The sequence below is a fragment of the Nonomuraea sp. JJY05 genome (assembly GCF_043496855.1).
Lineage (GTDB): Bacteria > Actinomycetota > Actinomycetes > Streptosporangiales > Streptosporangiaceae > Nonomuraea.
In genome coordinates this window covers 1-56592 of sequence record NZ_JBIEIS010000038.1, presented here as the reverse complement: position 1 = coordinate 56592, position 56592 = coordinate 1, and the positions used below count along the sequence as shown (strand labels likewise).

Here is a 56592-nt window from a genome sequence, read left to right as displayed (position 1 = left end):
GCTCGCGCGGGTGGCCGAGCGCCCACAGGCCCTCCTTCTTGGCCTCGGCCCGCAGCTCGTCAAGCGCCGCCGCGGCCTCGGGCCCGCCCGCGTGCAGCACCGGCTCGGCCGGCTCCACCCGCTCGGTCATGAACGCGTAGACGGCGTCGCGGATCGGCCGGACACCGTCGGGCACGGCGAAGCTCATGTGAGGATCTCATCCCGAAACCAGTTGCCCAGTCAATCAATTCACGGCAGCCAGCTCACGCGGCCGTGCAGGTAGGCGTACCCGACGAAGGCGACCGCGTCGATCAGCGTGTGCGCCACCACCAGCGGCATCGCGCGCCCCCAGCGCCGGTAGAGCCACCCGAACGCCACGCCCATGACGACGTTCCCGACGAACCCGCCGAACCCCTGATACAGGTGGTACGACCCCCGCAGCAGCGCCGACACCGCGACGGCCTTCCAGGGCGTCCACCCCGCCTGCCCGAGCCGGTGCAGCAGGTATCCGGCGACCAGCACCTCCTCCAGCACCCCGTTCTGCGCCGCCGCGAGCAGCAGCACCGGCACCTGCCACCACACCTGGGGGAGCTGGCCGGCGACGACGGTCAGGTTCACGCCCGTGGCCCACACCGCGAGGTAGAACGCCAGCCCGGTGCCGCCGATCGCGGCCGCCAGCACCGCCCCGCGCACCGTGTCGCGGCCCTTCTCCCGGAAGTCCACGCCGATCGTGCGCAGCGACTCCCCGGAGCGCACCATCAGGTACGTCACCAGCGCGACCGGCGCGACGCTGACGGCGATGTCGGCCAGCTGCAGCGCCAGGTCCAGCCACGGCCGCCCGGGCGCCATCGACCTGACCAGCACGGCCTGCTGGCCCTTCAGCTGCTCGGGCGCGGTGAGCGAGCCGATCAGCCGCAGCAGCGCCAGCAGGCCGCTGGCGCCGAGCGAGACCGAGAACACGACGAACAACTCGGCCCGGATGAGCCGGGGCCCGAGCGCCGGGGGCGGTCCCAGGGGAGAGGCGGTGGGAGACTCTGTGCGCATGGCCGCAGGCTAACTGTTCGTCGATCGGATGCGAGTAAATAGTGCCTTGGGGAGAAATCAGATGACATCTGCTCCGCACGACGTGCCCACGGCGGCCCAGCTCGTGGCCGCCGTCCGCGACTTCCTCCAGAGCGACGTGCTCCCGGCCGTGGACGGGCGGCTGCGCTTCCACACCCGGGTGGCGATCAACGTGCTCGGCATGGTGGAACGGGAGATCGCGCTCGGCCCCTCCCAGGCCGACGAGCACGCGGCGCGGCTGGCCGCGCTCGGCATGGCCGACGACGCCGAGCTGGCCGCCGCCATCCGCGAGGGCCGGATCGAGGACGACCACGCCCTCGTCACCGCCCTGGAGCAGGCCGTACGGGCGAAGCTGGCGGTCGCCAACCCCGCCTACCCGGAAGACTGACGGCCCGCCCCGCTCGCGGCGGGACGGGCCGTCATCCGGGGGTCAGTGCGAACCGGTCAGATCCAGGTCCTTGACCTTCGGGTCACCCTCGTCGGCGAAGTAGTCGTCGCGAGCCGTCGCGTCCTCGCCGTCGGCCACCTTGATCGCCCGGAACAGCAGCGTGAGCAGCGCCGCCACCGCCACGTTCACGGCCACCGCCACGAACCCGGGGTAGATCGTCATCTTGGTGTCGAAGCCCAGGTTCGACAGCGCGAACGCCGAGCCGCCGAAGTGCAGCTTGCCGCTGACGGGGTTCGGGATGAGGTAGAGCATCCACATGCCCGCCACCAGGCCGGCCGCCCAGCCCGCGATCAGGCCGCCCTTGTGGAACCAGCGCGTGTACAGGCCCAGGGCCACGGCCGGCAGCGTCTGCAGGATGATCACGCCGCCGATGAGCTGCAGGTCGATCGAGAACTGCGGGTCGAGCAGCAGGATGCACAGCACCGCGCCCACCTTGACCACCAGCGACACGATCTTGGAGACGTTGGCCTCCTCGCGGTCGCTGGCGTTCTTGTTGAAGTACTCGCGGTAGACGTTGCGGGTGAACAGGTTCGCCGCCGCGATCGACATGATCGCCGCGGGGACGAGCGCGCCGATGCCGACGGCCGCGTACGCGACGCCCGTGAACCAGTCGGGGAACATCTTGTCGAACAGCAGGGGCACGATCGTGTTGTTGTCGGCCTTGCCGTTGCTCATCACCGGCTTGACGCCGGCCGCGATGGCCATGAAGCCGAGCAGCGCGATCAGGCCGAGCACGAAGCTGTAGGCGGGCAGCGCGGACATGTTCCGCTTGATGACGTTGCGGTTCTTCGAGGCCAGCACGCCGGTGAGGCTGTGCGGGTAGAGGAACAGCGCCAGCGCCGAGCCGAAGGCCAGGGTCACGTACTGGAGCTGGTTGTTGGCGTTCAGGAGGATGCCGTCGCCCGGTGCCGGGGAGGCGTCGAACTTGGCCTTGGCCGCGTCGAAGATCGAGTCCCAGCCGCCCAGCTTGGCCGGGATGTAGATGACGGCCGCCAGGATCACGATGTAGATCAGCGTGTCCTTCACGAACGCGATCAGCGCGGGCGCCCGCAGGCCCGACTGGTAGGTGTACGCGGCCAGGATCGCGAACGCGATCACGATCGGCAGGTGCCCGGTGATGCCCATGGCCTTCAGCACCGACTCGATGCCGATGAGCTGGAGCGCGATGTACGGCATCGTCGCCACCAGCCCGGTGATCGCGATCACCAGCGCCAGCGTCGGCGACCCGAAGCGGGCCCGTACGAAGTCGGCAGGGGTGACGAACCCGTGCACGTGCGACACCGACCACATCCGCGCCAGCACCAGGAACACCAGCGGGTACACCACGACCGTGTACGGCAGCGCGTAGAACCCGATCGCGCCGGAGCCGAACACCAGCGCCGGCACCGCCACGAACGTGTAGGCGGTGTAGAGGTCGCCGCCCACCAGGAACCACGTGATCCAGGACCCGAAGCTGCGCCCGCCGAGCCCCCACTCGTTGAGGCTGGCCAGGTCGGTCGGCCGCCGCCACCGCGCGGCCACGAACCCCATGACGGTGACCAGCAGGAACAGCAGCACGAAGACGACCAGCTCGGTCGTGTGCCCGCTCACTTGGTCATCCTGTAGACGATGGTCGTGGACACGACGCCGACCACGATGAAGGCGAGCTGGAGCCAGTAGAAGAGCGGAAAGCCGAGCAGGCGGGGCTCGTCGGCGTTGAACAGGAACGTCAGCAGCGGCAGCACGATGGGCAGGATCAGCAGCCAGTTCCAGGGGCTGCGGTCGGTGCGTGGCTGCCCGGGTTCCCCGGTAGTCATCAACCCTCCGATGAGTGGATCTGGAGCCGGTTGTGACCGGTTCCTGACGGGTAGTCAATGGAGGGAGAGTAGCTTTGCGGTGGTATTAATCCAAATGTCGGCAATATTACGGTTTGGCCTAAAATCCTCAGCCATTGCCGGTGGGCCCACACGCGTCACCCAGAAACCATAAACACTCCTCCGCCGCACGCCTCCCTCAGATCGCCGAATGGTCCCTTCCCCGCGCCGAACGGTCCCGCCCCTTCGGCCCCCGCGGATGGCGGGATCGGGGGGACGTCGGGGGCGGACCTGAGCGGCGTGCGGGCGTTGTGCGACGTCGGGGGCGACGAGTCGCGGGGTGCGCGCCTTGGAGCCGCGCCGCCGGTCGGCGGTTCGGAGCGCCGCGTCGGCGGGTCAGACGGTGCGGTCGGCGGCGGTTCTGGGCTCGTGGCGGACGTCCCCCGGCTGCCCCACCCGCCGCGTCCAGGCCGCGAACTCCACCAGCACCCCATCGGGATCCTTGAAGTAGATCGACCTGACGAACACCCCGTCATGCATCTCCGGCGCCACCCCGAACTCGCTGTCGTCGTGGTTGAGCACCACCCCCACGTCCACCCCCTTGGCCGCGAGCCGCTCCCGGTACTCCTCGATCCGCTCCGGCGGCACGTCGAAGGCGATGTGGTTCATCGACCCGACCGCCGACAGCAGTTCCCCCCGATCCGGCAGGTTCTTCGGCGCCGACACCCCCGGCACGCCCTCGGGCGCGTCCGGGAACCAGAAGAACGCCAGCGCGTTCCCGCCCCCGCAGTCGAAGAAGAAGTGCTGGCCCCAGCCCATGGGCAGCTCGATCGTCTTGATCAGCGGCATGCCCAGCACGCCGGAGTAGAAGTCGACGGTCTGCTTCATGTCCGAGCAGACCAGCGCGACGTGGTTGACCCCGCGGAGCTCGAATTCGCTGTTCATAGTAACTCCGTACTTATCACAGAACCCTACGAAAAAAGATGACACGAGGTGTCGGGTATTCGGGGAACGATCGGTCCCATGATTGCTTTGGTGGCGGGGGCGACCCGCGGAACGGGACGGGGTATCGCGGTCGCGCTGGGCGCGGCCGGCGCGACGGTCTACTGCACGGGCAGGAGCACGCGGGAGCGGCGCTCGGAGATGAACCGGCCGGAGACCATCGAGGAGACGGCGGAGCTGGTGACCGCGGCCGGCGGGAGGGGCGTCGCGGTCCAGATCGACCACCTGGACCCCGGCCAGGTCGAGGCGCTGGCCGAGCGGGTGGAGCGTGAGCAGGGCAGGCTCGACGTGCTGGTCAACGACGTGTGGGGCAGCGACCACCTCTGGGAGTGGGACACCCCGGTCTGGAAGCACGACATGGACAAGGGCTTCCGGCTGCTCAGGCTGGCGGTCGACACGCACATCATCAACAGCCGCCACCTGCTCCCGCTGCTGATCAGGAACGAGGGCGGCCTGGTCGTCGAGGTCACCGACGGCACCTGGGCCTTCAACGAGACCCGCTACCGCGAGAACGTCTACTACGACCTGGCCAAGGTCTCGGTGAACCGGCTGGCCTTCGCCTGGTCGCGCGAGCTGCGCCCGTACGGGGGGACCGCGGTGGCGGTGACGCCCGGGTTCCTGCGCTCGGAGGCCATGCTCGACAACTTCGGCGTCACCGAGGACAACTGGCGCGAGGCGAAGGTGGACGTCACCTGGATGGTCTCCGAGACCCCCGCGTACGTCGGCAGGGGCGTCGCCGCCCTCGCCACCGATCCCGACCGGCAGCGCTGGTCGGGCAGGTCGGTCTCCAGCGAGGACCTGGCCGGCGCGTACGGCTTCACGGACGTGGACGGCAGCCGCCCGCGGGTGTGGAGCTTCATCACGGAGGTACGGGAGCCGGGCAAGGACACCGACCCGGCCGAGTACCGCTGACCCGGCAGCGGTCAAGGCCGGTCAAGGCCGGTCAAGGTCAGTAGAGGGGCTGTCAGAGGGCCGGTAGAGGGCCGACATGCGGGCGGCCGCGTCGGCGATCAGCTCCCGCAACTCCGGCGGGTCCAGCACCTCAGCCTCCGGCCCGAACCGCAGCACCTGCGAGTACGCCACCGGCACCGACTCCACCGCCAGGCGCACCGTCCCGTCCGGCTGGAGCGAGGCGAGCGCGTCGTCGAGCGCGGCCGGGTCGGCGATGTGCCGCAGCATCCGCACCCCCCGCTCGCTGAGCCGCAGCGTGACCACGTCCCGCAGCAGCGACCGGGTGAACTCCGCCGACCGCTCCGCCCAGAAGGCGGCCAGGTCGAAGGAGGGCTCCCGGTCGAACGGCTCGGCGAGCACGGACACCGCGCCGAACCGGTGCACCCGGAAGATCAGGAACCGGGTCCCGAGCCGCGCGGTCAGGTACCAGGCGCCCGCCTTGAGCACCAGCCCGTACGGCTCCAGCGTGCGCACCTTCCCCTTGTAGACGGCCGAGACGCGGCGGTCGTTCCACACGGCCCTGGCCAGCGGCGCGAGCGCCTCCGGCGGCGGGTCGCCGCCGCCGTACCAGCCGGGCGCGTCCAGGTGGAAGCGCTGCGCCGCGACGGCCGGCGCGTCCCGCAGCGCGGGGGAGAGCGCGGCGGCGGCCTTCAGCCGGGCCGTGGCCGCCACCTCCTCCAGCCCCATCTCCCGCAGCGCCGCCGGCACCCCCGACAGGAACAGCGCCTCGGCCTCGGCCCGGTCCAGCCCGGTCAGCCGCGTGCGGTACCCGTCCAGCAGCCGGTAGCCGCCGCCCCGCCCCCGGTCGGCGTACACGGGCACGCCCGCCTCCGCCAGCGCGAGCACGTCCCGGTGCACGGTCCGCTCGGAGACCTCCAGCTCCTTGGCCAGCTCGGCCGCCGTCATCCCGCCCCGGCCCTGCAGCAGCAGGACCAGCGACATCAGCCGCGAGGCGCGCACAGCGGCAGCACCACGGCGGAGGGACGGTCGGGGGAGTGGAACACCTCGACGTCGGCGGGCACCATCGCGCCGTCGCCCCCGCCGAGGGGGTCGCCGTTGCCCGGGTTGCGGGCGATCGTCGGGTACGCCCCGGCCGCCACGTGCACCCTGATCCGGTGGTCGCGCCCGAACCGGTGCGCGATCGGCCACAGATCCACGCGGACCCGCCGTACCCCGTCCTGGGAGTCCGACGCCGACAGGCGGCGCACGCCCTCGCACACGTTGAACGAGCGCCCGTCCGGGTGCACGTCGCACACCCGCACCACCACGTCCACGTACGGCGTGCTCGACCGCACGAACAGCTCGCCCCGCACCGGCCCGATCATCTCCACGTCCGACTCCAGTGCCGCCGAACTGTACACCAGCACGTCGCGCCGCTGTTCCAGCCGCCGCTGATCGCGCGGCCGGGAGTCGCCGAGCAGGACCGGCCCGCCGATCACCGGCGTCGGATGGGAGGGGTGGTAGCGGAACCGGTCGGGCGGGGTGTCGAGGGGCCCGTCGGTCCCCAGCCCGAACCCGTGCTGCAGGTGCCAGCGCTGCTCCCGCATCCCTGGCACCGGCCAGTCAGGGTAGTCGCGCCACTCCTCGGCGCCCGTCACGTACAGGCGCACGGGGTCGGGCCGCAGCCCGGAGCGGTCGCCCAGCAGGTGCGCGCGGAACCAGGCCAGCGACTCGGCCATGGCGGGCCGCCCGTGCCGGGTGTCGATGTGGTACCAGGGCCCGATCGTCAGGTACGGCCGCCGCCCCGCGGCCCGCATCCCCGCGTAGTCCTTGAGCTGCCACGGCAGGAAGACGTCGTACCAGCCGCCCAGCATGGTGACGGCCGCGTCCACCTCGCCCACCCTCGGCGAGAAGTCGCGCTGCCTCCAGTAGGGGACGTCCGGGTGGGCATGGTGCATGAGCAGGTCCTGGTAGAACCGGAGCGGCCGCCCGGCCGAGGCCAGGTCCAGCTCGGCCACGGGGCGGCCCGACAGGACCGCCCGGCGGGTCAGCCGGGGCGCGGTCAGCACGGCGGCGCCGCCGAACCGGCGCGACATGCCGTCGGTGAGCGTGGTCCAGCTCAGCGCCGACTCCAGCGCGAACGCGCCGCCCACGTAGGCCGCGTCCCTGAACTGGGAGGCGGTGATCTGCGTGGCCATGGCCTTCAGCTCGGGCCCGGCGTAGGGCGCGACGGCCCACTGCGTGTAGCCGAGGTAGGAGGGGCCGAACATCCCGAACGAGCCGCCGTACCAGGGCTGCCTGCGCAGCCAGGCGATGGTGGCGAGGCCGTCGTCGTGCTCGTCGCCGAGCGGGTCGAGCAGCCCGCCGGAGCCGAAGCCGCCGCGGCAGCTCTGGATGACGACGTGGAAGCCCTGCCGGGCGAAGCCGCGGCCGAAGTACCAGCCGAACAGGCCGCGCCGGCCGTACGGGGAGCGCATCAGGATGACGGGGGCCCGCTCGCCTCCGGCCGGGGCGTAGTGGTCGGCCAGGAGTGTCACGCCGTCGGGCATCGGAACGGGAAGATCCCGCTGGAGCCGCACGCGTCTCATGTACTAACCAGTAACAGATGCCCCCGGGCCGTGACAGCCCGGGGGCACCCGTGGGCCGCTACGGGGTCGCCCGGTCGGGGCGCTCCGAGATGCGGACGGCGTTCACGATCGTGGCGCCCTGCCGGGTGGCGAAGCGCACGTTGAGCTGGCCGTCGGTGACCTTCACCGTGTACTGCCTGCTCACCGCCGTGTACGTGCCCGCCTCCAGGGCCAGGTCGAGCGCCGGGATCGCCAGCTGCCCCTCGACGAGGACGTCGAAGACCCGCTTGCCCGGCTGCGTGCTCTTCAGATCGGCGAAGTCCAGCTCGACGGTGTACGTGCCGGCGGGCACGTTGTCGAAGCGGTACTCCAGCATCTTCTCCCTGGCGGTCCTGAACAGCGCCTGGTCGGCGGTGCCCGCGATGGTCCTGGACGTGCTCGACGTGCTGGTCGAGGTCGCCACGTAGCCGTAGCCGCCCGCGGCGTACTTCTTGTCGGGCGTCCAGGTGTCACCGGCGCTGTCGACCACGTTCTTCGTGGCGCCCGTGTCGATGGCGACCTGCAGCTTCGGCACCACGACCGACACCTTGATCTCGATGGTCGGCTGCCGGCCGCTGGCGGAGCGGACGAGGAGCGTGCCGGTCTTGACCGTGCCGGGCGCGACGCCGGCGCTGGAGAGCGTGGCCTTCAGCGTCACCTTCTGCCCCTTGGCCAGCTCGCCCGAGGCCGGCGTCGTGGCGAACCACGGCTCCGAGACCACCGTGTACGGCGTCGGCGAGCCCAGGTTCGTCAGCTCCAGCGTCCTGGTGCGGGTGGACCCGGCCGGCATCACCACGGTCAGCTCGCCCGCCGACGCGCTCACCTGGCCGGTGACCAGCGCCGTGTCGATCCGCGTCACCGTGGTGGGCGCGATCGTGACGGCCTTGGTGAAGGTGCCGTAGTGCTCCTTGGACACCACGACCTCGTAGTCGCCGGCCAGCACCTGCCCGTAGAACGAGCCGTCCGCGCCGGTCGTGAACGTGGCCACGTCGCCCACCTTGACCGTCGCCCCGGCCAGCGGCTTGCCGTCGTTGGCGTCGGTGACCGCGCCGGTGACCAGGCCGTGCCGGCTGGCCGTGAACGTCAGGCCCTGCCCGGTGGACAGCACCGGCTCCTCGTAGGAGTAGAGCATGGCGTCGGTGCCGCCCGCGTTCTCGATGCCGACGGTGGCGCTGGAGCCCTGCTCCCGCTCGCTGTCGATGTCCTTGTACCGGAAGCCGATCGAGCCGTCCTCGCCCAGCAGCGCCGAGAACGACACCCGCTGGTCGTCGGCGTTGTAGAAGGTCGCGTTGCGCCACTCCACGACGAACGTCCGGTGCGGCGCCGTGCCCGTCACCCCGGTGTAGACCCCGGCCGCGGCGTCCACGATGAGGTCGTCCCAGTACGGGTAGACCGCGTTGTTGGGCGTGGTCGTCGTCGGCAGCCGGCCGTTGCTGCCGGTGGTGATCCGGTCGGTGGCGAACGAGACGTACCCGTTCGTGCCGATCCACGCCTTGCCGTACCCCGTGCCGTAGTACGGGATCGGGAACGGCAGCGTCACCTGCACGGCCTCGTCGTCGCCGCTCAGCGCCAGCTTCTCGGTGCCCGCCGCGTACGCCTGCGCGCCGCTCCGGCAGGTGTAGCCGAAGTTGTCGCCGCGCAGCGGCAGCTCGATGTCCTTGGTCACGTCACCGGCCACCGAGACGGACGCCGTCGTGCCGCTGGAGCAGCGGGACACCGGCGTGATCTTCAGCTCGTAGTCGCCGTGCGGCAGCGTCAGGCTGTAGCGGCCCGAGGCGTCGGTCACGGCGCTCACCGGCGTGCCGGTGGCCTCCACCGTCGCGCCCGCCTCCGGCGTGCCCGCGGTGCTGACCGTGCCGGACACCACGCCGGACTGCTGTCTGGTCATGGCCACGTCCGCGGTCGTGGACTGCCCGGTCGTGATCGTGGCCGTCGCGCTCGCCTTGTCGTAGCCGAACTTCTCCGCGCTGACCTGGTAGTCGCCGGGCAGCAGGCGCGGCACGGCGTACGTGCCGTCCTGGCCGGTCGTCACCGTACGGCTCAGCGGCCCCGAGACCGTGACCGTCACGCCCGCCACGGGGGAGCCGCCCGAGGTGACGGTGCCGCGCAGGTCGCCGAGGTCCTCGTGCGGCGCGGCCTGCACGGCGGCGTAGGTGTCGAGCCGGCCCTCGCCCCAGACGTTGTTGTCGGCCGCGGTGCCGCCGCAGCTGGTGTCGCTGACGTCGACGGCGGTGCTGTCGAGCAGCGGGCGGGTGGCCGCCACCCTGCCCTGCAGGCCGGGCGAGCCCGACCAGATCAGCGCCACCGTGGCCGCCACGTGCGGCGAGGCCATCGAGGTGCCGGTGAAGCTGCTGTAGGTGTTGCCCGGGGTCGAGGAGCGCACGTTGACGGCCGGGGCCGCGATGTTCGGCTTGATCTCGCCGTTCTCGCCCTCGCCCTTGCTGGAGCGGTTGTACAGCGCGTTGTTGATGTCGAAGCCGCCCGCGCTGTAGCTGTCCACGTACTGGCCGGGCGAGCCGCTGGTGCGGCAGGCGGGGCCCTCGTTGCCGTTGGCGAACGCCGGGAAGATCCCGGCCGCGACCCACGCCTCGACCGTCTCCTTGTACCAGGGGTCGTAGCCGTCGCCGCCCCAGGAGTTGTTGACGATGTCGGGGGCCAGGTCGGGGCGCGGGTTCTGGCCGTTCAGGTCGGTCGGCGCCAGGACCCACTGCCCGGCCGCCAGCAGGGAGGCGTCGGTGCAGGTGTTGAGCTCGCAGCCCTTGGCGGCGATCCACTTGGCGCCGGGCGCGACGCCGATGCCGTTCGCGCCGACCATCGTGCCCATGGTGTGGGTGCCGTGGCCGTTGTTGTCGCAGGGCGCGGCGGCCGGGCAGACGCGCGCCGGGTCGAACCAGTTGTAGTCGTGCGTGAACGTGCCGTCCTGGTTCCTGCCGCGGTAGCTCTGGACCAGGTCGGGGTGGTCGAACTGGGCGCCGGAGTCGATGTGGGCGATCACGATGCCCTCGCCGCGGTTGCCCAGCTCGCTCCAGACGCGCGGGGCGTTGACCCGGTCGATGTTCCACTCGACGGCGACTTCTGATGTCGCCGAGTCCGCGACGTTCACCTTGGCCTCGGCCTTGCCGGGCGTGGGGTCGGGCAGCTTGACGGTGCGGACCGGCTGGATGCTCTCGACGTCGGACAGCTTGGCGATCTCGCCCGCCAGCTTCGCGTCGGCGGTCACCCGTACGGCGTTGACGATCCAGTACGGGGTGTAGTCGGTGTTTCGGGAGTCGAGCAGCTTGCGCAGGCCCGCCTGGGAGGTGGCGGCTCGCTCGGTCTTAGCCTCGAAGACCAGCTCGGCCTTCGTGTCCTTGGCGACGGCCCGGCGGGCGCCGCTCAGGTCGGCCGCCCCTTTCATCCGGACCCAGAAGGTGGCCTTGTCGTCCTTGTCGAGCTGCGCCTGGACGGCGGCGTCGATCTTCGCAGGCTCCGGCGCGGCCAGCGCCGGGGCCTGCGGGACGCATAAGCCTGCGGTGACGGCGATCCCGGCCAGGACCGCACGCCAGCGGGGGGTGTTGAGCACGCGACTCTCCTTCGAGTCCCTCGAGACAAGAGGTGATCTTTACGCCTCTGTCGAGAAGCGTGAAGAGATCTTGTCGGGAAAGCAAGAGGTGTCGCGAAATGTAACGTGACTGCCTGAAATGTAATCTGGTCAGCTGAAATGTCGCTGATAGCCGACTTGTCGCATGATCGCCAGGAAGTACTCCTTGATCTGCTCGGCGCCCTCGTCGTCGGGGTGGCCGACCAGATGGCCCGTCACCGCGCTGGTCAGCAGCTCCTGCACCACGTCCAGGTCGAGGTCCGGCGGGAGCTCCCCGCGCTCGCGGGCCGCGGCCAGCGCCTCGCGCACCACCGCCGCCCGCCGCCCGCCGTTGGTCTCCCGGTACGTGCTGACCAGCTCGGGATAGTCGTCGACCGCGCCGAAGACCCGCCGGAGCAGGACCCGGTTGCGCGGATCGGCAAGGTGCAGCGCCCATTCGGCGAACATGTGGTCGAGGTCGCGCCAGCCGGTGACGGCGGGGTCGTTGTCGTGCAGGGCCCACTGCAGGGTGCGCACCAGCAGCGCCGTCTTGTCGGCGTACCTGCGGTAGACCGTCGCCCTCGTCACGCCGGCCCGCTTGGCGACCTGCTCGATGCTGGTCTGCTGTGCGCCGTACTCGATGAGCAGGTCGAGCGCGGCCGCCAGGATGGCCGTGTCGGCCTCCTGGTTGCGCGGCCGTCCGGCCGGTCGCGCGGCTCGCGTGCCGGTCGTGGCGAGGTCGTCGGTGCTCATCATGCGCGGCGGGTCACCATCTTGTCGTAGAGGCGGTCCGGCAGGAGTCTATTGACCCACAGCGGACGAGGCCGCTCATCGCCGGACGTCCCAGGTCACCGGGAGGCTGTGGACCCCGTAGATGAGCATGTCGGTACGGAGCGGCACCTGCTCCGGCTCGACCGCGAGCCGCAGCGACGGGAACCGCCTGAACAGCGCCGGGTAGCCGGCCCGCATCTCCACCCTGGCCAGCTGCTGGCCCAGGCACTGGTGCACGCCGTGGCCGAAGCCCACGTGCCCGCCGGTGTCCCGGCGCAGGTCGAGGACGTCGGGGTCGGGGAAGCGGCCCGGGTCGCGGTTGGCGGACGGCACCGAGACCGTCACCGTCTCACCGGCCCTGACCAGCTCGCCGCCCAGCTCGACGTCCTCCAGCGCCGTACGGACGAGGAAGGGGATGATCGTGAGGTAGCGCAGCAGCTCCTCCACCACCTGGTCCACCCGGCCGGGCTCCTCGCGCAGGACGGCCAGCTGGCCGGGGTGGCGCAGCAGCGCGAACGTCCCCAGGGCGAGCATGTTGGCGGTGGTGTCGAGCCCGGCGCCGAGGAGCATGAAGCCGATGTTGGCCAGCTCCTCGTCGGTGAGGTCGCTCCTGGTCAGGCCGCTGAGCAGGTCGTCGGTGGGCTTCGCCCGCCTGGCCACGACCAGGTCGCGCATGCGCGCCTGCATCGTCAGGAACGTGGAGATCTTCCGCTCCTGCGTGGCGTCCGGCCGCACCAGCTCGGTGGCCTCGGCCATGAAGCCCGCCCGCTCCTCGTCCGGCACGCCGAGCAGCTCACAGATCACCACCGCCGGGACCGGCGCCGCGAACGCCTCCACCAGATCGGCCGGCGGGCCCTGCCGCTCCATGAGGTCGAGCCGGTTTTCGGTGATCTCCTCGATGCGTTCGGCGAGCAGGCGCATCCTGCGCACCGTGAACTCGCCGGTGAGCAGGTGGCGGTAGCGGGTGTGCTCGGGCGGGTCCATCCCGATGAACATCCCGGGCGGGCTCGGCCGGCCCGTGGCGGTGCTCTCTACGGGGACGTGCCGCAGCTCGGAGCGGGCGCTGAAGCGCCGGTCGGCCAGCACCTCGCGCACGAGCGCGTGACTGGTGACCAGCCAGCCCAGATGGCCGTCGGGATAGGCCAGGCGGGTGATGGGGGCGCTGGCGCGCAGCTTGGCGAGGTCGTCGGGAGGGTCGAACGGGTTCGGCCGCACGGTGGGAAGGGTGATCGCCTCGATCTCGGACATTGGGGTCTCCTCTCTCATGAATACAGTACAGCTCTGTATTCAAATATGGGCGCCCGGGGGGGCGGGTCGGTGGGTCGGCGTTGCGCGATCATGGTCCGCCGGTTAACCTGTTCGCATGCGAAATCACGCTCAGCTCCAGTGGTGGCGCCGCTCCTAGGCGGCGCGTGTTTCGCATTCCTCAACGGACGGCCGCCCCGGATGGCGGCCTTTCTCGTGTCCGCCCCCGGGGCTCGATCATTTGACGTGGTAAAGGGGCATGGAGTGGAGACGAGCGGATATACCACCGCCGGGGGCATCGGTGTCGAGCGCGAGGCGCGCGAGGTCGACGAGGCCGCACTCGAAGAGATCGTGACCGCGCTCGGGCACAGGCGCGGCGGCGCGTTCTCCTCGGGCATGGACTACCCGGGCCGTTACAGCCGATGGGCCTTCGGCTACGTCGACCCGTGCCTGGAGCTGGTCGCCAAGGGCCGCGTCATCTCGGCGACCGCGCTGAACGAGCGCGGCAGGGTCGTGCTGCCCGCCGTCGCCTCCTGCCTGCTGGCCGCCGGCAAACCGGTCGCCGAGCCGACGCCGGACCACGTCGAGGTGTACGTCCCCGAGTCGGAGGATCTGCTGCCGGAGGAACTGCGCAGCCGCCGGCCGACCGTGTTCACCGCGATCCGCGAGGTCATCGCCGCCTTCAAGGGCGACGACCCGCACCTCGGCCTGTACGGCGCCTTCGGCTACGACCTGGCCTTCCAGTTCGAGCCCATCAGGCAGGAGCTCGTCCGCCCCGACGACCAGCGAGACCTCGTTCTCCACCTGCCCGACCGCATCATCGTGATCGACCGGCAGCGCGAGTCCAGCGTCGAGTTCCGCTACGAGTTCACCGTCGACGGCGCCACCACGCGCGGCCTGGAGCGCACCGGCGCCACCGCCGAGCCCGTCACCCCCGCCGAAGTGCCCGAGAACCCGGCGAAGGGCACCTACGCCAAGGTCGTGGCCGCCGCGAAGGAGAAGTTCAAGCGCGGCGACCTGTTCGAGGTCGTGCCCGGACAGGTCTTCCACTCCGTCTGCGCCGACCCGTCAGGCTTCTACCGCAGCCTGCGGCAGAGCAACCCGGCGCCGTACGAGTTCATCATCAGCCTCGGCGAGGGCGAGCACCTGGTCGGCGCCTCGCCCGAGATGTACGTCCGGGTCAGCGGCGACCGCGTCGAGACCTGCCCCATCTCCGGCACCATCGCCCGCGGCAGCAACCCGGTCGAGGACGCCGAGGCCATCCGCACCCTCCTGTCCAGCGTCAAGGAGGAGTCGGAGCTGACCATGTGCACCGACGTCGACCGCAACGACAAGTCGCGCATCTGCGTGCCCGGCACGGTCAAGGTCATCGGGCGCCGCCAGATCGAGCTCTACTCCCGCCTGATCCACACGGTCGACCACATCGAGGGGCGGCTGCGGCCGGAGTTCGACGCGCTCGACGCGTTCCTCACGCACATGTGGGCGGTGACGGTCACCGGCGCGCCCAAGACGTGGGCCATGCAGTTCATCGAGGACCACGAGGCCACGACCCGCAGGTGGTACGGCGGCGCCATCGGCTTCATCGGCTTCGACGGCTCCATGAACACCGGCCTGACCCTGCGTACCGCCCAGATCAAGAACGGCGTGGCGACGGTCAGGGCCGGGGCGACGCTGCTGTTCGACTCCGACCCCGAGTCGGAGGAGCGCGAGACCGAGCTCAAGGCCAGCGCTCTGCTAGGCGCCCTGGCCGCGGTCAACCGGCCGGGCACCGTCCCGGTCCCCGAGCCCAGGCCGCAGCCGGGCCAGGGCATGAAGGTGCTGCTCGTCGACCACGAGGACTCCTTCGTCAACACGCTGGCCGACTACTTCCGCCAGGAAGGCGCCGACGTGGTGACGCTGCGCCACGGCTTCCCGGCCCACATGATCGACGACATCGCGCCCGACCTGGTGGTGCTCTCGCCGGGGCCCGGCTGGCCGTCCGACTTCGGGATGTCGGCCCTGATCGACCAGATCTACGCCCGCGACCTGCCGGTCTTCGGCGTCTGCCTGGGCCTGCAGGCCATGGTCGAGCAGGCCGGGGGCACGCTGGAGCTGCTCGGCTACCCCGAGCACGGCAAGCGCGGCCAGGTCTCCCGGATCGCCGACAGCGCGCTGCTGGAGGGGCTGCCCGACGAGTTCACCGCGGCCCGCTACCACTCGCTGCACGCCAAGCAGCCCGGCGTCGTCGGCTTCGCCGCGACCGCGCTCACGCCCGACGGCAACGTCATGGCGATCGAGGACGTCGAGCGGCGGCGGTTCGCCGTGCAGTTCCACCCCGAGTCGATCCTCACGCAGGAGGGCGGCGCGGGCGCGAAGATCATCGCGAACGTGCTGCGCCTGGCCCGCAGATAACTGACGCGCTGCGCCGGGTCCGCAGATAACTACGGTAAAACCGCCGCGGGAGCGTGCGGAGCTCCCCTAGAGTCTCCGCATGCTCCCCGTAGACCTGCCCGGCACGGTGCGTGACGCGCTGCTGGCCCCGCTCGTCGACCACCACTGTCACGGGGTGCGCCGGGACGACCTGAGCAGAGCCGAGTTCGAGCTGCTCATCAACGAGGGCGGCAGCCCGGCGCCGCCCGGCACCACCCACTTCGACGCCCCGCTCGGGGTGGCCGTGCGCCGCTGGTGCGCGCCGCTGCTCGACCTGGAGCCGCACGCCCCGCCGGCCGTCTACGTCTCGCGCCGGGAGGAGCTGGGCGCGGCCGAGGTCAACCGGCGCCTGCTGGCAGGGGCCGGGGTGGTGGCGTTCCTGGTGGACACCGCTCCCGCGGAGATCGGCCCGAGGGAGATCGGCGCAGGGGACGTCGACCTGCTGACGGCCACCGAGATGGGCCGCCACGGCGGGGCCGCCGCCGACGAGCTCGTACGGATCGAGCAGATCGAGCGGGACGTGGCCGAGGACGCGCCCCTGGCCGTGGACTACCTGGACGGCGTCGGCGAGGAGCTGACCGCCAGGGCCGCCAGGGCGGTCGGGCTGAAGACCGTCATCGCGTCGCTGTACGGCCTCGACTTCGACCCGGCCAGGCCCACCAGGGGAGCGGTGATCGCGGCGGCCAACCGGCGGCTGTCGGACCCGAAGCAGCCGCTGACGGACGAGGTCCTGCTGCGCCACCTGCTCTGGAGCGCGATCGACGTGGCCAGGGAACGGGGGCTGCCCGTGCAGTTCCACACCGGCTTCGGCGGCTCGGGGCCCGACCTGCACCGCACCGACCCGGGCCGGCTGGGCGCGTTCGCCAGGATGCTGCAGCCGGTCGGCGTTCCGCTCATCCTGCTGCACTGCTACCCCTACCACCGCCAGGCCGCCTACCTCGCCGGCGTCCACCCGCACGTCTACGTGGACGTCGGCCTCGCGCTCCCGCACACCGCCGCCGCTTCGGCCAGGGTCGTGGAGGAGCTGCTGGAGCTGGCGCCGTTCCACAAGCTGCTGTTCAGCTCCGGCTGCCACGGCGTGGCCGAGACCTGCTACCTGGGCGCGCTCTACTACCGGCAGGCGCTCGGCGCGGCGCTGGGGTCGCGGCTGGCGGCGGGGGAGTGGAGCGCCGCGGACGCCGCCCGGATCGCCCACATGATCGGCTCGGGGAACGCCCGTCGCGTCTACCGCCTGTGAGTCCCCGGGGGGCCGACTCGCGCCGCGCAGGTCCGACCTGGTTTGCTGGGGGCCGTCACAACACCCGACCTGAGCAGGGGGCTCTTCTGTGGGCACTGTCGAACCCGAGGCCGAGATCACGTTCCGCAGCGACGTGGACGTGGAGCTGGTGAAGGCCGCCGCGTCGGACGCCGACGTGCTGTGGGCCGCACGCGTCTCCACGAAGGGTGAGAGCTCTCTGGAGGAGATCGAGGCCGATCCCCAGCGCTCCAAGGGCCTCATCAACTTCCTGATGCGCGACAGGCACGGCACGCCGTTCGAGCACTCTTCCATGACCTTCTACGTCAGCGCGCCGATCTTTGTTTTCCGGGAATTCATGAGGCACCGGACCTTTTCCTATAACGAGGAGTCCGGCAGGTATCGGAAGCTGACGCCGGTTTTCTATGTGCCCGGGCCCGACCGGAAGCTGGTGCAGGAAGGAAAGCCCGGCAAGTACGTGTTCCTGGACGGCACCGCCGAGCAGCACAAGCTGGTGAGCGAGGCGACCCGGGAAAGCTACCGGCAGTCCTACCGGGCCTATCTGGAAATGCTCGAGGCGGGGGTGGCGCGCGAGGTGGCCCGTACGGTGCTGCCGGTGGGCCTCTACTCCTCGATGTACGCCACCTGCAACGCCCGTGCCCTGATGAACTTCCTGTCGCTGCGGGTCAAGCGCGAGGACTCCACGTTCCCGTCGTTCCCGCAGCGTGAGATCGAGATGGTCGCCGAGAAGATGGAGGCTTTGTGGGCGGAGCTCATGCCTCTGACCCATGCGGCGTTCGAGGCCAACGGGCGGGTCTGCCCCTGACCCCGCCTCACGGCGGGCGGGACGTGACCCCGCCTCAGGGCAGGCGGGCCGTGGTCTCGCTGATCATCTGGGTGAGGATCGACGCGGTCGCGGGGTGGGTGTCGAGGAGTTCGTCCAGCCGGGCCCGCCACACGCCCGCCTCCGCGTAGATCGCGTCCGCCTCCTCCTCCGCCTGCAGCCGCAGCCGCGTCTCGCACAGCTGCAGCTGGTACATGATCCCCAGGTAGTGGCCGACCGCGTCGCTGAGCCACCAGTAGGCGTCCGTATTGGCGGCGGAGACGAAGGTCCGCGCACCTTCCCAGGCCACTCGCCTGGGATGGAGGACTGCCATGGCCGGATGGTACGCCCCTCGTGCCGGGACGGGAATGACTCCAAACGCCGACTCGACCGGCAAATACGATTTTCCTTCGCATTTTCCGTCCGAAATTCGAATGCGAAGCATGACGAGGTAACTACAGATGGTGTGCTTCGCGGCGTATTGAGGAGAAACGGTTGTGACGCGTCATCAGTGGTGTAAGACTCAATTTTGAGCGCATCGGTTGTACCGGGGAGGGGCCGGCGCTCAAGACCCGGAGCCGTCAGGGAGGTGAACGACACGACCGGAACCCGATTCCGGTCTATAGGTGGGGTGGGTAAATGTCGTTGAATCCGCGCCTGGTAAAAGAGAGTTTCTCCGTCATCGAACCGGTGGCCGACAAGGCGACGGCCTACTTCTACGGCCGGCTGTTCGCCGAGAGCCCGCATCTGCGGGGCATGTTCCCGCCCGCGATGGACGTCCAGCGGGACCGCCTGTTCAGCGCGTTGACCCGCATCGTGTGGAGCCTGGACAGCCCGGACAGCCTCGCGACGTACCTGGGCCAGTTGGGAAGGGACCACCGCAAGTACGGGGTGATCGCCGACCACTACACGGCCGTCGGCAACGCCCTGCTCGCCACCATCCGCCGCTTCGCCGCCGAGATCTGGAACCACGAGATCGAGGCCGCCTGGGTCGCCGCCTACACCGCGGCCGCCAGTCTCATGATCGAGTCGGCCGAGTCCGACTCCGGGGTCTCGCCCGCCTGGTGGCCGGCCGAGGTGATCGACCACGAGCTGCGCCACCGTGACATCGCGGTCCTCACGCTGCGGCCGGCCGAGCGGCTGCCGTACACGCCGGGCCAGTACCTCAACGTGCAGACCGCGCGCTGGCCGCGCGTCTGGCGCACGTTCTCCATCGCGAACGCGCCGCGCGCCGACAACACGCTCAGGCTGCACGTCCGCTCGGTCCCCGGCGGCTGGGTGTCCACCACGCTCATCAGGCACACCCGCATCGGCGACACGCTCCTGCTGGGCCCGCCGATGGGCACGATGGCGCCGTGCGAGAGCAGCATGCGGGACGTGCTGTGCGTGGCGGGCGGCACCGGCCTGGCCCCGCTGAAGGCGATCATCGAGCACATCATCGCCTCGGGCCGCCGGCCCAACATCCACCTGCTGTACGGCGCGCGCACGGTCGAGGAGCTCTACGACCTGCCCGACCTGATCAGGATGGAGTCGTCGTTCCCCTGGCTGCGGGTGCTGCCCGTGGTGTCCGACCAGCCGGGGTTCGACGGGATGCGCGGCCATCTGCCCGAGGTCACGCAGCGCTTCCACTCCTGGGCCGAGCACGACGTGTACGTGTGCGGCCCGCCCGGCATGGTCAACGAGACCGTACGCCGCCTTCAGATCGACGGAGTGCCCCTGTCACGCATTCACCGGGACATCGTCCAAGCCGAACGCTGACAGATCTTGACACTTCGGGTTGAAAGGTGCGAGGTGGAGGATGACACGCCAACGTGGAGGTGGACTGTGCCATCCCCCGCCGGGCGCCGAGGAATCGGCGGGCTGCTGACCCTGGTGCTCGTCCTTACCCCGCTGCCCGCCCTGGCATCGTCGGAGGCGGTCCCGCTGACGGAGCTGGGGACCGGCACGCAGGAGGGCACGGCAGGCCAAAGCGGTACGGCGGGCCAGGGCGGCACCGCAGGTCAGCCCGGCGCGGCAGGCCAGGGCGACACCCAGGCGGGGCCTGACGCGTTCCAGGCGGGCACTCAGGCGGGCACTCAGGCGGGCACTCAGGCTGGCACTCAGGCTGGGCCCGACACCTTCCAGGCGGGCACGACGATCGTGGCCGCCCAGCAGGTCGGCAGGTTCTTCGACGGCGGGGCGTCCGGCATCGCGTACGCGACCTCGGCCGACAACGGCGCCACGTGGACCAGGGGCGTGCTGCCGGGGATCACCACGTCCGGCGGCGGGCTCCATCGGCGGGTCAGCGACCCGTCGGTGGCCTACGACGCCCGGCACGGAGTCTGGCTGATCTCCTCGCTGGCGCTCACCGACCAGAACGGGGTCACCGGGGCGGCGGTGCTCACCAACCGCTCCGCCGACGGAGGCCTGACCTGGGGCGATCCCGTCACGACCGCTGTCGCGAACGGGGGCGACCTGGACAAGAGCTGGGTCGTCTGCGACAACGGCGCCCGCAGCCCGTACTACGGCCGCTGCTACGCGGTCTACGACGACGCCGCCGCGGGCAACGCGATCAAGGTGGCCCGCTCCTCCGACGGCGGCCTGACCTGGGCCGAGACCGGCACGTCCGCGACCGGGCTGGGTGGGCAGCCGGTCGTGCGGCCGAACGGCGCCCTCGTCGTGCCGTACCTGAGCGACGAGGGTCAGATCCGCTCCCTGCGCTCCCGTGACGGCGGCGAGAGCTGGGGCCGCAGCGTGCTCGTCGCCACCGTGCAGCGGCACAGGGTCGCGGGCGGGCTGCGGGCCGCGCCGCTGCCCTCGGCGGAGGTGGACGCCGCCGGCACCGTGTACGTCGCCTGGTCCGACTGCCGCTTCCAGCTCAGCTGCGGCGGCAACGACATCGTCATGAGCACCTCGGCCACCGGCGCGCAGTGGAGCCACATCCTGCGCGTCACGGACGACGGCGGCGACCACTTCATCCCAGGCCTCGGCGTCGACCCCGCCGCCGCGGGCGAGACGGCCAGGCTGGCGCTCGCCTACTACCGTTACCCGTCCGCCGCCTGCACGGCCGCCACCTGCCGCCTCACGGTCGGCTACACCTCCTCCGCCAACGGCGGCGCGAGCTGGTCGGCCCCCGTCGAGCTGCACGGGCCGATGGAGCTCGGCTGGCTCGCCGACTCCGCGCAGGGCCGCATGGCGGGCGACGACATCTCCACCTCGGTCCTCCCCGGCGGCAATGCCTACGTGGCCTTCACCGCCGCGGCGGCGCCGGCGGACGGGGCGTTCGACATGCGGACCTACACCGTCACAGGCGGGCTGCCGATCACCGGCGGAGGCCGCCCCACGCTCGCCATCGAGGCGCCCATCGCCGCCGGCGAGGAACTGCCGGGCCCACCCGCCCCCGCCCGCTGACCCCGGAGACCCTGAAGGAGGTCCTGGCCCGCTCACAGGCCCCGGAGGAGGCGCCCGGCGCGCTCACAGGCCTTGGCGAACGTGCCGACCGCTCGCAGACCCGGGGAGGAGATGCCCGGCCGGCCCGCAGGCGTTCGGAGAACGCGCCTGGCCCGCCCGCCGACCCGGCAGGCCCTGGAGAACGCGCCTGGCCCGCCCGCCGACCCGGCAGGCCCTGGAGGAGGTGCCCGGCCCGCTCGCTAACCTCCCAGGCCCTGGTGGAACGCGGCGGCGGTCTCCTCGTCGTTCGGCCAGAACGTCTCGATGGCCAGCTCGGAGAGCGTCACGTCCACCGGCGTCCCGAACGTCGCGATCGTCGTGAACATCGACAGCACCCGGTCACCGGCCGCGATCCGCAGCGGCACCAGGATGTCGGCGGGCCCCGGCACGTGCGCCACATTCAGGTCCACTCCCGGATACTCGTACGCGGCCAGCTCATCGTGCAGCGCGGCCAGCCGCGCGTCACCCGACCCCTCGGCCTGCCGGCGCAGCTGGTAGAGAAGGTGCGCCCGGACCTCGGCCAGGTTCAGCAGCCGGCCGCCCATCGCGTCGGGGTGCAGCGAGAGCCGCATCACGTTGATCGGCTCCTTCAGCAGTTCGGCGGGCACCCCGTCCATGAACATCGCGGCCGCCGAGTTGGCCGCAACCAGGTTCCACGCCGCGTCCACCACGACCGCCGGGTACGGCTCGTGCCCGGCCAGGATCTTGTCCAGCGCCTGCCGTACGACCTCCATCTCCGGGGCACGGACCTCGCGTTCCGGATAGACCGGAGCGAACCCGGCGGACATCAGCAGCCTGTTGCGCTGCCGCAGCGGCACATCCAGCTCCTCGGCCAGCTTCATCACCATCTCGCGGCTCGGCCGGGCGCGGCCGGTCTCCAGAAAACTGATGTGGCGGGCCGAAACGTCGGCCTCGATGGCAAGATCCAGCTGGCTCACCCGCCGACGCTGCCGCCACGAACGCAACAACTCACCAAATGTCTCTTCATTTACGGCTACTGCTCCCATGCCCGGCACAGTAGCCGCTGGAGGGAAGCGTCACGATTACCCGCCAGGTAATGCCGCTTCGCGGGTGGAAAACTCCCAGTCCTCTGAGACTGTCGGTCCCACGTGGCACGATGGCGGCAGACCAACAAGGGAGCACGCCATGAGTGACACACTGCTCGCGATCGGCACCCGCAAGGGCCTCTTCCTCGCCCGCTCCGCCGGCGGCGGTTCGTTCGACGTCGAGCCGATCCAGTTCTCGACGGTCGCCGTGCACTCGGTGGCGATCGACACGCGAGCCCCCTCGCCCCGGCTCCTGGCCGGGATCGAATATGGTCATTTCGGTCCGTCCGTGATGTATTCGGATGACCTCGGGAAGACGTGGAAGGAGGCGGAGCAGCCGCCCATCGCCTTCCCGGAGAAGACCGAGGCGACCCTGACCAGGGTGTGGCAGCTCGCGCCCTCGCCGTCCGAGCCCGGCGTGGTGTGGGCCGGGGTCGAGCCGGGCGCGCTGTTCCGCTCGGAGGACGGCGGCGTCACATACCAGCTGGTCGAGGGCCTGTGGGAGCACCCGCACCGGCCGCAGTGGCAGCCGGGAGGCGGCGGCCTGTGCCTGCACACCATCGTCCCGCACCCGACCGACCCGCAGATCATCGGCGTCGCGATCTCCACCGGCGGCTTCTACCGCTCCTTCGACGGCGGGCTGTCGTGGGAGGCCGCCAACCGCAACATCCGGGCCGCCTTCCTGCCCGAGGGGGCGCAATATCCGGAGTTCGGGCAGTGCGTGCACAAGGTCGCCATGCACCCCTCCCGGCCCGAGCGGCTCTACCTCCAGCACCACTTCGGCGTCTACCGCAGCGACGACTTCGGCGAGGCCTGGCACGACATCGGCGCCGCCCTGCCGTCCGACTTCGGCTTCCCGATCGCGGTGCACCCGTCGCGGCCCGACACGGTCTTCGTCCTGCCCCTGACGGCCGACATCGACCGCACCCCGGTCGGCCACCGCTACCGCGTCTTCCGCAGCGACGACGCGGGCGCGACGTGGCAGCCCTTCGCCTCGGGCCTGCCCGAGGGCCCCGTGCACGCGGCCGTGCTGCGTGACGCGATGACGGCCTCGGAGGCGGGGGTGTTCTTCGGCACCCGAGACGGCGAGGTCCACGGCTCGCGCGACGGCGGCGAGACCTGGTCACCGGTCGTCCGCCACCTGCCCGACGTGCTCACCGTGCGCGCGGCGGTGCTCTAGCCGATGGTCACGATGGTGGTCTTCGTGCTCCCGGGCATGCTGCGGCGATGGGTGAGCGGGCGCTCGGAGGTCAAGGTCTTCGCCGTGGCCTCCGACCGCGACTCACCGCCCACCCTGGGGGCGGCGCTCGACATGCTCCGGCGTACGCACCCGCTGCTGGAGGAGCGGCTCCGCGACGAGTACGGCCGGATCCGCCGGCACATCAACATGATCGTGTGCGGCGAGAACGCCCACGGGCTCGGCGACCTCGACTACGCCCTCCCCCCGGGCGCCGAAATCTACGTCACCCCCACCCTCGCCTGACTACCCACCCCACCCCGCCCCAGACGCGCCGTCCCCGCCTCTCAGCGCCCAGGCCTGCCTCCGCCTAGGCGGGCCGCTCTGGGGATCGGGGCGCCCGCACCCCGCCGTGCCCCGATCCCATTCCGCCATGCCCCGCACTGCCTCGCCCTGCCCGCCCTCCCCGCGCCGCATCGTGCCGCGCCGTCGCCTGCTGTGCTCTGCCGCGTCGCTCCCTGCCGCGCTGTCACCTGCGGTGCCGTGCCGCTCCCTCCGTCCCGTCCCGTGCCCCGGCCCGTCCCATGCCCCGTGCCGTGCCCCGTCCTGTGCCCCGTCCCGGGCGTCGTGCCGCTCCCTCCGTGCCGTGCGGTGCGCCGTGCCATGCCGCGTGCCGTGCCGCCTGCGGTGCTGTGGTGGGCTGGGGTGGGGGAGGGGTGGGGCGGCGGGGTGGGGACAGAAGTGGTAGATCTTTGGGAGACCTGACATATCGGAAAGACCTTGCGCCATGATGGGGCGTGCGGCCGTCATCTTGACAGGCTGATGGCGGCACCGACTCCACCTTGCCCCCTGGAGATCGCATGTCCCGACCGCTGATCGGTATCACCGCCTACTTCGAAGCCGCCCGCTGGAGCGACTACGTACGCGAGGCCGTAGTGTCGCCTCCCTCCTACGCCAGGGCGGTCGGGCGGGCCGGGGGCGCTCCCGTGGTGCTCCCGCCGATCGGCACCCCCGCCATCGAGGACTACATCAGCGGCCTGCAGGGCATCGTCCTGGCCGGCGGCGTGGAGGTCGGCGCGGGCAACTACGGCGGCGAGCCCGACGAGCGGGTGGCCGAGCCGCAGCAGCACCGCGACCGGTTCGAGCTGGCGCTGGCCAGGGCCGCCGTCCGCGCCGACCTGCCGATCCTGGGCATCGCCAGGGGCATGCACGTGCTCAACGTCGCCCAGGGCGGCACGCTGATCCCCTGGCTGCCGGAGGTGCTCGACAACGACCGCCATGGCGAGCCGGGCGCGACCCACACGATCCAGGTCAGCGTCTCCAGCAAGCTCGGCAAGGCCGTGGGCGACCGGATCGAGGTCAGCGCCCCTCACCACCAGTCCGTACGCCGCCTCGGCACGGGCCTGCTGGCCGTGGCCTGGGCCGAGGACCAGATCGTCGAGGGGATCGAGTTGCAGGGGCACAGGTTCGGCGTGGGTGTCCAATGGCATCCGGAGCGTGACGGAGATGCGCGGATCTTCGATGCGTTCATCGAGGCGGCCCGATAGGCTGCGATCATGCCGCTGCACCCTCAGGCGCGGGACTATCTCGCCCGTTACGTGCCGGACGCGGGCACCGACTTCGACGCGTTCGGCCTGGCAGAGATCCAGGAGACGCGCGCGCAGCCCGACCGGGTGGCGATCCACCGCGGCCCGCTCACCAAGCTCCCCTTCGTCCGTGACGAGCAGGCCGAAGGCGTGCCGATCAGGATCTACCGCGCCGACCCCGGCGACGGCGCGCTGCCCGTCGCGGTCTTCTTCCACGGCGGCGGGTGGGTCTACGGCGGCGTCAAGCGGAGCGACCGGCTCTGCCGCGACCTGGCGATCCGCACGGGCGCGGTAGTGGTGTCCGTGGACTACCGGCTCGCCCCCGAGCACCCCTTCCCGGCCGCCGCCGACGACGCCTGGACCGTCGTGCGCGACCTGTTCGCCCGGCCGGCCTTCTACCAGGGCAACGGCGGCGTCGCGGTCGTCGGCGAGGGCGCGGGCGGCAACCTGGCCGCCGTCGCCGCCTGGCAGGCCCGCGACGCCGGGCTGGGCCTCACGCACCAGGCGCTCGTCTGCCCGGTCCTCGACCTGGCCATGGACATGCCCAGCCACGGCGAGTACGCCAAGGGCTACGCGCTCGACGCCGCCGAGCTGGCGTGGTACGCCCGGCAGTACGCCGGTGACGCCGATCCCGCCGACCCGCGGCTGTCCCCGCTGCGCCTGCCCGACGTCGCGGGCCTCGCGCCCGCGACCGTGGTGACGGCCGAGTACGACGTGCTGAGAGACGAGGGCGAGCACTACGCCCGCCGCCTGGCCGAGTCGGGCGTGCCGGCGGAAAGCCGCAGGTGGGACGGCGCGGTGCACGGCTTCTTCGGCCTGCCGGGCCTGTTCGACCAGGCCGTCGAGGCCCGCGAGTACGTCGCGGAGCGGCTGCGGGGATCGTGGTGACCTACGACAAGCTCAAGCTCGACACCCCGGCCGACGGCGTCCTGCGGGTCACGATCAGCGAGCCGGGCCGGCTCAACGCCGTGGACGCGACCGCCCACCGCGAGCTGGGCGAGATCTGGCGCGACGCCGACCGGGACGACAGCGTCAGGGCCGTCGTCGTCAGGGGAGAGGGCGGGGCGTTCTCCGCGGGCGGCGACCTGTCCATGATCGAGGACATGACCCGCGACCACGCGACCAGGCTGCGCGTGTTCGCCGAGGCCCGCGACATCGTCTACAACGTGCTCAACTGCTCCAAGCCGATCGTCTCGGCGATCCAGGGGCCGGCGGTCGGCGCGGGGCTCGCCGTGGCCCTGCTGGCCGACATCTCCGTCGTGGGCCGCACGGCGCGGATCATCGACGGGCACACCAGGCTCGGCGTCGCCGCCGGCGATCACGCGGCGATCGTGTGGCCGCTGCTGTGCGGGCTGGCCAAGGCGAAATACCACCTGCTGCTGTGCGAGCCCGTCACGGGCGAGCAGGCCGAGCGGATGGGGCTGGTCAGCCTGTGCGTGGACGACGACCAGGTGCACGACAAGGCCATGGAGATCGCGGTCAGGCTCGCCTCCGGCGCTCAGGAGGCGATCAGGCTGACCAAATACTCGCTCAACAACTGGCTGCGCCTGGCCGGGCCGTCGTTCGACGCCTCACTGGCCATGGAGTTCCTCGGATTCACCGGCCCCGACGTGGTCGAGGGCGTGCGCGCGGTGCGGGAGAAGCGGCCGCCGTCGTTCGGCTGACCCGGGGTGTGCTTCCCCCGCGCCCGGGTAGCGGGTGCTGGACGGGGCGGCCTGGTAGCCGCGCGGATGTCGAGGGCTTGTTCACCGAGGCCGAGAACGTTGCTCCGGGGACGAGGCAGAGACTCACCCCGGCCTGCGCGCACCACGGCCGCCTCCGCCGAATTCTTTGCCAGAACTTTTACGGGCCCTGTTATGGGCGCGGCCTGCGTGCGTTGAACACGAAGGCGGGCGGGGTGTTGCGCCACACCGTACGCCCCGGCACGACCTCCTCGAACCGCTCGGCCAGCAGCGCCCGGAAGCGCCGGGCCGGGCTCAGCGGGATGGCGTGAATGTAGGAGAACGTCGTGAACGCCGCACCAGGGCTCATCACCGACGTCACCGCGCTCAGCAGCGAATGCTGCAACTCCTGCGGGAACGCCGCCCACGGCAACCCGCTCACCACCACGTCCGCCTGCTGCAACCCGCGCTCGGCCAGCAACTCGCCCAGCCGCGCCGCATCGGCGTTCACCACGTCCACGGCCGGGAACCGGGACTGCAGGAGCCGCGCCATGGGCTCGTTGACCTCCACGGCCAGGTGGTGGCCACGCCCGCCGAGCCGCTGCTGGATCTCCGCCGTGAACGGGCCCGTGCCCGGGCCCAGCTCGACCACGGTCGGTTCGCCGCGCTCAGGGATCGGGGCGCAGACAGCCGAGGCCAGCCGCCGCGAACTGGGCGCGACCGCCCCGATCGTGGCCGGCGCCCGGAGAAACTGGCCGAGAAAAAGTGCGGTGTCATTGGGCATGCCCCGAACCTAAGGCAAGATCGCGGGTGGACGCTCCGCCCTCCGGACGGACCTCCGGCCACTTGGAGGAGGCGGGGTCCTCCGTGAGGAGGACCCCGGCCGGCAAGCTCCACGGCTACCGTGTGTCCATGCGTTGGCGTGGTTTGCCGCTGGATGTCCTGCTTGCGGTCTCAGGTGTGGGTCTGGACCTGTTGACGACGGCGCACGCGGGCGACACCAAATACCTGTCCGCCGCGATGAACATCCCGATGGCGCTGCTGGTGGGCCTGCCCATGGGGCTCGTCCGGCGCCGGCCGGTGCCCGTCGCGCTCTACCTGGCCGGACTGCTGGTGGTGACCGACCAGCTCGAGTCGTTCACGTCCAACACGGCGCAGATCCTGGTCTGCGTGGCGCTCGGAGTCGTGGGCTACCGCTCCGGCTGGCGGGCCACCGTGCTCGCCGTGGCCGCCGCGATGGTCGCGACCGCCTGGAACATCGTCGACCCCGGCATCCCGGTCGTCATGAACACCTGGGTGTACTCGGTCTTCCTGGCGGTCTTCCCGGCCGTGCTCGGGGCGTACCTGCGTGGCTCGGCGGGGCCGCTGGAGGAGCGGGACGTCACGCCCGACGCGCTGCTGGCGGCCGGCGGGGTGGCGATCACCGTGCTCAGCACCTGGACCTCCTGGCACGCGGGCACCCAGCCCGTCTGGGTGGTCGGCCTGCTCGCCGTGGTCGGCGGCCTGTCGCTGGGCATCGCCCGGCGGCTGCCCGGGGTGGTGTTCCTGCTGCAGGGCGCGCTGCTCGTCTCCGCCGACACCTACCTGAACCAGGTCGTCAACACCTGCGTGATCCTCACGCTCATCGCGATCGGCGTGTTCGCCATGCGGGTGACCTCCTGGGCATGGACGATCGTCGCCTACGCCGCCGGCTGCATGCTGACCGCGATCGCCGTCGTCGGCGAGGAGACCCAGACCACGCCGTTCCGCGTCGGCATCCTCATGACGCTGGTGGCCACGCCGATCGCCATCGGCCGCTACCTCGGCATGCGGCAGGCCGCCGCGGCCGCCGAGCGGCTGCGCGCCGAGGAGGCGGCCCGCGCGGCCGTCGCCCAGGTGCGCGCCGACCAGCTCGCCGAGCGCGAACGCATCGCCCGCGACGTGCACGACATCGTGGCCCACCACGTGGGCGCCATGGTCCTGCGGGCCAGCGCCGCCCGCTACACCGCCCCCGACGGCCCCGTCGCCGACGCGCTCACCGACATCCGCGAGACGGGGCACCAGGTGCTGCAGGACCTGCGCGACCTGCTCGACCTGCTGCGCGACCCCGAACGCCAGCCCGACCTGCTGGCCAACCCCGCCGACGTGGTCCGCGAGTCCGCCGAACGCATGGCCGCCGCCGGGCTCGTCGTCGACCTCGAACTCGACCCCGCCACCGACCAGGCGCCCCTCATCGCCCGGGCCTCCGCCGCCCGCATCGTCCAGGAAGGACTCACGAACGTGCTCAAACACGCCGGCCCCGGCACCCAGGTCCGGGTCAGCGTCACCCCCTCGGCGGAGGGGCTGTCCGTGCGGATCAGCAACGGCCGCCCGCCCACCGTCGTCGAACGCCTGCCCTCGTCCGGGCGCGGCCTGGCCGGCATGCGCGAACGCGTCCGCACCCTGGGCGGCACCCTCACCGCCGGGCCCGACGGCGAGGGCGGCTGGCTCCTGGCCGCCAGCCTCCCGGCCAGGAGCGTCGCATGATCCGCGTGCTGGTGGCCGACGACCAGGCGCTCGTACGCGCGGGCGTGCGGATGCTGCTGCAGGCCACGGGCGACATGGAGGTGGTGGGGGAGGCCGTGGACGGGGCCGAGGCGGTCCGCCTGGCCGAGCGCCACCTGCCCGACGTGATCCTCATGGACCTGCGCATGCCCAGGGTCGACGGGCTGGAGGCGATCAGGCGCGTGCTCGCGGCCCGGCCGGGCGCCCGGATCGTGGTGCTGACGACGTTCGCCGACGACGCCAACGTGTACGCGGCGCTGCGGGCCGGCGCGGTCGGATTCCTGGTCAAGGACGACGAACCGGAGCGCATGGTGGACGCGGTGCGCCGGGCGGCGGCGGGGGAGCAGCTCCTGGCGCCGTCGGTGCTGCGGCGGGTCGTGGAGCGGTTCCTGGACGCCGAGGAGCAGGCCGCCGCGCCCCCGCCCGCCGGGCTGACCGAACGCGAGCTGGAGGTGCTCGCCCTGGTCGGGACCGGGCTGTCCAACGCGGAGATCGCGGAGGAGCTGCACGTGGGGGTGACGACGGTCAAGACCCACATCGCGGCGGCCATGGAGAAGCTGGGGCTGCGCAACCGCATCCAGGCCGCCGTCGTGGCTCACCGCACCGGCCTCGTGGACGCCTCCTTCCGCCCGGTACGCCTGCCGCGCCCCTGACCCCGCCCGGTACGCCTGCCGCGCCCCTGACCCCGCCCCTGAGCCTGCCCCTGTCCCCGTCCCTGCCCCGCCTGCCCCTGCCCCGCCTCGCTCGTCCGCCGGACGGGGGACGGCCGATCATCCTCCGGGCGGACCGGCCCGGCATGGTCACCGGTGGCCCCCGACGCCGCTAGGGTCGGGGGTGTGGTGTATGTGAAGATCTGCGGACTGAGCGAGCCCGAGCATGTGACCACCGCCGTGGAGGCGGGCGCGGACGCGATCGGGTTCGTGATGACCCGGAGCCCGCGCAGGATCGAGCCCGAGCGGGCCGCGGAGCTGGCCGCGCTGGTGCCCGGCCATGTGCTGACCGTCGGGGTGTTCCGCGGCGAGGACCCTGACACGGTGCGCGCGGCGGCGCTGGCGTCCGGCGTGCGGGCCATCCAGCTGCACGGCAGGCACCCGCACGGCGACTTCACCGCGCTCAAGGACCTCGGCCTCAAGCTGATCAGGGCCGTCGACGCGGAGGCCGACCTGCGCTGCGGGGCCTACGACGAGGACCTGCTCCTCGTGGACGCGCCGCACGCCGGCTCCGGGCAGGCGTGGGACTGGGCGGCCGTCCGCGGCCGCGCGTCGGGCCAGTGGCTGCTGGCCGGCGGGCTCACCCCGTCCAACGTGAGCGAGGCGATCGCCGCGGCCGCCCCGTGGGGCGTCGACGTGTCCAGCGGCCTGGAGACCTCGCCCGGGGTGAAGGACTCGGCGCTCATCCGGGCGTTCATCGAGGCCGTGCGGCCTGCCGGCTGAGCTCGTCCCGGACCTGGCCCGCGCGGTGGGCTTCCTGCACTCTTTCGCCCGCCGCAGGGCGCCGCGGGAGGCGGCCGTCCCGGGCGGGTTCGCGGTGCTCGACGACCGCTATCCCGGCTCGCACGACGACAACAAGCTCATCGTCGGCCCCGGGCCGGTCCCGGAGGGGCCGCAGGAGGCGCGGGACGCGGCGGAGCGGCTGCTGCGGGCGGCCGACGAGGTGCTCGCGCAGCGCGAGCACCGGCTGGTGTGCGTGGACGACGACCGGCTCGGTACGGCGCTCGCGCCCGCGTTCCTGGCCGCCGGCTACGAGCACGAGACGAATCTGATCATGGCCTTCCGCGGCACGAGCCCGTCCGGCTCCGCGGCGGCTGAGCGGCTCTCCCTGGCCGAGCTGCTGCCGGTGCTGCGGCGCGACTGGCGCCACACGCTGCCGCAGGCGCCGGACGAGGTGATCGACGGGCTCGCCCGGCGCGTGGAGGGCCGGCTGCGCGGCGCCGACGCGGTGAGCTTCTGGGGGGTACGCGCCCCGGACGGGGAGATCGCCGCCAGGGCCGACCTGTACGAGCACGGGGGCGTCGCCCAGATCGAGAGCGTCTTCACCGGCGCGGACCATCGGGGCAAGGGGCACGCGCGTGCCCTCATGACCGCGCTGCTCGCGCAGGCGGCGCAGGCCGAGCTGATCTTCCTGGTGGCCGACGCGGCCGACTGGCCGAAGGACTTCTACGCCAAGCTCGGCTTCGAGGAGCTGGGCCGCACCCACGCCTTCCTCCGCACCTGACCCGCCGCCCGTGAGCGCGGGCATGCCGTGCGAGGCTCCCGGCCGTCGCTTCCGAAGGCGCCCGCCGCCGCGCTGAAAAGGCGCCTGCCGTTGCCCGAGAGCCGCCGTTCCCCAAAGAGGCGCTCGTTCCCGGGGAGGTGCTCGTTCCCGGGAGGTGCTCGTTCCGGGGAGGCGTCGGATCCCTGAGGAGGCGCCGGTACCGGAGGGAGGCGTCCAGGGGAGGCGCCCGTGCCCCGGGAGGCGCCCGTATCCTGCGGAGGCCCCGGTATCCCGTGGAGGCGCACGAGCCCCCGGGTGCCTGGTCGTGCCCGAAGGGCAGGTGCCGTGGGCTCGGGCGGGATCGGCTGGTTCGCCGCCAAGTGGGTCAGGGCGCGGGTGAGGAGCCCTCCGGTGTGGGGGGAAGGCCGGAAATGTGAGTGCCCGATGCGGGGCCGCTGCGTCAGAGTTCCACGCAGTAGGGTCTGCTCGTGAGCGAAACTTCCGCCGAGGACCGGATCTGGACGGTTCCCAACCTGCTGAGCTTCCTGCGACTCCTCGGCGTCCCCGTGTTCCTTTGGCTGGTTCTCGGGCCCAAGGCGGACGGATGGGCCATCGTGATCCTCGCGGTGGCCGGTTTCACGGACTGGCTCGACGGAAAGATCGCTCGCGCCTTCAACCAGACCAGCAGGCTCGGCCGGATCATCGACCCCGCGGCCGACAAGCTCTACGTCTTCGCCACCATCGTCGGCCTGCTGCTACGTGACGTCATCCCGTGGTGGCTGGTCGCGGTCATCCTCGGACGCGAACTCTTCGTCGCCTGTTTCATCCCCGTACTTCGCAAACATGGATACAAGGCACTTCAGGTGCATTACCTGGGCAAGGCCGCCATGTTCAACCTTATGTACGCCTTCCCTCTCCTCTTCCTTGCCTCCCATACGGGGTGGTATGCCGATATAGCACGAATTGTCGGGTGGGCATTCGCGCTTTGGGGAACGGGCCTGTACTGGTGGGCAGGCGTGTTGTATGTGGTACAGGTGCTGCAACTCGTAGCCGCGGCCAAAAAGGAGTGATCGGGTGAAGGCGGTCGTCATGGCAGGCGGAGAGGGAACTCGGCTGCGTCCCATGACCGCCAACCAGCCCAAGCCCCTGCTGCCCGTGGTCAACCGCCCGATCATGGAGCACGTGCTGCGCCTGCTGAAGCGCCACGGCATCACCGAGACGGTGGTCACGCTCCAGTTCCTGGCGGCGCTCGTGCGCAACTACTTCGGCGACGGCGACGAGCTGGGCATGAGCCTCCAGTACGCCACCGAAGACCTGCCCCTCGGCACGGCCGGCAGCGTCAAGAACGCCGAGGACCGGCTCCGCGACGACCGTTTCCTGGTGATCTCCGGCGACGCCCTAACAGATATCGATTTAACCGACATGATCCGGTTTCATCGTGAAAATTCGGCACTTGTGACAATCGGTCTCAAGCGAGTGCCGAACCCCCTCGAATTCGGGATCATCATCGTGGACGACGAGGGGCGCGTTCAGCGGTTTCTCGAGAAGCCCACCTGGGGCCAGGTCTTCTCCGACACCGTCAACACCGGCATCTACATCATGGAGCCCGAGGTCCTCGACGCCGTCGCCGCCGGCGAACCCGTCGACTGGTCCTCCGACGTCTTCCCCGCGCTCCTCGACCGCGGCGCCGCCATCTACGGCTACGTGGCCGACGGCTACTGGGAGGACGTCGGCACCCACGACAGCTACCTCAAGGCCCAGGCCGACGCCCTGTCCGGCCGGGTCAACCTGGAGATCGGGGGGTTCGAGCTCTCGCCGGGCGTCTGGGTCGCCGACTCGGCCTCGGTCGACCCCGACGCTGTGCTCAAGGGCCCGCTGCTCATCGGCGACTACGCCAAGGTCGAGGCGGGCGCCGAGCTGCGCGAGTACACCGTGCTCGGCAACAACGCCGTCGTCCGCGAGGGCGCCTTCCTGCACCGCGCGGTCGTCCACGACAACGTCTACCTCGGGCCCGGCGCCCACCTGCGCGGCTGCGTCATCGGCAAGAGCACCGACATCATGGCCGGCGCCCGCATCGAGGAGAACGCCGTCATCGGCGACGAGTGCGTCATCGAGCCCGAGGCGTACGTCTCCAGCGGCGTCAGGGTCTACCCGTTCAAGACCATCGAGGCCGGCGCGGTCGTCAACACCAGCGTCATCTGGGAGTCGCGCGGCCAGCGCAACCTGTTCGGCCCCAGAGGGGTCAGCGGCCTGGTCAACGTGGAGATCACCGCCGAGCTGTGCGTCCGGCTGGCCAGCGCGTACGCCACCACGCTCAAGAAGGGCGAGTACGTCGTCACCTCCCGCGACTGCTCCCTGGCCGCCAGGGCGCTCAAGCGGGCCGTCATCGGCGCGCTCACCGCGGGCGCGATCAACGTCCTGGACCTGGAGGCCGCCCCGCTGCCGGTCACGCGCTTCCACACGGCCCGCGAGTCGGCCGCGGGCGGCATCACCCTGCGCACCACCCCGGGCGACCCGCAGAGCGTGGACATCGTGATCATGGACGGCCGCGGCGCCGACCTGCCCCCGGCCGCGCAGCGCAAGCTGGAGCGGGTCTTCTCCCGGCAGGAGTTCCGGCGCGCGTTCCCGGGGGAGATCGCCGAGCTCACCTATCCGGCCAGGGCCGTCGAGGACTACACCCACGAGCTCCTGCGCCACGTGGACGTGGGCGACGTCAGGGACATGAAGGTGGTCGTGGACTGCGCGGGGGGCACCTCCTCGCTGGTGCTGCCCACGCTGCTCGGCCGCGTCGGGGTCGAGGTGCTCACCGTCAACGCCCGCCTCGACGACGTCTCGCCCACCGAGACGCTCGCCGAGCGCCGCCGCGACCTGCAGCGGCTGTCGGAGCTGGTCAGCTCGTCGCGGGCGGCGTTCGGGGTCCGGTTCGACCCGGTCGGCGAGCGCATCGCCCTGGTGGACGAGATGGGCCAGCTCATCAACGACGAACGCTCCCTGCTCGTCGTGCTCGACCTCGTCGCCGCCGAGCGCAGGGGCGGCCAGGTGGCCCTGCCGGTCACCACGACCAGGGTCGCCGAGCAGGTCTGCCGCTTCCACGGCGTGCAGGTGCAGTGGACCTCCACCGCGCTCGACGCCCTCACCTCGGCCGCCGCCGGCGCCGACATGATCTTCGCGGCGGACGGGCGCGGCGGCTTCGTGGTGCCGGAGTTCAGCCCCGCCATCGACGGGCTGGCCTCGTTCATGCGCCTGCTCGGGCTGGTGGCCCGCACCCGCCTGTCGCTCAGCCAGATCGACGCCAGGATCCCCGAGGTCAAGATGCTCAAGCGGACGATCCCCACGCCCTGGGCGGCCAAGGGGGCCGTCATGCGCTCGGTCATCGAGACGGCGGAGGCCGAGCACGAGAGCCGGCGCATCGACACCACCGACGGCGTGCGGGTGGCCCACGACGACGGGAGCTGGGTGCTCGTGCTGCCCGCCGCCACCGAGCCCGTGACCGATCTGTGGGCCGAGGCGGGCGACATGGACGGCGCCCAGGCCTTGCTCGAACGGTGGGCCCGCATTGTGGAGCAGGCCGCCATGTGAACAATGGTCGCGGAGAGTGACGAAAAAGCCATGACGGTTGACGCGCCCAGACAGTGCCGCAAGATCGTAATGTAGAAACGCGCGGCGGCATGGACCACGGGGCGGAAGCGGCGGTAACTTTGTCTGCGTCCAAACCACAGTCCAGTGCCCCGCCTTGACCTTTGCCGCTGATCAGCGTATGTTGCGGCATTCGCAAACTTGAAAAAGCGAAGCGAGGCGCGTCTTTGAGCACCGTCGCCGCGTCTTCGCGGTAGGAGGCCGAGCCGATCGATGCCGAGCGTCTACTGCACGCAGTGCGGGCACGCCAACCCCGAGGATGCCCGTTTCTGTTCCCGCTGTGGGTCACCGCTGACCAGACCCGAGGTCTCCGGGGACACCACGTCGACGATCTCCATCGCGGGAATCGAGGCATACGAGGCTGAGGCAGGCGACATGCTCCTGGCGGAGCGGGCGCTGGTCGAGCAGTTGCCGCCCGGCACGGCGCTGCTCACGGTGACCAGAGGCCCCAACCAGGGGAGCCGTTTCCGGCTGGACAAAAACCTCACCACGACCGGTCGCCATCCGGAGAGCGACATCTTCCTCGACGACATCACGGTCTCCCGCCGCCACGTCGAGTTCTACCGCCATCCCGGCGGCCAGTTCTCCGTGCGCGACGTGGGCAGCCTCAACGGCACCTACGTCAACAGGGAGCGCATCGAGGAGGTTCCCCTGCACTCCGGAGACGAGGTGCAGATCGGCAAGTTCCGCCTCGTCTTCCTGATGCGGACTCACGCCGGCGCATGATCGGGCCGAGCGAGCGACTCGTGGACGCGCCGTCCCGGGAGGTCGGATGACCTCCCAGGCGGCACGCTCTCACATGAGCATCGGGGAGGTGCTCGCGCTCCTTCAGGGCGAGTTCCCCGATGTGACGATCTCCAAGATCCGTTTCCTGGAGGGTGAGGGGCTGATCGAGCCCGAGCGCAGCCCGTCCGGCTACCGCAAGTTCACCCACCTGCATGTGGAGCAGCTGCGCTTCATCCTGCGCGAGCAGCGCGACCATTACCTGCCGCTGCGGGTGATCAAGGACAGGATGGCCGAGAGCTTCGGCCGCCCGCGCGCCGTACAGGAGAAGCAGGAGGTCCGGCTCAGCCGGGCCGAGCTGCTCGAGGCGGCCGGGATCGACGACGAGACGCTCACCGAGCTGGAGGACTACGGCCTGCTCGCCCCGGTGGCCAGGCGCTACGACGAGGAGGCCCTCAACGTGGCCCGCAGCGTCGGCGCGCTGGCCCGCTTCGGCCTGCGCGCCCGCCACCTGCGCGCGGTCAAGGCCGCGGCCGAGCGCGAGTGCGGGCTCGTCGAGCAGACCGTCGCCCCCATACTCAAACGGCGGGCCCCCGGCGCCATCGGGGAGGCCGACGAGGTCGCCAGGGAGCTTTCCACGCTCCTGCTCGACCTGCACGCATCCCTTGTGCGGTCGGGGATCCGGTCCGTGCTGGGGCGCTGAGACCCGGGCGAGCTGGGAGGCGGAGGCGCATTCCATGCCCGCCGGGTGTTACGTTGAATTGCAGTAGCCAGTCAGCAGTAGCGACCCGCAAATAGCTGTGCCGGGTGACCGGTCAGGAATACGGAGCAGCCCGTGTTGCAGATGGAGGTCGTGGGCGTTCGAGTTGAAATGCCCACAAATCAGCCGATCGTCTTGCTCAAGGAGGCACACGGGGAGCGGTTCCTTCCTATATGGATTGGCATGACCGAGGCGACGGCCATCGCCCTGGCCCAGGCGGAGGAGCCACCACCGCGGCCGCTCACCCACGACCTCTTCCGAGACGTGCTGAGCGCTCTGGGCGTCGGCCTGCGAGCGGTCAACATCGTCGCCCTGCGCGACGGCATCTTCTTCGCCGACCTGGTGTTCTCCAACGGCGTGGAGGTGAGCGCGCGGCCGTCCGACTCGATCGCGCTCGCCCTGCGCACCGGAGCGCGCATCTTCGCCAGCGAGGAGGTCGTCCAGGAGGCCGGGGTGATCATCCCGGACGACCAGGAAGACGAGGTGGAGAAGTTCAGGGAGTTCCTTGACACGATCACTCCCGAAGACTTCGGCAGGGCGGGGTAGGTATTTCGGTGCATTTACGCTTCACGACGCGCCGAGCCGGATCGTTGACTGAGCATGGTCACGGTCCTACGGTGCAAGTGAAACCCGTGGTCGCCCTTTACGAACCCCCAGATCAGGCCACGGGATGAGAGAAAGCCGGAGGTCCGCGTGGCGGTCAGCAGCGGCGAGGGAAAGACGGCCGGCCAGGAAGATCCGGTTCGGCGCGAAAGCGCGCGGCAGCGTGCCGGAGAGCAGGGCCTGCTCTTCGACGAACAGCCGGCGACCCTGCCGGCGGACATCGGATACCGCGGGCCGACGGCCTGCGCGGCGGCCGGCATCACCTACAGGCAGCTCGACTACTGGGCGCGCACGGGTCTCGTCGAGCCCACGATAAGAGCCGCGCAGGGCTCGGGCTCCCAGCGGCTCTACAGCTTCCGCGACATCCTGGTGCTCAAGGTCGTCAAGCGGCTCCTCGACACCGGGGTGTCCCTGCAGCAGATCCGTACAGCCGTGCAGCACCTGCGTGACCGCGGGGTCGCCGACCTCGCGCAGATCACGCTCATGAGCGACGGCGTCAGCGTCTACGAGTGCACCTCGGCCGACGAGGTGATAGACCTGCTCCAGGGCGGTCAGGGCGTGTTCGGCATCGCGCTCGGCCGGGTCTGGCGAGAGGTCGAGGGCTCCCTCGCGGAGCTGCCGGGGGAACGAGCGGCGGTCGAGGACACCGTCCCGGCCGACCACCCCGCTGACGAGCTCGCCCGCCGCCGCCGCGCGCGGCGCCTCGGCTAGCGCACCCCCTCCTGCCGTGGGCCGCCGGACGCGGCCCACCGGGCAATCTGGGCATAACGCGTTACCGGGGAAATTCATGCGTAACGCGGAGGGTTGTAATCTAGGACAGCAAGGCTTACGACCCCGTGCGGGAGAGTCCTTGAGGCCCCCGGGTCTCAGGGCGCCGAAGGAGCAACCCTCCCCGGAATCTCTCAGGCACCCTGTACCGCTCGGGTGAGGCAACTCTGGAAAGCAGGCGCACCCGCCAGGCGCGCCTCACCGACGGTGCAAGCCCCATTCCCGGGGTGAAGCTCTCAGGTCGCGGCGTCGCCGCGCTGACAGAGGGGGAGATCCGGCACTCGCCCGCGCCACGGCGCCGGTCTCCATAGCCTCGGGAGGCACTGTCCATGACCGACCTGTCAGCTCCGCCCTTCTCGTCCAGGCACATCGGCCCCTCCGCGGCCGAGCAGCAGCGCATGCTCGAGGCCGTGGGCTTCGAGTCCGTGGCGGATCTGGTGGCCGTGGCCGTCCCCGAGGCCATCAGGGCCAAGGACCGGCTCCAGCTGCCCGCCGCCGTCGGCGAGGCCGAGGCCATCGCCGAACTGCGCGCCCTGGCCGGGCGCAACCGCGTGCTCACCTCCATGATCGGCCTGGGCTACCACGACACGATCACCCCCGCCGTCATCCGGCGCAACCTGCTGGAGAACCCGGGCTGGTACACCGCCTACACCCCGTACCAGCCGGAGATCTCGCAGGGCCGCCTCGAGGCGCTGCTGAACTTCCAGACCGTCGTCTCCGACCTGACGGGCCTGCCCGTCGCGGGCGCCTCCCTCCTCGACGAGGCCACGGCCGCCGCCGAGGCGATGACCCTGGCCCGCCGCTCGGGCAAGTCCAAGAGCAGCGTGTTCGTGGTGGACGCCGACGCGCTGCCGCAGACCAAGGCCGTGCTCGCCACCAGGGCCGAGCCCCTGGGCATCACGCTGGTGGAGCACTCCCTCGACGGCGAGCTGCCCGAGTGTTTCGGCGTGCTCGTCCAGTACCCGGGCGCGTCCGGCCGGCTGCGTGACTTCCGCGCCGTGGCCGCCGCCGCGCACGAGGCGGGCGCGCTCGTCGTGGCCGCCGCCGACCTGCTGGCCCTCACCCTCGTGGCCGCGCCCGGCGAGCTGGGCGCCGACATCGCGATCGGCTCCTCACAGCGGTTCGGGGTGCCGTTCGGGTTCGGCGGGCCGCACGCCGCCTACATGTCCGTGCGCGAGGGCCTGCAGCGCCAGCTTCCCGGCCGCCTGGTGGGCGTGTCGGTGGACGCCGACGGCGACCCCGCGTACCGGCTGGCCCTGCAGACCCGCGAGCAGCACATCCGCCGCGAGAAGGCCACCAGCAACATCTGCACCGCGCAGGTCCTGCTCGCCGTCATCGCCGGCATGTACGCCGTCTACCACGGCCCCGAGGGGCTGCGCCGGATCGCCCACCGGGCGCACCGGCACGCCGTGGCCCTGGCCGGCGGGCTGCGCGAGGCGGGCCTGGAGGTCGTGCACCGCGACTTCTTCGACACCGTGCTCGTACGCGTGCCCGGCCGGGCCGCCGAGGTGGTCGCCGCCGCCGTCGAGCAGGGCGTGAACCTCTGGCGGGTCGACGACGACCACGTGTCGATCTCCTGCGACGAGAAGACCGGCGCCGCCGAGGTCGCCAAGGTGTGGGCCGCCTTCGGCGTCGACCGCTCCGACGTGACCCTCGAGGCCGACGCGCTGCCCGCCGCGCTGGCGCGCGAGTCCGGCTACCTGTCCCACCCGGTCTTCCACAGCCACCGCTCCGAGACCGCCATGCTGCGCTACCTGCGCAAGCTGCAGGACAAGGACATCGCGCTCGACCGCTCCATGATCCCGCTCGGCTCCTGCACCATGAAGCTGAACGCGACCACCGAGATGGAGCCGATCACCTGGCCCGAGTTCGCCGCGATCCACCCGTACGCGCCGGACGACCAGGTCGAGGGCTATCGCGAGCTGATCGGCACGCTGGAGGGCTGGCTGGCCGAGGTGACCGGCTACGACCGCGTCTCCATCCAGCCGAACGCCGGCTCGCAGGGCGAGTTCGCCGGGCTGCTGGCCATCCGCGCCTACCACCGCGCGGGCGGTCACGGCGAGCGCGACGTCTGCCTCATCCCGTCCTCCGCCCACGGCACCAACGCCGCCAGCGCGGTCATGGCGGGCATGCGGGTCGTGGTCGTGGCCTGCGACTCCGACGGCAACGTGGACCTGGCCGACCTCGACGCCAAGATCGCCAAGCACCGTGACGCGCTGGCCGCGATCATGGTGACGTACCCCTCCACGCACGGCGTGTACGAGGAGACGATCACCGAGGTGTGCGCCAAGGTGCACGAGGCCGGCGGCCAGGTCTACGTGGACGGGGCCAACCTCAACGCGCTGGTCGGGCTGGCCAGGCCGGGCGAGTTCGGGGCCGACGTGTCCCACCTCAACCTGCACAAGACGTTCTGCATCCCGCACGGCGGCGGCGGCCCGGGCGTCGGCCCCGTCGCGGTCCGCGGCCACCTGGCGGCCTTCCTGCCCGGCCACCCGCTGCACAACGGCACGCCGGTGGGTCCCGTCTCGGCGGCCCCGTACGGCTCGGCCGGGATCCTGCCGATCTCGTGGGCGTACATCCGGATGATGGGCTCCGAGGGGCTCACGGCGGCCACCGAGCAGGCCATCCTGTCGGCCAACTACCTGGCCAGGCGGCTCGCCCCGTACTACCCCGTGCTCTACACGGGGCGCGGCGGGCTGGTGGCCCACGAGTGCATCGTCGACCTGCGGCAGATCACCAAGGAGACCGGGGTCACCGTGGACGACGTGGCCAAGCGGCTCATCGACTACGGCTTCCACGCGCCGACCATGTCGTTCCCCGTGGCGGGGACGCTGATGATCGAGCCGACCGAGAGCGAGGACCTCGGGGAGCTCGACCGGTTCGTGGACGCGCTGATCGCCATCCGCGGCGAGATCGACAAGGTGGCGTCGGGGGCCTACGACCCGGCGGACAACCCGCTGCGGAACGCGCCCCACACGGCCGAGTCGGTCAGCGCCGACGAGTGGACCCACCCGTACACGCGCAGCGAGGCCGCCTATCCGCTGCCGTCGCTGCGTGACGGGAAGTACTGGGTGCCGGTGCGCCGGATCGACCAGGCCTACGGCGACCGGAACCTGGTGTGCTCCTGCCCGCCGCTGGAGGCGTACGAGGACTAGGAGCCCGGCGGCGTCCATTGCGGACGCGGCCCCACCACCGCGCCCGCGCTCTCCGCGCGGGCGTCCGCCGTTCTCCTTCAACGGCGGGATGAGCGACTTCGGCCTCCACCGGCGCACGGTCCGTTCGCTCGGGGCGGCGCTGTTCTCGCACGAGGTGGTGTTGGCGTTGACCATGGGGTCGTGGGCGTCCAGCGGGGCGGTGCTGGTCGGCTTACAGCCGGCCTCCGGCGTGTCGGCCGCGGGCCGCTGGTGGTGGGGCAGGCGGTGGTCCGGGCGGCGTTCGGGCCGGTCATGATCAGGACTGTACGCCTGTCGCCGCGCCGGGGTCCGAAGCCGGTCATTCCTTCCGCGTCAACTGAGCAGACATGATCGCCAGAAATCGTTAGGCTCGGTGCGACCGTCGCCAGAAGGAGCTCTCTTGACGTCCTCAGAGCTGGAGACCCCGCACCTCGACGCTGCCCGCCGCCTGGCCGAACGCGGTGATCTCGACGGCGCCGCCGCCATACTCGCCGAACTGGTCGCCGACCCCCACGGCCGGGACCGGGCCCAGGCCGCGGTGGGGCTCGCTGTGGTGCTGGAGGAGCGTGGCGACGTGGAGGCCGCCCGGGCCGCCGCCAGGACCGCGCTGGCCACCGGACACCCCGAGTACGCCGCCCAGGCCGCCTGCCACCTGGCGCAGGGGTTCGAACGGGAGGGGCGCGCCGAACAGGCCAGGGCCGCCTGGCAGGCCGTCCTGGGGGTGGGCACGGCCGCGTACGTGCCGCTGGCCCACCTCGCGCTGGCCCGGCTGGCGACGGCCGCCGACGACCTGGACGAGGCCGAGCAGGAGCTGCGGGCCGCCATGGAGGGGGGCGACCCGGGCGTGGGCGCGCGGGCGGCCCAGGAGCTGGCCTACCTGATGCTGGAGCACGGCGAACCGGGGGCGGCGGCCGACGTGCTCCTGGACGCGCTGGAGGACGCCCCCGCGGATGAGGTGCCGGGGCTGCGGGTCCAGCTCGGGATCGCGCATCTGGAGCTGGCCTGCGCGGAGTTCGCGGAGACGGTCGAGTACGGGGCGGACCCGCAGACCAGCGCCCTGGCCATCGAGCTCCTTGCCCGGACGCTGCCGCTGCGGGGGCGCGTCGACGACGCGGGGCGGGTGTGGTCGTACGGGCTGGAGCACGAGAACGAGACCCTCGCCGCCGAGGTCCGCCTCCGCTACCACCGCGACGCCTGACACCACCCGTCCGATGCGCGCCGGGTCCCCAGGCGCCTGACGCCCGCTCGCTTGACGCGTCCTTGGCGATGCCTGAGGAGCGAGACGGGCAGCAGCGGAATGGGCGGGGGCGCTCCCGTGGGCCTCCGCCACCTATCCGCCGCCCGGGGTCAGCCGCGGCGCATGATGGCCGCCGCCGAGGCCACGTTGATGACCACGATCGCGATCCACGTGATCGTCAGCCCCACCAGCCCCGCGTTGCCGGCCGCGATGGCCGTCAAGGGGATGCCGATGCCCATCGAGCCCAGCGCGATCGGGATCATCGCCGCTCCCGGAGTGCTCTTCTGCCGGTGCGGCGTTGTGCCGTGGTGGTCGAGCTCGGCCCGTACGCGGGCGGAGATCGTGGCGTCGAGCCGCTCCACGAACGATTCGACGAGCGCGGCTTCGTACTCGGGACCGAGGTCCCGGCGGGCGTCCAGGGTGGCCTGGAGATCATCCCGGATGGGGCGCTTATCTGGCATGACAGCAATCATCCACCGCCGACGCCACGCCGTCATCCGACCTGAGGGCTAAGGTGCCATCCTCCCCAGGTACGGTGCTGGCATGGAGGTCATGACCCCGCGAGGGCCCGCGTTCGTCCAGGTGGACGAGGTGGCGGACCCGCGGCTGCTGCTGGTGCTCACCCACGGTTCGGCCGGGGGCGTGGACGCTCCCGACCTGCTCGCCGTACGGGACGCCGCGCTCAAGGCCGGGGCCGTCGTGGCCAGGGTGACGCAGGCCTTCAGGGCGGCGGGGGCGCGGGCGCCGGGGTCGGCGGTCAAACAGGACGAGGCGTGGGAGATCGTCCTCAAGGAGGTGCGCGCGCTCTGGCCGGGGCTGCCGCTGGTGCAGGGAGGGCGGAGCAACGGGGCGCGGGTCGCCTGCCGTACGGCCGGGGCGGTCGGCGCGGCGGCCGTGGTGGCGCTGGCCTTTCCGCTGCACCCGCCCGGGAAGCCGGAACGCTCCAGGGCTGACGAGCTACGCGGCGCCGGAGTGGACGTGCTGGTGGTCAACGGGGACCGGGATCCGTTCGGCGTGCCGGACGCCGCTGACGCGGCACGCCTGGTGGTGCTGCCGGGGGAGGGACACGACCTCAAGAAGGACCCCGCCCGAGTGGGCGAGGTCGTGGCGGAGTGGATGGTCCACTACGCCTAGCTCACGCCGCGCCGACCACGGGTCGGTGTGGTGCGATGGCGGCTCCGCTGGGCAGCAGCTCCCCGGTGTCCTCGAACAGGACGACACCGTTGCAGAGCAGGCTCCACCCCTGCTCGGGGTGGCAGGCGAGAGTGCGTGCCTTCTCGCGGTCGGGCGCCTCGGCATCCGGACAGGCCGGGTCGTGCGGGCACATCGGCGTGCCTCCGATATCTCGTGGGATGCTCCCGTTTGGAGGGTCGGGAGCCGGCTCGGGTAATTGTTCTGGCAAGTGTGCGACGGATGTCACACTCCCGGACATAGTCCATGAGGACTGTTACAGAAGGGATCCCCGTTCGTGTGACCTTCGACACAGCGTGCCGTATGCAGGATAACGGGCCAAGCGCGACACGCGCACTACGTTTGCAATCCCTTGAGCAGAGCGTCGAGTCCGCGCTCGAAATCGATATCTGCTCTTTCGTCCCGTCTGACCCATTCGTCAACTTCAGGATCGGCCCAGCCCGACTGCTGCACCTCGACGGCCACGCTCCCGAAGACGAAGGCCCTCAGCGCGCGTACGGCCTCCGGCGCGTCGGACAGGCCGCCGTCGGCGAGCTGTTCCGTCTGCTCGCTGATGGCGAGGGCCGTGGCGCCCTTGGGGGGCTTGGTCAGGGCCAGCGCGAGCACGCCCGGATGCTCGCGCAGCAGCTCCCGCCCCGCCCGGCACCAGGCCTTGGCCGTCTCCTGCCAGGTGGCCGCCTGCTCGACGCGGACCGCGGTGACGTGCTCGGCCAGGGCGTCCATCAGCGCCTCCTTGCCCCTGGGCAGGTGGTGGTAGATGGCCATGGCCTCCACCTGCAGGGCGTCGCCCAGCCGGCGCATGGTGAGCCGGCGCAGGCCCTGGCTGTCGGCGATGTGGAGGGCGGCCTCGATGATGCGCTCGCGGGAGAGCGGTACGGGCGGTCTCTTGGCGGGCATGGAGATCATCTTACTTCGTAAAGCCGCTCGCGCCGGGTCGATTTCCCGCTGTGTCGCACGACAGCGTAACCTTGGCGGTTGAACGAGTGCAGGCTGCGTGAAAGGGCAGGGTCGATGGCGTTTTTCCGTCCGCGGGTGAGCCGGGAGGCCGAGGTTCGCTACCACGCGGACCAGGAGATCTCCAAGAGCTTCCCCGAGTTGCTCGACAAGGCCCGCGAGGCCGAGGAGACGCTGCGTGAGCTGCGGGCCGCGGCGGCGGACGAGATCGAGCTGATGGCAGCCGGCCGCGCCTTCGACAGGGCGCTGACCGACGCCCTGCGCGCCGCGGAGGCGGGGCAGCGGGCCACGTTCGGGGTGAAGGCCTACGACGACCGGATCGCGCGCCGCAAGGCCAAGGCGACGCCCACGGGGTCGATGTGGACGGCCGAGGTCGACCGGCTGCGCACGCTGCGCGAGGACAACCGCATGTGGGGGATCCCGCGCGTGCCGCGCCCGGTGCCCGCGACCCTCTGACATCCCGCAAGTCCACTCTCGCGAACCCGGTCCCGCGAGTTCCAAGGGCATGAAGAAGCCCCGGCACAGCCTCCCTCGTTGTGCCGGGGCTTCGGGTTTTCAGCTCGCCCAGTCCAGCAGCGGGCGGGTGTTGCTGGGGTGGCGCAGCTTGGACAGCGACTCCTTCTCCAGCTGGCGGATCCGCTCCCGGGTCAGCCCCAGGTGCTTGCCGATCTCGTCCAGCGTGTGCGGCTTGCCGTCCACCAGGCCGAAGCGGAGCGCCATGATCTTCGACTCCCGGGGGGAGAGGTTGTCGAGCACGCCGCGCAGCTGGTCGCCCAGCAGCTGACGGTCGACGATCTCCGAAGCCTCGGGCGAGTCCACGTCCTCGATGAGGTCGCCGATCGTGGTCTCCCCGTCCTCGCCGATCGTGGCGTTGAGCGAGATCGGCTGGCGGCTGGTGCGCAGCAGCTCCTCGATCTGGTCGGGCGTCTTGTCCAGCTCGACGGCCAGCTCCTCGGGCGTGGGCTCGCGCCCCAGGCGCTGGTGCATGTCACGCTCGACGCGCGACAGCTTGGACAGCATCTCCAGAACGTGCACGGGCAGCCGGATCGTACGGGCCGAGTCGGCGAAACCGCGCTGGATGGCCTGCCTGATCCACCACATGGCGTACGTGGAGAACTTGAACCCCTTGGTGTAGTCGAACTTCTCCACGGCCCTGATCAGCCCCAGGTTGCCCTCCTGGACCACGTCCAGCAGCGACATGCCGCGGTCGGTGTACTTCTTGGCGACCGACACCACGAGCCGGAGGTTGGCCTCGAGCATGTGGTCCTTGGCCCGCTTGCCGTCCTCGATCACCAGGTGGAGGTCCTCCTGGGCGGACAGGGGCAGGTCGGGCTCGGTCTCCAGCTTGTACTCGGCGTACAGGCCCGCCTCGATCCGCCGGGCCAGCTCGACCTCCTGCGCAGCCGTGAGCAGCGTGCGGCGGCCGATGGACTTGAGGTAGGTGTGCACGGAGTCGCCCATGGCCGACTGGGTGTCGTCCAGGTCGATCTGCTCGTTCTCGATCTCGGCGTCCTCGGCGCTGAGCTCGAGGTCCTCCGGCACGTCCTCCTCGTGCTCCGGCTTGGCCTCGGGCCGGGTCACGGCCCTGGCGGCGGCCTCTGTGGCGTTCTTGGCCGTGCCGTTTCTCGGCGGGGCGGTTTTTGCCTCCGACGCCTTGCGGCCGGTAGTCTTTGCACGCGCGGGCTTCCTGGAGGTCTTCTTCGGGGCGGTCTTGCTGAGAGACGGCTCGTTCTCGGCGGCCAGGCTCACACCGCTCTCCGAGAGCTCGCGCAGGATCGTGCGGCCTTCAGAGGGGCTGATGCCGGCCTCCGCGAAAGCGTCACGCAGTTCCGCGAGAGAAAGGTGACCCTGGGCTCGCCCTCGTTCAATGAGTTGGTCGAGAGTCGCAGATGGGGTCGCTACGGCGGTTCTGGGCATGAGGACACCTCCTCCGTACGGAGTCGAAGCGATCAGGCAGGTTGTGGTGGGGCGGCTTCTGTTCGCACGGCGCACCAGTATCAATAACGCCAATCGCTGTCATTTGTTCCCGGTGGGACGAAAAAGGGGCGGATCGCCCCAGTAGACGAACCGCCCCTCCCTTAGGTCCTATTCCCGGATCTTGATCTCCCCGGGCGACACCTCGGGCATGGGCATCGGCTGAGCGTCCTGCAGGCGCTGGTCCGTCCAGTAGTCGATGACCGCGTCGGGGTCCGGGTTGACATCGCGGGAGACCACGATGCCATCGTCGCTGGTCGTGGGCGTCGGCGACGATGTCGGCGGTACCTTCTCCACCACGGCTCGGGTCTCCTTGGCGACCTGGTCGAGCTTGCCCGCCGAGGCGGCCGCCGCGACTGAGGCGCCTCCGACGACGATGACGCCGACGACTGCCGCGGATGCCCACATCTTGCGGGTCTGATCCATGAAGGCTCCCTCCCTCTCCCCAACTAAGACGCAGCCGCAACTCATCAGGTTCCTGCCCGGAGCCGGACGAAGTCGGTCTTTCCGTTCGGCAGCAGCGGAAGCTGGGACACCAGGCGCAGGCTGCGCGGGGCGGCGTGAGGGGGAAGCCTATCGCGGCAGAACGCCCTCAATTGAGGAAGCGTGAGTGGCGTGTCGGGATTGGCGGGCACCACGATGGCCGTGACCAGTTCGCCCCACTCCGCGTCGGGCGTGCCGATGACGGCCACGTCGGCCACCTCCGGATGGGTGCCGAGCACCGCGGCCACGGCGCCGGCCACCACCTTCTCGCCGCCGGTGTTGATCACGTCGTCGGCCCGGCCGAGCACGCGCAGCCGGCCGCCGGTCAGTTCGCCCAGGTCGGAGGTGCGGAACCAGTCGCCGTCGAAGGGGTCGGAGTCGCCGAAGCGATAGCCGGAGAACAGCACGGCGCCGGCGATCCTGATCAGCCCGTCATCGCCGATCTTGACATCCACGTTGGGAAGGGGCCGGCCGTCGTAGACGCAGCCGCCGCACGTCTCGCTCATCCCGTACGTCGTCACCACCCGGGCGCCGAGGTCCCGGGCCTGCTCCAGCAGCCCCGGCCGGGGCGCGGCGCCGCCGAGCAGGATCGTGCGGAACCCCGACAGGTCCGCGCCCAGCTCGACCAGCCGGTGCAGCTGGGTGGGGACGAGGGAGACGTGGTCGGCCCCCGAGGCGAGCACCTCGTGCGGGTCGAACCGGGCGTGGATGATCGGCTCGCTCTCCGACAGCAGGGCGCGTACCAGGACCTGGAGGCCGGCGATGTGGGCGACGGGCAGGCAGCACAGCCAGCGCTCGCCCTTGGCGGCCGCCACGTGGCGCAGGGAGGCGGCGGCGGAGGCGCGCAGGGCGGTGGCCGAGAGCAGCACGCCCTTGGGGGCGCCGGTGCTGCCGCTGGTGGCGATCACCACCGCCACGTCGGAGGGGACGCCCTCGCCGTCTCTCCGGAGCGCGCCGTCGACGTGCGTGGGGCGCAGCGCGGCCAGGGCGGCCTCGGACTGGCCCGGGGCCAGGGGGAGCACGGCCGGGCCCGCGCCGCTCAGCGCGTCCCGGATCGCCGCGTACAAGGCGGGTCCCGGAGGCTGCACAATGGCATGCAGCGGACGGTCCGGATGCGACGGGTTCCTCCACATGCTCGTAAGGTTAGTGGCGACAGGTCGGACAGAGGCGCAGGGAGGGTCGTGACGCGTTCTCCCGTGGTCTTCCGCATCCCCATGCGCACGCGGTTCCGTGGGCAGACCGTCAGGGAAGGCGTGCTGCTGCACGGTCCCGCCGGCTGGGGGGAGTTCTCCCCGTTCCCGGAGTACGGCCCGCGCGAGTGTGCCCGCTGGCTGGCGTGCGCCCGCGAGGCGGCCTTCGAGGGATGGCCGGAGCCGGTGCGCGACAGCGTCCCCGTCAACGCGACCGTGCCCGCCGTGGGGGCCGAGCAGGCCCATGACATCGTCCGGCGCTCGGGCTGCGGCACGGCCAAGGTCAAGGTGGCCGAGCGGGGCCAGACCTTCGACGACGACGTGGCCAGGGTGGAGGCCGTACGCGACGCGCTCGGGCCGGGCGGCCGGCTGCGGGTCGACGCCAACGGCGCGTGGGACGTGGACGAGGCGGTGCGGCGGCTGAAGCGGCTCGACCGGTTCGACCTGGAATACGCGGAGCAGCCGTGCGCCACGCTGGAGGAGCTGGCGGCGGTGCGGCGCGCCTGCGACGTGCCGATCGCGGCCGACGAGTCCATCCGCAGGGCGGAGGATCCGCTGCGGGTGCGGGCGGCGGAGGCGGCCGACATCGCGGTGGTCAAGGTACAGCCGCTCGGCGGGGTGCGCGAGGCGCTCAAGGTGGTGGAGGCGTGCGGGCTGCCCGCCGTGGTCTCCAGCGCCGTGGAGACATCCGTGGGCCTGGCAGCGGGGCTGGCGCTGGCGGCGGCGCTGCCGGCGTTGCCGTACGCGTGCGGGCTGGGCACGATGGCGTTGCTGGCGGGCGACGTGGTGGACGACTCCCTGGTGCCGGTGGAGGGCTCTCTGGCAGTACGGCGTCCTTCGGTGGATTTTCAGCATTTGTCGGCTTTTGAGATTGAATCTTCCCAGTGGCTTCGCCGGATGCAGGAGGCGTCACTTTGAACCCCGCTACCGCACTGGCCACGGTCCTGGTCGACGAGCTGGTGCGCTGCGGCCTCACCGACGTGGTGCTGGCCCCCGGCTCGCGCTCGGCCCCGCTGGCGCTGGCGCTGCACGCAGAGTCGCGGGTGCGCCTGCACGTGCGCATCGACGAGCGGTCGGCGTCGTACCTGGCGCTGGGGCTGGCCAAGCGCGGCGAGCGGCCGGTGGCGCTGATCTGCTCCTCCGGCACGGCCGTGGCGAACTTCCACCCCGCGGTGATCGAGGCGAGCGAGTCGGGCGTGCCGCTGCTGGTGCTGACCGCCGACCGGCCGCCCGAGCTGCGCGGCACGGGCGCCAACCAGACGATCGACCAGATCAAGCTGTTCGGCTCGGCGACCCGCTGGTTCGCCGAGGTGGGGGTGCCGGAGGACCGTCCCGGGCAGGTGGCCTACTGGCGCTCGCTGGCCTGCCGCGCCTACCAGCGCGCCTCAGGCCCGTCCGACCCGGGGCCCGTGCACCTCAACCTGGCCTTCCGGGAGCCGCTGATCCCCGACGGCGACACCTCCTGGTCCGAGCCGCTCGACGGCGGCGGCAACGGCCCGTGGGTGCGGGCCAGGGTCGCGCCCCCGCCCGTCGCCCTGCACATCGCGCCGACCAGGCGCGGCGTGCTGGTGATCGGCGACGGCGCGGCCAACGTGCGCCGCTACGTGGCCGCGGCGGGCATGGCGGGCTGGCCGGTGCTGTCGGAGCCCAACGGCGGCGGCCGCTACGGCGACCACTCGATCTCCACCTACCACTACCTGCTGGGCACGCCGGAGTTCGCGGACACCCACCGGCCCGACGTGATCGTGACGCTGGGGCGGCCGGGGCTGTCCAGGCCGCTGCTGTCGTGGCTGAAGCGGGCCGGGGAGCACATCGTGGTGGCCCCCGACCTGGGCCGCTGGCCCGACCCGACCCGCTCGGCCACGCAGGTGGCGCAGGCCGTGGAGATCCCGGTGGCGGCCGGCGACGACTCGTGGCTGCACGCCTGGCGGCAGGCGGACGCGGTGGTCAGGTCGGCCACGGACGCGGTGCTGGACGCGTCGGGCACGAGCGAGCCGCGCCTGGCCAGGGACCTGGTGGACGCCCTGCCCAACGGCGCGCTGCTGTTCTGCGGCTCCTCGATGCCGATCCGCGACCTGGACCAGGCGATGCGGCCGCGGCGCGGCATCAGGCTGATGGCCAGCCGGGGCGCCTCCGGCATCGACGGCGTGGTGTCCGCGGCGATGGGCGCGGCGCTGGCCCACAACGGCCCCTCCTACGCGCTGATCGGCGACCTGTCGTTCCTGCACGACCAGAACGGGCTGATCCTCGGGCCCCGCGAGCCCCGTCCCGACCTGTGCTTCGTGGTCGTCAACAACGACGGCGGCGGGATCTTCTCGCTGCTGCCCCAGGCGGCGGTGCGCGACCCGTTCGAGCGGGTGTTCGGCACGCCGCACGGGGTGGAGCTCGCATACGTGGCGGCGGCCACGCGGACGCCGTACACGCTGGTGGAGGACATCTCCGACCTGCCCAAGGCGCTGCGCGGCGAGGGGCCGCGCGTGGTCGAGGTGCGCACCGACCGCGAGGAGAACGTCCTCGTGCACGCCCGCCTGCGCGAGGCCGCGCAGGAGGCCGTCCGTTCCTACCTGGAGGGTTAGCGGCTCAGCACGTCGAGCAGGCGATTGAGCGGGCCGTCGAGGCCGTGGCGGTCGGCGAGGGCCACGAGGGCCTCGGGGTCGCGCGGCTTGGCCGGCAGGGTGAGGTCGGTGCCGGGCAGCGGCGCGTCGGAGGCCACCTTGACGACGGCGGGGGCGGCGCTCAGGTAGTCGCGGGCTGCGCCCAGCTTGGTGCGGGCGCCCGCGGGGAAGCCGTCGGTGACGCCCGTGTCGAGCGCCTGGAGCAGCGCCTCCAGCGAGCCGAATCGGGTGATGAGGGCGGCGGCGGTCTTCTCGCCGACGCCGGCCACGCCGGGCAGGCCGTCGCTGGGGTCGCCGCGCAGGGTCGCGAAGTCGGCGTAGGCGCGCCCGGGGATGCCGTACTTGGCGGTGACGAACGCCTCGTCCACGATCTGCAGGTTGCGGATGCCGCGGGCGGTGTAGAGGACGCGTACGGGGCGGGCGTCGTCGACGAGCTGGAACAGGTCGCGGTCGCCGGTCACGATGTCGACCGCGCCCGGGGCCCCGTGGGTGAGGGTGCCGATGACGTCGTCGGCCTCGTAGCCGGGCGACTCCAGGCGGGCGATGCCGAGCGCGTCGAGCACGTCCTGGATGACGGCGATCTGCGGGACGAGCGCCTCGGGGACCTCCTCGGTGTTGCCGTGGGCGACGCGGTGCGCCTTGTACGTCGGGATCGCCTGGACGCGGAAGGCGGGCCGCCAGTCGGCGTCCATCGTGGCCGCGAGCTCGGTGGGGGAGTGCTGGCGGACAAGGGTTGCGATCATGTCGATGAGCCCGCGCACGGCGTTGACCGGTGAGCCGTCCGGGCCCTTGATCGACTCCGGCACGCCGAAGAAGGCGCGGAAGTAGAGCGACGGGGTGTCGAGAAGCATCAGCACGCGTCTATGGTCGCACCCTTGACGAGCGGTTCCGCGCTCTGTGCCGGTATGGAGACCGCCAGCAGGCAGGCGTCGTCCTCGGGGTTGGGGCCGCCGATGTCGGCCAGGAGGTGGTCGAGCCCGGCGTCCAGGTCGCGGGCGGGCACGTCGCGGGCGGCGGCCAGGACCAGGTCGAGGCCGACGTCGATGTCGCGGGTGCGCCGCTCGACCAGCCCGTCGGTGAACAGCAGCAGCAGGTCCCCGGGCAGCAGCCGGGTGGTGGCCAGCTCGTACGGGCGGCCCGAGGCGGCGCCGAGCAGCACGCCGCGGGGCTGGTCGAGCTGCCTGGCGACGCCGTCGCGCACGAGGATGGGCGCCAGGTTGCCCGCCTGGCCCCAGGCGAACACCCGGGTCTCCGGGTCCAGATGGCCGATGATCGCGGTGGCGGTGGTCTCCTTGAGCTGGTGCAGGACGAGGTCGTTCAGCCAGGTGAGCAACCGGTGGGCGGGCTGGCCCGTCATGGCGAGACCGACGAGGGCGTGGCGGAGCTGGGCCATGTGGGCGATGGCGGGCAGGCCGTGGCCGGAGACGTCGCCGATGGCCAGCAGCAGCCGGCCGTCGGGCGCGGGCGCGGCCTCGAACCAGTCGCCACCGAGGCTCGCGGTCTTCTCGGCGGGCACGTACCGGACCGCGATGGTGGTGTGGGGCAGGTCGAGGCATCCGGGGTGCTCGGGGAGGATGGCCTCGCGCAGGGCGAGCATGACGTGGAGTTCCTCGGCGGCCTGCTCGCGGGCCTCGAGGAGCTGGCGGCGCGACTCCGACATCAGGCGCTCGGCGCGGCGGCGGCCGGTGATGTCCTGGATGACGCCGTGCAGGCCGATGGGCCCGCCGGGGGCCATGAGGGGTTCGAGGACGACGCGCAGGTCGCGCAGCTCGCCGCGGCGGCGGATGCGGAACTCCGCCTGGACCGGCTCGACGCTCTCCACGGCCGACCACAGGAGCCGGTCGAGGGTGCCCATGTCCGCCTGCTCGACGTGCTTGGCCAGGTCGGGCAGGGCGATCGGGCCGTCGGCCGGGTCGCGGCCGAAGATCAGGTAGACCTGGTCGGACCAGATCGTCTCGCCGCTGTGCATGTGCCATTCCGCCCAGCCCATGTTGCCGAGCCGCTGGGCGTGCGCCAGCCGTACGGCGAGCATCTCGGCGTCGTTCTCGTGGCCGGGGTGGTCAGTGTGGCCTTTGTTGCTGTTGTGACCGAGCGGCTCGGCCGCACCTGCGACGTCGACCATGGTCCCACTTTCAAAGATGGACAATTGGCCCCACAGTACGTGACCAATCTTGAACGGAGTGTAGCGGTGGCTTGCCGTGTTGTGAGAGCTTTTCGCGGATTTTAGGCGGCGCGCTCCGAGTAGATTATGGGCTGTGACGTCCTCAGATCTGTATCCCGTGTCCCGTCTCACCGCCGTCCAGGAGGCCACCGCCAAGGCCGGTCTCGACGCCCTTTTGCTGACGCCCGGCCCCGACTTGCGCTACGTGAGCGGATACGAGGCCAAGCCGCTGGAGCGGCTGACGTGTCTCGTGGTGCCCGCCTCCGGCGAACCGTACATGATGGTGCCCCGGCTGGAGCTGCCCGCGGCGCAGGCGTCGCCCGCCTCGCGGCTGGGGCTGGAGTTCGTGGCGTGGGACGAGACCGACGACCCGTACGCCATCGCGGCGGCGCGGCTCGGGCAGGTCGAGAAGGTGGGCCTGGCCGACCGGATGTGGGCCATGTCGTCGCTGCGCTTCCGCGAGGTATTGCCGGACGCGGAGCAGGTGCTGGCCGGGACCGTGCTGCGGGAGCTGCGCATGCGCAAGTCGGCCGCGGAGGTGGCGGCGCTGCGCGAGGCTGGGGAGGCGATCGACGCGGTGCACCGGCGGGTGCCGGAGTTCCTGCGCGCCGGACGCACCGAGCGCGAGGTGGGCCGGGACATCGCCGAGGCGATCCTGGCGACCGGCCACGCGACGGTCGACTTCGTCATCGTCGCCTCCGGGCCCAACGGGGCCAGTCCCCACCACGACGTCTCCGACCGGGTGATCCAGGCCGGGGAGCCGGTCGTGGTGGACATCGGCGGGCAGCTGCACAACGGCTACTGCTCCGACTCGACGCGCACGTACAGCGTCGGGGAGCCGCCCGCGGAGTTCGCCGCCTACTACGAGGTGCTGCGGCGGGCGCAGGACGCGGCCTGCGCGGCGGTGCGGCCGGGCGTCTCGTGCGAGTCGATCGACGCGGCCGCCCGCGACATCATCGCCGAGGCGGGCTACGGCGAGTACTTCATCCACCGCACCGGCCACGGCATCGGGATCGAGACGCACGAGGAGCCGTACATCGTCTCCGGGAACGGCGAGCCGATGGAGCCCGGCTTCGCGTTCTCCGTGGAGCCCGGCATCTACCTGCCCGGCCGCCACGGGGCGCGGATCGAGGACATCGTGGTCTGCACCGACACGGGCGCCGAGCGGCTCAACAACACCCCGCGCGACCTCGTCATCGTGTAGGTCGTGTTCGCGGAGGTCGCCTGCGCCAGCAGGCCCGGGTCCGGGCGGCCCAACGAGGACCTGGTGATCGCGGGACCGTCGTGGATCGTCGTGCTCGACGGGGCGACGGCCGCGCCCGGGGTCGCCGGCGGGTGCGCGCACGACGTGGCGTGGCTGGTGGGGCGGCTGGGGGACGCGCTGGCGACCGGGCTGAACACCGATCCCGGCCCGCCGCTGGCGCAGATCCTGGAGGCGGCCATCGAGACGACGATGGCCGCCCACTCCGGCACCTGCGACCTGGACGATCCCGACTCGCCGTCCTCGACGGTGGCCATGGTGCGGACCGGCCCGAACGGGGTCGAATATCTCGTGCTGGGCGACACGTCCGTCGTCTTCTCCATGGCGGGCGGCGGCGTCCGGGTGGTGAGCGACGACCGGGTCGAGCGCCTGCCGGGCGGGCGGCCGTACACGGTGGAGCTGGTACGGCGGATGCGCAACGCGCCCGGCGGGTTCTGGGTGGCGGGCAGCCGCCCGGAGGCGGCCCGGCAGGGGCTGTGCGGCGTCGTGGCGGACGCGCGTGGCGTCGGCGCGCTCACCGACGGGGTGTCGCGGCTCGTCGACTGGTACGGGTGGAGCTGGCGCGACCTCGTGGCGGCGCTGGACGGGCAGGGGCCCGAGGCGGTGATCGCGGCGGTCAGGGAGCTGGAGAGGCGCCGGGGGCCGGTGTACGGGAAACGGCACGACGACGCCACCGCCGCCTGGACCCGGGTCGGCGCCTGGCACTGAGGTGTATCAGAGGCCGCCGGCCGCCCTCTGGGAAGGCGAGGGCGGCGGAGGGAGTGCGCATGTTCGTCGGCAGGACAGCGGAGCTCGCCCTGCTGGGCGCGCAACTGCGCGCGGCGGACGGGGGGTCCGCCAGGAGGGTGGTCGTCGAGGGGCCCGAGGGGATCGGCAAGACGGCGCTCATCCACCGGCTCGTCGCTCCCGGGGGCGCGCCTGTGCTGTCGGCCAGCGGCGAGGAGAGTGAACGGGAGCTCGAACTCGGCGTCGTGCGCCAGCTCCTGGACGAGGCGGCGCGTCTGGGGGCGCCCGTGACGTCGGGGCAGGACCCGTGCGCCGCCGGGCAGGCGGTCTGCGAGGCGATCGACGCGCTCCAGGCGCAGGGTCCCCTGGTGGTGCTGATCGACGACGCGCAGTGGGCGGACGGCCCCTCGTTACGGGCCCTGTCCTACGTGTTGCGGCGGACGCGGGCCGGGCGCGTGCTCGTGCTGCTGGCCTGCCGCGACGTCGCCGGGCCGTGGCTGCCGGAGGGGCTGCGGCGGCTCCTGACCGGCGACGACACGCTGCGCGTCACGCTCGACGGCCTGACCGCCGCCGACCTGGCCGAGCTGGCGGGCCTGGCCGATCCGGCATCTGGCGGGGACGGCGCCGCGACAGGCACCGCGACGGGAACCGGGACGGTGCTCGGCCGGGCCGCCGCGCGGCTGCGCGAGCACACGCTGGGCAACCCGCTGCACGCCCGTGAGCTCCTGGCCGCCCTCCCCGTCCACGTCCTGGCCGACCCCGGCACGCGGCTGCCCGCCCCGGGCACGTACCTGCGCTCCTTCGCCCGCCGCCTGCACGCCTGCGCCCCCGCCGCCCGCGGGCTCGTCGCCGCCTGCGCGGTCCTCGGCGAGAGCAGCCCGCTGCACGTGGCGGCAGCCGTCGCCGGGGCCGCCTCCGGGGCCGCTGCGAGGGCGGCGGCCGGGGCCGTCGCGGGCGGCGTGGAGGAGCCGCTGGACGCGCTGGAGGAGGCCGTCGGCGCCGGGCTGCTGCGCGAGCTGCCCGGCCGCCTGATCGGCTTCACCGAGCCGCTGGCGCGGGCGGCCGCCTACGACGGGCTCGGGGCCGGTGCCCGGGCGCGGCTGCACCTGGCCGCCGCCCGCCTGGCCGAGGAGGCCGGTACGGCCCTGCGCCACCGGGCGGCGGAGGCCGGCGGGCCCGACGAGGCGCTGGCCGAGGAGCTGGCCGGATTCGCCGCCAAGGCCGCCCAGCACGGGCGGTGGCAGGAGGCCGCCGCCCACCTCGACCTGGCCGCCGGGCTCACCGAGTCGGCCGCCCGCCGCGACGAGCTGTCCACGGCCGTCCTGGAACACGTCCTCGTCGGGGGCGACGTGGTCCGCGCCGCCGAGCTCGCCGCCGCCCGCAACGCCGATCCCCGCCCGGTGCGCCGGTACGTGCTGGGCCGGCTCGCGCTGGCCTCGGGGCGCTTCGAGGAGGCGGCCGAGCTGCTGGCCGAGGCGTGGCGGCACCGGGAGCCCGGGTTCGCCGCCGACGTGGCCGAGCAGCTCGCCTGGCTGCACCTGGTCAACGGAGACCGGGAGGCGGCGGCGAGCTGGGCGGGCCTGGCGATCGAACAGCCCGTCGCGGGCTCGGTCGCCAGACCGTACGACGTGCTGGCGCTGGGAGGGTCGCCCGGCGTCGGCGCGCCGCCCGACGGCCTCACGGCGGCGCCCGGCGTCGGC

The 56592-nt window shown here is 71.8% G+C and carries 53 protein-coding genes and 1 riboswitch (1 of these 54 only partly in view); of the genes, 32 read left to right on the top strand and 21 right to left on the bottom strand.

The annotated features are described in order from the left end of the window. Positions 1–187 carry the start of an acyl-CoA dehydrogenase family protein gene (locus ACFKCF_RS44045; RefSeq protein WP_394501328.1) on the bottom strand. The gene continues 1004 nt to the left of window position 1, outside the view, so only the first 187 of its 1191 coding nucleotides appear in the window; the start codon lies at positions 185–187; its stop codon lies beyond the left edge, outside the window. A gap of 41 nt (positions 188–228) precedes the next feature. Then, positions 229–1023: a CPBP family intramembrane glutamic endopeptidase gene (locus ACFKCF_RS44040; protein ID WP_394501327.1), complete on the bottom strand. Its 795-nt coding sequence runs from the start codon at positions 1021–1023 to the stop codon at positions 229–231. 61 nt (positions 1024–1084) lie between these two features. Here ACFKCF_RS44040 and ACFKCF_RS44035 point away from each other — a divergent pair, with 61 nt between their 5' ends. Beyond that, on the top strand, positions 1085–1429 hold the full coding sequence (locus tag ACFKCF_RS44035; protein ID WP_394501326.1) for a DUF6285 domain-containing protein: 345 nt from the start codon (positions 1085–1087) through the stop codon (positions 1427–1429). Between the two features lie 42 nt (positions 1430–1471). Here ACFKCF_RS44035 and mctP read toward each other — a convergent pair whose 3' ends face one another. The 3 genes from mctP to ACFKCF_RS44020 all read right to left on the bottom strand — a co-directional run bounded on the left by mctP (position 1472) and on the right by ACFKCF_RS44020 (position 4227). Continuing rightward, positions 1472–3079, bottom strand: a complete 1608-nt coding sequence (mctP, locus tag ACFKCF_RS44030; RefSeq protein ID WP_394501325.1) for a monocarboxylate uptake permease MctP — start codon at positions 3077–3079, stop codon at positions 1472–1474. Further along, a complete protein-coding gene (locus tag ACFKCF_RS44025; RefSeq protein WP_350734699.1) occupies positions 3076–3285 on the bottom strand; it encodes a DUF3311 domain-containing protein in 210 nt (69 codons plus the stop codon). Before ACFKCF_RS44025 ends, mctP begins: the two co-directional genes overlap by 4 nt. A 393-nt stretch (positions 3286–3678) precedes the next feature. Then, a complete protein-coding gene (locus tag ACFKCF_RS44020) occupies positions 3679–4227 on the bottom strand; it encodes a VOC family protein (protein WP_394501324.1) in 549 nt (182 codons plus the stop codon). A gap of 78 nt (positions 4228–4305) precedes the next feature. On the opposite strand from ACFKCF_RS44020, the gene ACFKCF_RS44015 reads away from it, so the two are divergent. Then, positions 4306–5196 (top strand): SDR family oxidoreductase, encoded by an 891-nt coding sequence (locus ACFKCF_RS44015; protein ID WP_394501323.1) that lies wholly within the window; start codon positions 4306–4308, stop codon positions 5194–5196. 21 nt (positions 5197–5217) lie between these two features. On the opposite strand, the gene ACFKCF_RS44010 is transcribed toward ACFKCF_RS44015, so the two are convergent. The 5 genes from ACFKCF_RS44010 to ACFKCF_RS43990 all read right to left on the bottom strand — a co-directional run bounded on the left by ACFKCF_RS44010 (position 5218) and on the right by ACFKCF_RS43990 (position 13359). Continuing rightward, positions 5218–6195 (bottom strand): helix-turn-helix transcriptional regulator, encoded by a 978-nt coding sequence (locus tag ACFKCF_RS44010; RefSeq protein WP_394501322.1) that lies wholly within the window; start codon positions 6193–6195, stop codon positions 5218–5220. Next, entirely contained in the window at positions 6177–7763 is a 1587-nt protein-coding gene (locus ACFKCF_RS44005) for a CocE/NonD family hydrolase (RefSeq protein WP_394501321.1), read from the bottom strand. The genes ACFKCF_RS44010 and ACFKCF_RS44005 overlap by 19 nt, the downstream gene beginning before the upstream one ends. Before the next feature lie 58 nt (positions 7764–7821). After that, complete coding sequence (locus ACFKCF_RS44000; protein WP_394501320.1) at positions 7822–11343, bottom strand: S8 family serine peptidase; 3522 nt, start codon at positions 11341–11343, stop codon at positions 7822–7824. 129 nt (positions 11344–11472) lie between these two features. Next, positions 11473–12096: a TetR/AcrR family transcriptional regulator gene (locus ACFKCF_RS43995; RefSeq protein WP_394501319.1), complete on the bottom strand. Its 624-nt coding sequence runs from the start codon at positions 12094–12096 to the stop codon at positions 11473–11475. Between the two features lie 72 nt (positions 12097–12168). Continuing rightward, complete coding sequence (locus ACFKCF_RS43990) at positions 12169–13359, bottom strand: cytochrome P450 (RefSeq protein ID WP_394501318.1); 1191 nt, start codon at positions 13357–13359, stop codon at positions 12169–12171. A gap of 261 nt (positions 13360–13620) precedes the next feature. Here ACFKCF_RS43990 and ACFKCF_RS43985 point away from each other — a divergent pair, with 261 nt between their 5' ends. From ACFKCF_RS43985 to thyX, 3 genes are all read left to right on the top strand, one after another. Next, entirely contained in the window at positions 13621–15747 is a 2127-nt protein-coding gene (locus ACFKCF_RS43985) for an anthranilate synthase component I (protein ID WP_394501317.1), read from the top strand. A gap of 79 nt (positions 15748–15826) precedes the next feature. Then, the gene (locus ACFKCF_RS43980) at positions 15827–17002 is read left to right on the top strand and encodes an amidohydrolase family protein (protein WP_394501316.1); all 1176 of its coding nucleotides are present in this window, start codon (positions 15827–15829) and stop codon (positions 17000–17002) included. A gap of 88 nt (positions 17003–17090) precedes the next feature. Further along, positions 17091–17825: an FAD-dependent thymidylate synthase gene (gene thyX / locus ACFKCF_RS43975; protein ID WP_394501315.1), complete on the top strand. Its 735-nt coding sequence runs from the start codon at positions 17091–17093 to the stop codon at positions 17823–17825. 34 nt (positions 17826–17859) lie between these two features. On the opposite strand, the gene ACFKCF_RS43970 is transcribed toward thyX, so the two are convergent. Further along, a complete protein-coding gene (locus ACFKCF_RS43970; protein ID WP_394501314.1) occupies positions 17860–18156 on the bottom strand; it encodes a hypothetical protein in 297 nt (98 codons plus the stop codon). A 305-nt stretch (positions 18157–18461) separates the two neighbouring features. Between ACFKCF_RS43970 and ACFKCF_RS43965 the strand changes: the two genes are divergently transcribed. Both ACFKCF_RS43965 and ACFKCF_RS43960 read left to right on the top strand, forming a co-directional pair. Then, complete coding sequence (locus tag ACFKCF_RS43965; protein WP_394501313.1) at positions 18462–19580, top strand: globin domain-containing protein; 1119 nt, start codon at positions 18462–18464, stop codon at positions 19578–19580. Between the two features lie 66 nt (positions 19581–19646). Next, positions 19647–21212: a sialidase family protein gene (locus ACFKCF_RS43960; protein WP_394501312.1), complete on the top strand. Its 1566-nt coding sequence runs from the start codon at positions 19647–19649 to the stop codon at positions 21210–21212. Positions 21213–21451: 239 nt separating this feature from the next. Here ACFKCF_RS43960 and ACFKCF_RS43955 read toward each other — a convergent pair whose 3' ends face one another. After that, positions 21452–22258 carry a helix-turn-helix domain-containing protein gene (locus tag ACFKCF_RS43955; RefSeq protein WP_394501311.1) on the bottom strand — a complete coding sequence of 269 codons (807 nt, stop codon included), beginning with the start codon at positions 22256–22258 and terminating at the stop codon, positions 21452–21454. 139 nt (positions 22259–22397) lie between these two features. Between ACFKCF_RS43955 and ACFKCF_RS43950 the strand changes: the two genes are divergently transcribed. From ACFKCF_RS43950 to ACFKCF_RS43930, 5 genes are all read left to right on the top strand, one after another. Then, the gene (locus tag ACFKCF_RS43950) at positions 22398–23477 is read left to right on the top strand and encodes a WD40/YVTN/BNR-like repeat-containing protein (RefSeq protein ID WP_394501310.1); all 1080 of its coding nucleotides are present in this window, start codon (positions 22398–22400) and stop codon (positions 23475–23477) included. A gap of 3 nt (positions 23478–23480) precedes the next feature. Then, positions 23481–23780 (top strand): hypothetical protein, encoded by a 300-nt coding sequence (locus ACFKCF_RS43945; RefSeq protein WP_394501309.1) that lies wholly within the window; start codon positions 23481–23483, stop codon positions 23778–23780. Between the two features lie 554 nt (positions 23781–24334). Then, a complete protein-coding gene (locus ACFKCF_RS43940) occupies positions 24335–25021 on the top strand; it encodes a gamma-glutamyl-gamma-aminobutyrate hydrolase family protein (protein WP_394501308.1) in 687 nt (228 codons plus the stop codon). Positions 25022–25030: 9 nt separating this feature from the next. Then, the gene (locus tag ACFKCF_RS43935) at positions 25031–25948 is read left to right on the top strand and encodes an alpha/beta hydrolase (protein WP_394501307.1); all 918 of its coding nucleotides are present in this window, start codon (positions 25031–25033) and stop codon (positions 25946–25948) included. Next, positions 25945–26724 (top strand): enoyl-CoA hydratase/isomerase family protein, encoded by a 780-nt coding sequence (locus ACFKCF_RS43930; protein ID WP_394501306.1) that lies wholly within the window; start codon positions 25945–25947, stop codon positions 26722–26724. Before ACFKCF_RS43935 ends, ACFKCF_RS43930 begins: the two co-directional genes overlap by 4 nt. 190 nt (positions 26725–26914) lie before the next feature. Here ACFKCF_RS43930 and ACFKCF_RS43925 read toward each other — a convergent pair whose 3' ends face one another. Beyond that, on the bottom strand, positions 26915–27505 hold the full coding sequence (locus ACFKCF_RS43925) for a class I SAM-dependent methyltransferase (protein WP_394501305.1): 591 nt from the start codon (positions 27503–27505) through the stop codon (positions 26915–26917). A gap of 176 nt (positions 27506–27681) precedes the next feature. On the opposite strand from ACFKCF_RS43925, the gene ACFKCF_RS43920 reads away from it, so the two are divergent. The 13 genes from ACFKCF_RS43920 to ACFKCF_RS43860 all read left to right on the top strand — a co-directional run bounded on the left by ACFKCF_RS43920 (position 27682) and on the right by ACFKCF_RS43860 (position 42298). Then, positions 27682–29226 carry a sensor histidine kinase gene (locus tag ACFKCF_RS43920; protein WP_394501304.1) on the top strand — a complete coding sequence of 515 codons (1545 nt, stop codon included), beginning with the start codon at positions 27682–27684 and terminating at the stop codon, positions 29224–29226. Continuing rightward, the gene (locus ACFKCF_RS43915) at positions 29223–29897 is read left to right on the top strand and encodes a response regulator (protein WP_394501303.1); all 675 of its coding nucleotides are present in this window, start codon (positions 29223–29225) and stop codon (positions 29895–29897) included. Before ACFKCF_RS43920 ends, ACFKCF_RS43915 begins: the two co-directional genes overlap by 4 nt. Before the next feature lie 183 nt (positions 29898–30080). Then, positions 30081–30677: a phosphoribosylanthranilate isomerase gene (locus ACFKCF_RS43910; RefSeq protein ID WP_394501302.1), complete on the top strand. Its 597-nt coding sequence runs from the start codon at positions 30081–30083 to the stop codon at positions 30675–30677. Positions 30678–30702: 25 nt separating this feature from the next. Further along, positions 30703–31458, top strand: coding sequence for a GNAT family N-acetyltransferase (locus tag ACFKCF_RS43905; protein WP_394501301.1), 756 nt, complete (start codon positions 30703–30705; stop codon positions 31456–31458). 467 nt (positions 31459–31925) lie between these two features. Then, positions 31926–32507, top strand: a complete 582-nt coding sequence (locus ACFKCF_RS43900; RefSeq protein WP_394501300.1) for a CDP-alcohol phosphatidyltransferase family protein — start codon at positions 31926–31928, stop codon at positions 32505–32507. A gap of 4 nt (positions 32508–32511) precedes the next feature. Further along, the gene (locus ACFKCF_RS43895) at positions 32512–35016 is read left to right on the top strand and encodes a sugar phosphate nucleotidyltransferase (protein WP_394501299.1); all 2505 of its coding nucleotides are present in this window, start codon (positions 32512–32514) and stop codon (positions 35014–35016) included. Positions 35017–35286: 270 nt separating this feature from the next. After that, positions 35287–35799 carry an FHA domain-containing protein gene (locus ACFKCF_RS43890; RefSeq protein WP_185074355.1) on the top strand — a complete coding sequence of 171 codons (513 nt, stop codon included), beginning with the start codon at positions 35287–35289 and terminating at the stop codon, positions 35797–35799. Between the two features lie 73 nt (positions 35800–35872). Beyond that, on the top strand, positions 35873–36499 hold the full coding sequence (locus ACFKCF_RS43885) for a MerR family transcriptional regulator (RefSeq protein WP_394501298.1): 627 nt from the start codon (positions 35873–35875) through the stop codon (positions 36497–36499). A gap of 132 nt (positions 36500–36631) precedes the next feature. Next, complete coding sequence (locus ACFKCF_RS43880; protein ID WP_090771501.1) at positions 36632–37102, top strand: bifunctional nuclease family protein; 471 nt, start codon at positions 36632–36634, stop codon at positions 37100–37102. Between the two features lie 147 nt (positions 37103–37249). Beyond that, positions 37250–37870: a MerR family transcriptional regulator gene (locus ACFKCF_RS43875; RefSeq protein ID WP_394501297.1), complete on the top strand. Its 621-nt coding sequence runs from the start codon at positions 37250–37252 to the stop codon at positions 37868–37870. A 118-nt stretch (positions 37871–37988) separates the two neighbouring features. Further along, a riboswitch (glycine riboswitch) is annotated at positions 37989–38088 on the top strand. Positions 38089–38256: 168 nt separating this feature from the next. Next, positions 38257–41082 carry an aminomethyl-transferring glycine dehydrogenase gene (gene gcvP / locus ACFKCF_RS43870; RefSeq protein WP_394501296.1) on the top strand — a complete coding sequence of 942 codons (2826 nt, stop codon included), beginning with the start codon at positions 38257–38259 and terminating at the stop codon, positions 41080–41082. An 88-nt stretch (positions 41083–41170) separates the two neighbouring features. Then, positions 41171–41377, top strand: coding sequence for a hypothetical protein (locus ACFKCF_RS43865; RefSeq protein ID WP_394501295.1), 207 nt, complete (start codon positions 41171–41173; stop codon positions 41375–41377). Positions 41378–41500: 123 nt separating this feature from the next. Then, positions 41501–42298: a tetratricopeptide repeat protein gene (locus ACFKCF_RS43860; protein WP_394501294.1), complete on the top strand. Its 798-nt coding sequence runs from the start codon at positions 41501–41503 to the stop codon at positions 42296–42298. 149 nt (positions 42299–42447) lie between these two features. On the opposite strand, the gene ACFKCF_RS43855 is transcribed toward ACFKCF_RS43860, so the two are convergent. Next, entirely contained in the window at positions 42448–42798 is a 351-nt protein-coding gene (locus ACFKCF_RS43855) for a hypothetical protein (RefSeq protein ID WP_394501293.1), read from the bottom strand. Between the two features lie 82 nt (positions 42799–42880). Between ACFKCF_RS43855 and ACFKCF_RS43850 the strand changes: the two genes are divergently transcribed. Further along, positions 42881–43471 (top strand): alpha/beta family hydrolase, encoded by a 591-nt coding sequence (locus tag ACFKCF_RS43850; protein ID WP_394501292.1) that lies wholly within the window; start codon positions 42881–42883, stop codon positions 43469–43471. Position 43472: 1 nt separating this feature from the next. Here ACFKCF_RS43850 and ACFKCF_RS43845 read toward each other — a convergent pair whose 3' ends face one another. Together ACFKCF_RS43845 and ACFKCF_RS43840 are read right to left on the bottom strand one after the other, a co-directional pair. Further along, entirely contained in the window at positions 43473–43664 is a 192-nt protein-coding gene (locus tag ACFKCF_RS43845) for a DUF5999 family protein (RefSeq protein WP_185074362.1), read from the bottom strand. 200 nt (positions 43665–43864) lie between these two features. Then, positions 43865–44425 (bottom strand): TetR/AcrR family transcriptional regulator C-terminal domain-containing protein, encoded by a 561-nt coding sequence (locus tag ACFKCF_RS43840; protein WP_394501291.1) that lies wholly within the window; start codon positions 44423–44425, stop codon positions 43865–43867. A 114-nt stretch (positions 44426–44539) separates the two neighbouring features. Here ACFKCF_RS43840 and ACFKCF_RS43835 point away from each other — a divergent pair, with 114 nt between their 5' ends. Continuing rightward, on the top strand, positions 44540–44938 hold the full coding sequence (locus ACFKCF_RS43835) for a hypothetical protein (RefSeq protein WP_394501290.1): 399 nt from the start codon (positions 44540–44542) through the stop codon (positions 44936–44938). A 99-nt stretch (positions 44939–45037) separates the two neighbouring features. Here ACFKCF_RS43835 and ACFKCF_RS43830 read toward each other — a convergent pair whose 3' ends face one another. The 3 genes from ACFKCF_RS43830 to ACFKCF_RS43820 all read right to left on the bottom strand — a co-directional run bounded on the left by ACFKCF_RS43830 (position 45038) and on the right by ACFKCF_RS43820 (position 48072). Next, a complete protein-coding gene (locus ACFKCF_RS43830) occupies positions 45038–46399 on the bottom strand; it encodes an RNA polymerase sigma factor (RefSeq protein ID WP_394501289.1) in 1362 nt (453 codons plus the stop codon). Between the two features lie 168 nt (positions 46400–46567). Next, positions 46568–46882: a hypothetical protein gene (locus ACFKCF_RS43825; protein WP_394501288.1), complete on the bottom strand. Its 315-nt coding sequence runs from the start codon at positions 46880–46882 to the stop codon at positions 46568–46570. A gap of 44 nt (positions 46883–46926) precedes the next feature. Continuing rightward, positions 46927–48072, bottom strand: coding sequence for an AMP-binding protein (locus ACFKCF_RS43820; protein ID WP_394501287.1), 1146 nt, complete (start codon positions 48070–48072; stop codon positions 46927–46929). Between the two features lie 81 nt (positions 48073–48153). Here ACFKCF_RS43820 and ACFKCF_RS43815 point away from each other — a divergent pair, with 81 nt between their 5' ends. Further along, the gene (locus ACFKCF_RS43815) at positions 48154–49047 is read left to right on the top strand and encodes an o-succinylbenzoate synthase (protein WP_394501403.1); all 894 of its coding nucleotides are present in this window, start codon (positions 48154–48156) and stop codon (positions 49045–49047) included. Next, positions 49044–50705 (top strand): 2-succinyl-5-enolpyruvyl-6-hydroxy-3-cyclohexene-1-carboxylic-acid synthase, encoded by a 1662-nt coding sequence (menD, locus tag ACFKCF_RS43810; protein ID WP_394501286.1) that lies wholly within the window; start codon positions 49044–49046, stop codon positions 50703–50705. The genes ACFKCF_RS43815 and menD overlap by 4 nt, the downstream gene beginning before the upstream one ends. On the opposite strand, the gene ACFKCF_RS43805 is transcribed toward menD, so the two are convergent. Both ACFKCF_RS43805 and ACFKCF_RS43800 read right to left on the bottom strand, forming a co-directional pair. Continuing rightward, the gene (locus tag ACFKCF_RS43805) at positions 50702–51595 is read right to left on the bottom strand and encodes a 5'-3' exonuclease H3TH domain-containing protein (protein WP_394501402.1); all 894 of its coding nucleotides are present in this window, start codon (positions 51593–51595) and stop codon (positions 50702–50704) included. The two genes, menD and ACFKCF_RS43805, sit on opposite strands and share 4 nt — an antisense overlap. Continuing rightward, on the bottom strand, positions 51595–52866 hold the full coding sequence (locus ACFKCF_RS43800) for a PP2C family protein-serine/threonine phosphatase (protein ID WP_394501285.1): 1272 nt from the start codon (positions 52864–52866) through the stop codon (positions 51595–51597). Before ACFKCF_RS43800 ends, ACFKCF_RS43805 begins: the two co-directional genes overlap by 1 nt. A 133-nt stretch (positions 52867–52999) precedes the next feature. Here ACFKCF_RS43800 and ACFKCF_RS43795 point away from each other — a divergent pair, with 133 nt between their 5' ends. The 3 genes from ACFKCF_RS43795 to ACFKCF_RS43785 form a co-directional block, all read left to right on the top strand. After that, positions 53000–54109 carry a M24 family metallopeptidase gene (locus ACFKCF_RS43795; RefSeq protein WP_394501284.1) on the top strand — a complete coding sequence of 370 codons (1110 nt, stop codon included), beginning with the start codon at positions 53000–53002 and terminating at the stop codon, positions 54107–54109. Positions 54110–54112: 3 nt separating this feature from the next. Beyond that, positions 54113–54874: a protein phosphatase 2C domain-containing protein gene (locus tag ACFKCF_RS43790; protein WP_394501283.1), complete on the top strand. Its 762-nt coding sequence runs from the start codon at positions 54113–54115 to the stop codon at positions 54872–54874. A gap of 59 nt (positions 54875–54933) precedes the next feature. Next, positions 54934–56592 (top strand): AAA family ATPase (locus ACFKCF_RS43785; RefSeq protein WP_394501282.1); only part of this gene is annotated, 1659 nt, incomplete at its 3' end.

Coding starts and splice junctions, on each gene's coding strand:
- ACFKCF_RS44040 (WP_394501327.1), bottom strand. CDS start 1,023: ATGCGCACAGAGTCTCCCACCGCCTCTCCCCTGGGACCGCCCCCGGCG.
- ACFKCF_RS44035 (WP_394501326.1), top strand. CDS start 1,085: ATGACATCTGCTCCGCACGACGTGCCCACGGCGGCCCAGCTCGTGGCC.
- ACFKCF_RS44025 (WP_350734699.1), bottom strand. CDS start 3,285: ATGACTACCGGGGAACCCGGGCAGCCACGCACCGACCGCAGCCCCTGG.
- ACFKCF_RS44020 (WP_394501324.1), bottom strand. CDS start 4,227: ATGAACAGCGAATTCGAGCTCCGCGGGGTCAACCACGTCGCGCTGGTC.
- ACFKCF_RS44015 (WP_394501323.1), top strand. CDS start 4,306: ATGATTGCTTTGGTGGCGGGGGCGACCCGCGGAACGGGACGGGGTATC.
- ACFKCF_RS44005 (WP_394501321.1), bottom strand. CDS start 7,763: ATGAGACGCGTGCGGCTCCAGCGGGATCTTCCCGTTCCGATGCCCGAC.
- ACFKCF_RS43995 (WP_394501319.1), bottom strand. CDS start 12,096: ATGATGAGCACCGACGACCTCGCCACGACCGGCACGCGAGCCGCGCGA.
- ACFKCF_RS43990 (WP_394501318.1), bottom strand. CDS start 13,359: ATGTCCGAGATCGAGGCGATCACCCTTCCCACCGTGCGGCCGAACCCG.
- ACFKCF_RS43980 (WP_394501316.1), top strand. CDS start 15,827: ATGCTCCCCGTAGACCTGCCCGGCACGGTGCGTGACGCGCTGCTGGCC.
- ACFKCF_RS43970 (WP_394501314.1), bottom strand. CDS start 18,156: ATGGCAGTCCTCCATCCCAGGCGAGTGGCCTGGGAAGGTGCGCGGACC.
- ACFKCF_RS43965 (WP_394501313.1), top strand. CDS start 18,462: ATGTCGTTGAATCCGCGCCTGGTAAAAGAGAGTTTCTCCGTCATCGAA.
- ACFKCF_RS43955 (WP_394501311.1), bottom strand. CDS start 22,258: ATGGGAGCAGTAGCCGTAAATGAAGAGACATTTGGTGAGTTGTTGCGT.
- ACFKCF_RS43950 (WP_394501310.1), top strand. CDS start 22,398: ATGAGTGACACACTGCTCGCGATCGGCACCCGCAAGGGCCTCTTCCTC.
- ACFKCF_RS43945 (WP_394501309.1), top strand. CDS start 23,481: ATGGTCACGATGGTGGTCTTCGTGCTCCCGGGCATGCTGCGGCGATGG.
- ACFKCF_RS43940 (WP_394501308.1), top strand. CDS start 24,335: ATGTCCCGACCGCTGATCGGTATCACCGCCTACTTCGAAGCCGCCCGC.
- ACFKCF_RS43935 (WP_394501307.1), top strand. CDS start 25,031: ATGCCGCTGCACCCTCAGGCGCGGGACTATCTCGCCCGTTACGTGCCG.
- ACFKCF_RS43925 (WP_394501305.1), bottom strand. CDS start 27,505: ATGCCCAATGACACCGCACTTTTTCTCGGCCAGTTTCTCCGGGCGCCG.
- ACFKCF_RS43915 (WP_394501303.1), top strand. CDS start 29,223: ATGATCCGCGTGCTGGTGGCCGACGACCAGGCGCTCGTACGCGCGGGC.
- ACFKCF_RS43890 (WP_185074355.1), top strand. CDS start 35,287: ATGCCGAGCGTCTACTGCACGCAGTGCGGGCACGCCAACCCCGAGGAT.
- ACFKCF_RS43885 (WP_394501298.1), top strand. CDS start 35,873: ATGAGCATCGGGGAGGTGCTCGCGCTCCTTCAGGGCGAGTTCCCCGAT.
- gcvP (WP_394501296.1), top strand. CDS start 38,257: ATGACCGACCTGTCAGCTCCGCCCTTCTCGTCCAGGCACATCGGCCCC.
- ACFKCF_RS43865 (WP_394501295.1), top strand. CDS start 41,171: ATGAGCGACTTCGGCCTCCACCGGCGCACGGTCCGTTCGCTCGGGGCG.
- ACFKCF_RS43855 (WP_394501293.1), bottom strand. CDS start 42,798: ATGCCAGATAAGCGCCCCATCCGGGATGATCTCCAGGCCACCCTGGAC.
- ACFKCF_RS43850 (WP_394501292.1), top strand. CDS start 42,881: ATGGAGGTCATGACCCCGCGAGGGCCCGCGTTCGTCCAGGTGGACGAG.
- ACFKCF_RS43845 (WP_185074362.1), bottom strand. CDS start 43,664: ATGTGCCCGCACGACCCGGCCTGTCCGGATGCCGAGGCGCCCGACCGC.
- ACFKCF_RS43840 (WP_394501291.1), bottom strand. CDS start 44,425: ATGCCCGCCAAGAGACCGCCCGTACCGCTCTCCCGCGAGCGCATCATC.
- ACFKCF_RS43835 (WP_394501290.1), top strand. CDS start 44,540: ATGGCGTTTTTCCGTCCGCGGGTGAGCCGGGAGGCCGAGGTTCGCTAC.
- ACFKCF_RS43830 (WP_394501289.1), bottom strand. CDS start 46,399: ATGCCCAGAACCGCCGTAGCGACCCCATCTGCGACTCTCGACCAACTC.
- ACFKCF_RS43825 (WP_394501288.1), bottom strand. CDS start 46,882: ATGGATCAGACCCGCAAGATGTGGGCATCCGCGGCAGTCGTCGGCGTC.
- ACFKCF_RS43820 (WP_394501287.1), bottom strand. CDS start 48,072: ATGTGGAGGAACCCGTCGCATCCGGACCGTCCGCTGCATGCCATTGTG.
- ACFKCF_RS43815 (WP_394501403.1), top strand. CDS start 48,154: ATGCGCACGCGGTTCCGTGGGCAGACCGTCAGGGAAGGCGTGCTGCTG.
- ACFKCF_RS43805 (WP_394501402.1), bottom strand. CDS start 51,595: ATGCTTCTCGACACCCCGTCGCTCTACTTCCGCGCCTTCTTCGGCGTG.
- ACFKCF_RS43800 (WP_394501285.1), bottom strand. CDS start 52,866: ATGGTCGACGTCGCAGGTGCGGCCGAGCCGCTCGGTCACAACAGCAAC.